General features: G+C 60.9%; 62 protein-coding genes (2 of these 62 running past the window's edge). 12 read left to right on the top strand and 50 right to left on the bottom strand.

Features of this window, described 5'->3' with window-relative positions:
* The 5 genes from EET67_RS14100 to mazG form a co-directional block, all read left to right on the top strand.
* A protein-coding gene (locus EET67_RS14100; protein WP_128626821.1) for an ABC transporter permease crosses the window boundary here: on the top strand, positions 1 to 543 show its final stretch. The gene continues 558 nt to the left of window position 1, outside the view; 543 of the gene's 1,101 nt are visible here — the last part of the coding sequence; its start codon lies beyond the left edge, outside the window; the stop codon is at positions 541 to 543.
* On the top strand, positions 536 to 1,450 hold the full coding sequence (locus EET67_RS14095; protein ID WP_128626963.1) for an ABC transporter permease: 915 nt from the start codon (positions 536 to 538) through the stop codon (positions 1,448 to 1,450). The genes EET67_RS14100 and EET67_RS14095 overlap by 8 nt, the downstream gene beginning before the upstream one ends.
* Positions 1,451 to 1,543: 93 nt before the next feature.
* Positions 1,544 to 2,614, top strand: a complete 1,071-nt coding sequence (locus EET67_RS14090) for a BMP family ABC transporter substrate-binding protein (protein ID WP_128626820.1) — start codon at positions 1,544 to 1,546, stop codon at positions 2,612 to 2,614.
* Between the two features lie 402 nt (positions 2,615 to 3,016).
* A complete protein-coding gene (locus EET67_RS14085; RefSeq protein WP_483458291.1) occupies positions 3,017 to 3,427 on the top strand; it encodes a VanZ family protein in 411 nt (136 codons plus the stop codon).
* A 107-nt stretch (positions 3,428 to 3,534) separates the two neighbouring features.
* Positions 3,535 to 4,359 (top strand): nucleoside triphosphate pyrophosphohydrolase, encoded by an 825-nt coding sequence (mazG, locus tag EET67_RS14080; protein ID WP_128626819.1) that lies wholly within the window; start codon positions 3,535 to 3,537, stop codon positions 4,357 to 4,359.
* Positions 4,360 to 4,365: 6 nt separating this feature from the next.
* Here mazG and hflX read toward each other — a convergent pair whose 3' ends face one another.
* The 3 genes from hflX to EET67_RS14065 all read right to left on the bottom strand — a co-directional run bounded on the left by hflX (position 4,366) and on the right by EET67_RS14065 (position 6,876).
* A complete protein-coding gene (hflX, locus tag EET67_RS14075; protein WP_128626818.1) occupies positions 4,366 to 5,730 on the bottom strand; it encodes a GTPase HflX in 1,365 nt (454 codons plus the stop codon).
* 9 nt (positions 5,731 to 5,739) lie between these two features.
* Positions 5,740 to 5,979, bottom strand: a complete 240-nt coding sequence (gene hfq, locus EET67_RS14070; protein ID WP_128626817.1) for an RNA chaperone Hfq — start codon at positions 5,977 to 5,979, stop codon at positions 5,740 to 5,742.
* Positions 5,980 to 6,246: 267 nt separating this feature from the next.
* Positions 6,247 to 6,876, bottom strand: coding sequence for an invasion associated locus B family protein (locus EET67_RS14065; protein WP_128626816.1), 630 nt, complete (start codon positions 6,874 to 6,876; stop codon positions 6,247 to 6,249).
* A gap of 250 nt (positions 6,877 to 7,126) precedes the next feature.
* On the opposite strand from EET67_RS14065, the gene EET67_RS14060 reads away from it, so the two are divergent.
* Positions 7,127 to 8,938: an extracellular solute-binding protein gene (locus EET67_RS14060; protein ID WP_425359526.1), complete on the top strand. Its 1,812-nt coding sequence runs from the start codon at positions 7,127 to 7,129 to the stop codon at positions 8,936 to 8,938.
* Between the two features lie 22 nt (positions 8,939 to 8,960).
* Entirely contained in the window at positions 8,961 to 9,647 is a 687-nt protein-coding gene (locus tag EET67_RS14055; RefSeq protein ID WP_128626814.1) for a DsbA family oxidoreductase, read from the top strand.
* 99 nt (positions 9,648 to 9,746) lie between these two features.
* Here EET67_RS14055 and mfd read toward each other — a convergent pair whose 3' ends face one another.
* Both mfd and EET67_RS14045 read right to left on the bottom strand, forming a co-directional pair.
* Complete coding sequence (gene mfd, locus EET67_RS14050; protein ID WP_128626813.1) at positions 9,747 to 13,250, bottom strand: transcription-repair coupling factor; 3,504 nt, start codon at positions 13,248 to 13,250, stop codon at positions 9,747 to 9,749.
* Positions 13,247 to 13,540 (bottom strand): FAD assembly factor SdhE, encoded by a 294-nt coding sequence (locus tag EET67_RS14045; RefSeq protein WP_128626812.1) that lies wholly within the window; start codon positions 13,538 to 13,540, stop codon positions 13,247 to 13,249. The genes mfd and EET67_RS14045 overlap by 4 nt, the downstream gene beginning before the upstream one ends.
* Before the next feature lie 96 nt (positions 13,541 to 13,636).
* On the opposite strand from EET67_RS14045, the gene recG reads away from it, so the two are divergent.
* Positions 13,637 to 15,745, top strand: coding sequence for an ATP-dependent DNA helicase RecG (gene recG / locus EET67_RS14040; RefSeq protein ID WP_128626811.1), 2,109 nt, complete (start codon positions 13,637 to 13,639; stop codon positions 15,743 to 15,745).
* Here recG and EET67_RS14035 read toward each other — a convergent pair.
* The 12 genes from EET67_RS14035 to EET67_RS13980 form a co-directional block, all read right to left on the bottom strand.
* Positions 15,697 to 16,422, bottom strand: coding sequence for a DUF502 domain-containing protein (locus tag EET67_RS14035; protein WP_165899914.1), 726 nt, complete (start codon positions 16,420 to 16,422; stop codon positions 15,697 to 15,699). The genes recG and EET67_RS14035 overlap by 49 nt on opposite strands.
* 133 nt (positions 16,423 to 16,555) lie before the next feature.
* Positions 16,556 to 18,379: a glutamine--fructose-6-phosphate transaminase (isomerizing) gene (glmS, locus tag EET67_RS14030; RefSeq protein ID WP_128626809.1), complete on the bottom strand. Its 1,824-nt coding sequence runs from the start codon at positions 18,377 to 18,379 to the stop codon at positions 16,556 to 16,558.
* A gap of 130 nt (positions 18,380 to 18,509) precedes the next feature.
* Positions 18,510 to 19,859, bottom strand: coding sequence for a bifunctional UDP-N-acetylglucosamine diphosphorylase/glucosamine-1-phosphate N-acetyltransferase GlmU (glmU, locus tag EET67_RS14025; protein WP_128626808.1), 1,350 nt, complete (start codon positions 19,857 to 19,859; stop codon positions 18,510 to 18,512).
* Between the two features lie 96 nt (positions 19,860 to 19,955).
* Positions 19,956 to 20,702, bottom strand: coding sequence for a cytochrome c biogenesis CcdA family protein (locus EET67_RS14020; RefSeq protein WP_128626807.1), 747 nt, complete (start codon positions 20,700 to 20,702; stop codon positions 19,956 to 19,958).
* Between the two features lie 96 nt (positions 20,703 to 20,798).
* A complete protein-coding gene (locus tag EET67_RS14015; RefSeq protein WP_128626806.1) occupies positions 20,799 to 20,978 on the bottom strand; it encodes a hypothetical protein in 180 nt (59 codons plus the stop codon).
* A 368-nt stretch (positions 20,979 to 21,346) separates the two neighbouring features.
* Positions 21,347 to 21,658: a hypothetical protein gene (locus EET67_RS14010; RefSeq protein ID WP_128626805.1), complete on the bottom strand. Its 312-nt coding sequence runs from the start codon at positions 21,656 to 21,658 to the stop codon at positions 21,347 to 21,349.
* A 273-nt stretch (positions 21,659 to 21,931) separates the two neighbouring features.
* A complete protein-coding gene (locus tag EET67_RS14005; protein WP_128626804.1) occupies positions 21,932 to 22,165 on the bottom strand; it encodes a hypothetical protein in 234 nt (77 codons plus the stop codon).
* A 138-nt stretch (positions 22,166 to 22,303) separates the two neighbouring features.
* A complete protein-coding gene (gene lysC, locus EET67_RS14000) occupies positions 22,304 to 22,498 on the bottom strand; it encodes an Rz1-like lysis system protein LysC (protein ID WP_128626803.1) in 195 nt (64 codons plus the stop codon).
* A gap of 10 nt (positions 22,499 to 22,508) precedes the next feature.
* Positions 22,509 to 22,877: a hypothetical protein gene (locus EET67_RS13995; RefSeq protein ID WP_128626802.1), complete on the bottom strand. Its 369-nt coding sequence runs from the start codon at positions 22,875 to 22,877 to the stop codon at positions 22,509 to 22,511.
* On the bottom strand, positions 22,877 to 23,266 hold the full coding sequence (locus tag EET67_RS13990; protein ID WP_128626801.1) for a hypothetical protein: 390 nt from the start codon (positions 23,264 to 23,266) through the stop codon (positions 22,877 to 22,879). The genes EET67_RS13995 and EET67_RS13990 overlap by 1 nt, the downstream gene beginning before the upstream one ends.
* On the bottom strand, positions 23,266 to 23,778 hold the full coding sequence (locus EET67_RS13985) for a lysozyme (RefSeq protein ID WP_128626800.1): 513 nt from the start codon (positions 23,776 to 23,778) through the stop codon (positions 23,266 to 23,268). The genes EET67_RS13990 and EET67_RS13985 overlap by 1 nt, the downstream gene beginning before the upstream one ends.
* Positions 23,775 to 24,002, bottom strand: a complete 228-nt coding sequence (locus tag EET67_RS13980; protein ID WP_128626799.1) for a DUF7940 domain-containing protein — start codon at positions 24,000 to 24,002, stop codon at positions 23,775 to 23,777. The genes EET67_RS13985 and EET67_RS13980 overlap by 4 nt, the downstream gene beginning before the upstream one ends.
* A gap of 105 nt (positions 24,003 to 24,107) precedes the next feature.
* Here EET67_RS13980 and EET67_RS13975 point away from each other — a divergent pair, with 105 nt between their 5' ends.
* From EET67_RS13975 to EET67_RS13960, 4 genes are all read left to right on the top strand, one after another.
* Complete coding sequence (locus tag EET67_RS13975; protein ID WP_128626798.1) at positions 24,108 to 24,332, top strand: hypothetical protein; 225 nt, start codon at positions 24,108 to 24,110, stop codon at positions 24,330 to 24,332.
* 11 nt (positions 24,333 to 24,343) lie between these two features.
* Positions 24,344 to 24,652 (top strand): hypothetical protein, encoded by a 309-nt coding sequence (locus EET67_RS13970; RefSeq protein ID WP_128626797.1) that lies wholly within the window; start codon positions 24,344 to 24,346, stop codon positions 24,650 to 24,652.
* Positions 24,649 to 24,969 (top strand): helix-turn-helix domain-containing protein, encoded by a 321-nt coding sequence (locus EET67_RS13965; RefSeq protein WP_128626796.1) that lies wholly within the window; start codon positions 24,649 to 24,651, stop codon positions 24,967 to 24,969. The genes EET67_RS13970 and EET67_RS13965 overlap by 4 nt, the downstream gene beginning before the upstream one ends.
* Before the next feature lie 205 nt (positions 24,970 to 25,174).
* Entirely contained in the window at positions 25,175 to 25,366 is a 192-nt protein-coding gene (locus tag EET67_RS13960; RefSeq protein ID WP_128626795.1) for a Flp family type IVb pilin, read from the top strand.
* Between the two features lie 241 nt (positions 25,367 to 25,607).
* Here EET67_RS13960 and EET67_RS13955 read toward each other — a convergent pair whose 3' ends face one another.
* The 33 genes from EET67_RS13955 to EET67_RS26095 all read right to left on the bottom strand — a co-directional run.
* The gene (locus tag EET67_RS13955) at positions 25,608 to 26,393 is read right to left on the bottom strand and encodes a discoidin domain-containing protein (RefSeq protein ID WP_165899908.1); all 786 of its coding nucleotides are present in this window, start codon (positions 26,391 to 26,393) and stop codon (positions 25,608 to 25,610) included.
* A 117-nt stretch (positions 26,394 to 26,510) separates the two neighbouring features.
* Entirely contained in the window at positions 26,511 to 26,936 is a 426-nt protein-coding gene (locus EET67_RS13950; protein ID WP_128626793.1) for a phage tail fiber protein, read from the bottom strand.
* Between the two features lie 17 nt (positions 26,937 to 26,953).
* Positions 26,954 to 27,433: a phage upper tail fiber protein gene (locus EET67_RS13945; protein WP_128626792.1), complete on the bottom strand. Its 480-nt coding sequence runs from the start codon at positions 27,431 to 27,433 to the stop codon at positions 26,954 to 26,956.
* Between the two features lie 9 nt (positions 27,434 to 27,442).
* Positions 27,443 to 30,754 (bottom strand): phage tail protein, encoded by a 3,312-nt coding sequence (locus tag EET67_RS13940; protein WP_128626791.1) that lies wholly within the window; start codon positions 30,752 to 30,754, stop codon positions 27,443 to 27,445.
* Complete coding sequence (locus EET67_RS13935) at positions 30,754 to 31,587, bottom strand: DUF2163 domain-containing protein (protein ID WP_128626790.1); 834 nt, start codon at positions 31,585 to 31,587, stop codon at positions 30,754 to 30,756. The genes EET67_RS13940 and EET67_RS13935 overlap by 1 nt, the downstream gene beginning before the upstream one ends.
* Positions 31,584 to 32,189, bottom strand: coding sequence for a DUF2460 domain-containing protein (locus tag EET67_RS13930; protein ID WP_128626789.1), 606 nt, complete (start codon positions 32,187 to 32,189; stop codon positions 31,584 to 31,586). The genes EET67_RS13935 and EET67_RS13930 overlap by 4 nt, the downstream gene beginning before the upstream one ends.
* The gene (locus EET67_RS13925) at positions 32,179 to 35,178 is read right to left on the bottom strand and encodes a phage tail length tape measure family protein (protein ID WP_128626788.1); all 3,000 of its coding nucleotides are present in this window, start codon (positions 35,176 to 35,178) and stop codon (positions 32,179 to 32,181) included. Before EET67_RS13925 ends, EET67_RS13930 begins: the two co-directional genes overlap by 11 nt.
* Complete coding sequence (locus tag EET67_RS13920; protein ID WP_128626787.1) at positions 35,175 to 35,594, bottom strand: phage tail assembly chaperone; 420 nt, start codon at positions 35,592 to 35,594, stop codon at positions 35,175 to 35,177. Before EET67_RS13920 ends, EET67_RS13925 begins: the two co-directional genes overlap by 4 nt.
* Positions 35,510 to 35,971: a hypothetical protein gene (locus EET67_RS13915; RefSeq protein ID WP_128626786.1), complete on the bottom strand. Its 462-nt coding sequence runs from the start codon at positions 35,969 to 35,971 to the stop codon at positions 35,510 to 35,512. The genes EET67_RS13920 and EET67_RS13915 overlap by 85 nt, the downstream gene beginning before the upstream one ends.
* 88 nt (positions 35,972 to 36,059) lie before the next feature.
* Positions 36,060 to 37,520: a phage tail tube protein gene (locus EET67_RS13910; RefSeq protein ID WP_128626785.1), complete on the bottom strand. Its 1,461-nt coding sequence runs from the start codon at positions 37,518 to 37,520 to the stop codon at positions 36,060 to 36,062.
* A gap of 24 nt (positions 37,521 to 37,544) precedes the next feature.
* Positions 37,545 to 37,712, bottom strand: coding sequence for a hypothetical protein (locus EET67_RS25660; RefSeq protein WP_165899907.1), 168 nt, complete (start codon positions 37,710 to 37,712; stop codon positions 37,545 to 37,547).
* Positions 37,709 to 38,119, bottom strand: coding sequence for a phage tail terminator-like protein (locus EET67_RS13905; protein ID WP_128626784.1), 411 nt, complete (start codon positions 38,117 to 38,119; stop codon positions 37,709 to 37,711). Before EET67_RS13905 ends, EET67_RS25660 begins: the two co-directional genes overlap by 4 nt.
* A gap of 1 nt (position 38,120) precedes the next feature.
* Positions 38,121 to 38,816, bottom strand: coding sequence for a hypothetical protein (locus tag EET67_RS13900; protein ID WP_128626783.1), 696 nt, complete (start codon positions 38,814 to 38,816; stop codon positions 38,121 to 38,123).
* A complete protein-coding gene (locus tag EET67_RS26415) occupies positions 38,816 to 38,941 on the bottom strand; it encodes a hypothetical protein (RefSeq protein WP_281011086.1) in 126 nt (41 codons plus the stop codon). The genes EET67_RS13900 and EET67_RS26415 overlap by 1 nt, the downstream gene beginning before the upstream one ends.
* Positions 38,941 to 39,285, bottom strand: a complete 345-nt coding sequence (locus tag EET67_RS13895; RefSeq protein ID WP_128626782.1) for a hypothetical protein — start codon at positions 39,283 to 39,285, stop codon at positions 38,941 to 38,943. The genes EET67_RS26415 and EET67_RS13895 overlap by 1 nt, the downstream gene beginning before the upstream one ends.
* Positions 39,285 to 39,902 (bottom strand): head-tail connector protein, encoded by a 618-nt coding sequence (locus tag EET67_RS13890; protein ID WP_128626781.1) that lies wholly within the window; start codon positions 39,900 to 39,902, stop codon positions 39,285 to 39,287. Before EET67_RS13890 ends, EET67_RS13895 begins: the two co-directional genes overlap by 1 nt.
* 51 nt (positions 39,903 to 39,953) lie before the next feature.
* Positions 39,954 to 40,343, bottom strand: a complete 390-nt coding sequence (locus tag EET67_RS13885; protein ID WP_128626780.1) for a hypothetical protein — start codon at positions 40,341 to 40,343, stop codon at positions 39,954 to 39,956.
* 66 nt (positions 40,344 to 40,409) lie between these two features.
* The gene (locus tag EET67_RS13880; RefSeq protein ID WP_245450923.1) at positions 40,410 to 41,825 is read right to left on the bottom strand and encodes a phage major capsid protein; all 1,416 of its coding nucleotides are present in this window, start codon (positions 41,823 to 41,825) and stop codon (positions 40,410 to 40,412) included.
* Positions 41,826 to 41,837: 12 nt separating this feature from the next.
* On the bottom strand, positions 41,838 to 42,689 hold the full coding sequence (locus EET67_RS13875) for a head maturation protease, ClpP-related (protein WP_128626779.1): 852 nt from the start codon (positions 42,687 to 42,689) through the stop codon (positions 41,838 to 41,840).
* Positions 42,667 to 43,941 carry a phage portal protein gene (locus EET67_RS13870; RefSeq protein WP_128626778.1) on the bottom strand — a complete coding sequence of 425 codons (1,275 nt, stop codon included), beginning with the start codon at positions 43,939 to 43,941 and terminating at the stop codon, positions 42,667 to 42,669. Before EET67_RS13870 ends, EET67_RS13875 begins: the two co-directional genes overlap by 23 nt.
* 8 nt (positions 43,942 to 43,949) lie before the next feature.
* The gene (locus EET67_RS13865) at positions 43,950 to 45,653 is read right to left on the bottom strand and encodes a terminase TerL endonuclease subunit (RefSeq protein WP_210211128.1); all 1,704 of its coding nucleotides are present in this window, start codon (positions 45,651 to 45,653) and stop codon (positions 43,950 to 43,952) included.
* Positions 45,637 to 46,122, bottom strand: coding sequence for a hypothetical protein (locus EET67_RS13860; RefSeq protein ID WP_128626777.1), 486 nt, complete (start codon positions 46,120 to 46,122; stop codon positions 45,637 to 45,639). The genes EET67_RS13865 and EET67_RS13860 overlap by 17 nt, the downstream gene beginning before the upstream one ends.
* Before the next feature lie 90 nt (positions 46,123 to 46,212).
* Entirely contained in the window at positions 46,213 to 46,524 is a 312-nt protein-coding gene (locus EET67_RS13855) for an HNH endonuclease (protein ID WP_128626776.1), read from the bottom strand.
* Between the two features lie 126 nt (positions 46,525 to 46,650).
* Positions 46,651 to 47,334 carry a transcription termination/antitermination protein NusG gene (gene nusG, locus EET67_RS13850; protein WP_245450921.1) on the bottom strand — a complete coding sequence of 228 codons (684 nt, stop codon included), beginning with the start codon at positions 47,332 to 47,334 and terminating at the stop codon, positions 46,651 to 46,653.
* Complete coding sequence (locus tag EET67_RS13845) at positions 47,300 to 48,544, bottom strand: helix-turn-helix domain-containing protein (protein WP_165899906.1); 1,245 nt, start codon at positions 48,542 to 48,544, stop codon at positions 47,300 to 47,302. Before EET67_RS13845 ends, nusG begins: the two co-directional genes overlap by 35 nt.
* On the bottom strand, positions 48,541 to 49,071 hold the full coding sequence (locus EET67_RS13840) for a hypothetical protein (protein ID WP_128626774.1): 531 nt from the start codon (positions 49,069 to 49,071) through the stop codon (positions 48,541 to 48,543). The genes EET67_RS13845 and EET67_RS13840 overlap by 4 nt, the downstream gene beginning before the upstream one ends.
* On the bottom strand, positions 49,068 to 51,074 hold the full coding sequence (locus EET67_RS13835) for a DNA cytosine methyltransferase (RefSeq protein WP_128626773.1): 2,007 nt from the start codon (positions 51,072 to 51,074) through the stop codon (positions 49,068 to 49,070). The genes EET67_RS13840 and EET67_RS13835 overlap by 4 nt, the downstream gene beginning before the upstream one ends.
* 8 nt (positions 51,075 to 51,082) lie before the next feature.
* Positions 51,083 to 51,577 (bottom strand): helix-turn-helix domain-containing protein, encoded by a 495-nt coding sequence (locus EET67_RS13830; RefSeq protein WP_128626772.1) that lies wholly within the window; start codon positions 51,575 to 51,577, stop codon positions 51,083 to 51,085.
* A complete protein-coding gene (locus EET67_RS13825; RefSeq protein ID WP_128626771.1) occupies positions 51,574 to 51,819 on the bottom strand; it encodes a hypothetical protein in 246 nt (81 codons plus the stop codon). Before EET67_RS13825 ends, EET67_RS13830 begins: the two co-directional genes overlap by 4 nt.
* Entirely contained in the window at positions 51,816 to 52,304 is a 489-nt protein-coding gene (locus EET67_RS13820; RefSeq protein WP_128626770.1) for a hypothetical protein, read from the bottom strand. The genes EET67_RS13825 and EET67_RS13820 overlap by 4 nt, the downstream gene beginning before the upstream one ends.
* Positions 52,301 to 52,600: a hypothetical protein gene (locus EET67_RS13815; RefSeq protein WP_128626769.1), complete on the bottom strand. Its 300-nt coding sequence runs from the start codon at positions 52,598 to 52,600 to the stop codon at positions 52,301 to 52,303. Before EET67_RS13815 ends, EET67_RS13820 begins: the two co-directional genes overlap by 4 nt.
* Entirely contained in the window at positions 52,593 to 52,883 is a 291-nt protein-coding gene (locus EET67_RS13810) for a hypothetical protein (protein ID WP_128626768.1), read from the bottom strand. Before EET67_RS13810 ends, EET67_RS13815 begins: the two co-directional genes overlap by 8 nt.
* Positions 52,880 to 55,389: the 3' portion of an MT-A70 family methyltransferase gene (locus EET67_RS26095; RefSeq protein ID WP_245450919.1), read on the bottom strand. Its footprint extends 1,789 nt past the window's final position; the window shows 2,510 of its 4,299 coding nt (coding positions 1,790-4,299); the start codon falls outside the window, past its right edge; the stop codon is at positions 52,880 to 52,882. The genes EET67_RS13810 and EET67_RS26095 overlap by 4 nt, the downstream gene beginning before the upstream one ends.

The following is a 55,389-nucleotide window of genomic DNA, read 5'->3' as shown; positions in this document are numbered from 1 at the left end:
GCGATCCTGCCTGAAATCTGGCCATCGATGGGCCGCGCCAACTGGGGCTTCGTGTTCGCGCTGGTTGCGGCCTTAGTGGCCTGGTTCATGCTCTCGCGCATGCTGAAGGGCTTCGAGGTCAAGGTGCTTGGCCAGAGCCCACGGGCAGGGCGCTTCGGCGGCTTTTCTGCCTCCCGCATGGTCATTTTCGCCTTCCTGGTCTCCGGCGGGCTCGCAGGCCTTGCCGGCATTTCGGAAGTTTCAGGCGCGATCGGCCAGCTTCGGCCGACCATTTCGCCCGGCTATGGCTTTGCCGCCATCATCGTGGCCTTTCTGGGCCGCCTCAATCCGCTCGGCATCATCGCAGCAGGGCTGGTGTTGGCCCTGTCCTATCTTGGCGGGGAGGCGGCACAAATCTCGATTGGCGTCTCGGATAAGGTCGTGCGTGCCTTCCAGGGCATGCTGCTGTTCTTCGTGCTGGGCTGCGACACGCTAATCCATTATCGCGTCCGGTTCGTTGGCTCGACTGCGCACAAGGCGGAGGTTTCGCATGGGAATGCTTGAAGCGGTCCTGATGACGATCGCAACGGCGGCGACGCCGCTGCTGATTGCTGCGGTCGGTGAATTGGTATCCGAGCGTGCCGGGGTGCTCAATCTCGGCGTCGAAGGCATGATGGTGATGGGCGCGGTGACAGGATTCGGCGTTGCCCTTACCACCGGATCGCCCTGGCTTGGCATCTTCGCCGCTATAGCTGTCGGGGCACTGTTTTCGCTGCTCTTTGCTTTCCTGACGCTGACGCTGGTCACCAATCAGGTCGCGACCGGCCTGGCGCTGACACTACTCGGCCTTGGGCTGTCGGGCATGTTGGGCGAGAGCTTCGTCGGCCTGCCCGGGGTCAAGCTGACCAATATCGACATACCGTTTCTATCCGACATACCGCTTATCGGCCGGCTCATTTTTGGACAGGATCCGGTGTTCTACCTGTCCATTCTGCTGACGGCCGGCGTTGCCTGGTTCCTGTTCCGTTCACGGGTAGGGCTGACGCTACGCTCAGTCGGCGACAATCACGGTTCGGCCCATGCGCTCGGCATCAACGTGATCCTGATCCGTTATCTGGCGGTGATGTTCGGCGGCGCCTGCGCCGGGCTTGCCGGAGCCTATCTGTCACTTGTCTACACGCCGCAATGGGTGGAAAACATGACTGCCGGACGTGGCTGGATCGCGCTGGCGCTGGTCGTTTTCGCCTCATGGCGGCCCTGGCGGGTTCTTGCCGGCGCATATCTGTTCGGCGCAGTCACCATCGGTCAGCTCCACGCACAGGCCCTGGGGATAGGGGTGCCCTCACAGCTACTTTCTTCGCTGCCCTATCTGGCAACGGTAGTCGTGCTTGTTCTAATCTCGCGCAACCGGCGAATGACCATGGTGAACACACCGGCTTCTCTGGGGCGGCCGTTCGTGCCGGATCGATAAGGGAATTGATAAGGGGGAAAATTCATGGTCAAAACAAAAGACTACGAAAATGCGCGGAAGTATGCCGGCAACTCAGGGAAAAGGATCACGTCAATGAAGAAAACCATTCTGTCGCTTGCCGTGGCGGCGGCCGCGCTGTCGCTCGGAACGATGTCGGCGGAAGCCAAGGTCAAGGCCTGCTGGATCTATGTCGGTCCGATCGGTGATTTCGGCTATTCCTATCAGCACCATCAGGGCCTGCTGGAAGTTCAAAAGGAATTGGGTGACCAGGTCGAGACGGCCTATTTGGAAAGCGTGCCTGAAGGCGCTGACGCCGAGCGCGCGATCGAGCGCTTCGCCCGTTCCGGCTGCAACATCATCTTCACCACGTCCTTCGGCTTCATGGACGCCACCAACAAGGTCGCCGGCAAGTTCCCTGAAGTGAAATTCGAGCATGCGACCGGCTACAAGCGCGAGCATCCGAATGTCGCGACCTACAATTCGAAGTTCCATGAGGGCCGCTACGTTCAGGGCGTGATTGCCGCCAAGATGTCGAAGACAGGCGTTGCCGGCTACATCGCTTCGTTCCCGATCCCGGAAGTGGTGCTCGGCATCAATGCCTTCATGCTCGGCGCGCAGACGGTCAATCCGGATTTCAAGGTCAAGGTGGTCTGGGCCAACACCTGGTTCGATGCCGGCAAGGAAGCGGACGCCGCCAAGGCGCTGATTGACCAGGGTGTCGACATCATCACCCAGCACACGGATTCGACTGCACCGATGCAGGTTGCCACCGAACGCGGCATCAAGGCATTCGGCCAAGCGACCGACATGATCAAATTCGGCCCGCAGACGCAGCTTACGGCGATCGTGGACGATTGGGGTCCGTATTATGTGAAGCGCGTCAAGGCCGTCATCGATGGAACATGGGAGCAGCACGACGTCTGGGACGGCATGAAGGAAGGCAACGTCGTCATGGCGCCGTACACCAACATGCCCGACGATGTGAAGAAGCTTGCCGAGGAAACCGAGGCAAAGATCAAATCCGGCGAGTTCAATCCTTATACGGGTCCGATCACCAAGCAGGACGGTACCGAATGGCTAAAGCCTGGCGAAGTGGCCGATAATGGGACTCTGCTCGGACTGAACTTCTATGTGAAGGGCGTGGACGACAAGCTTCCGCAGTAGATTGCGAATTTGCCTCCTTAATCGAGCAGATCACGAAAGGCGCCTCCGGGCGCCTTTTTTCATGCGCGTCAAGGCACGCAGGCCAGCCGCCAAGCAAAGATCTGCCAGGTGACCGTTGGCGTTAGCATCGCCATCGAAGTAGCTGAATTGAAAGGCAAACAGCGATCGAACCCGCGCAGCCGCCAACTTTCAAGCCAACGCCATTGGCAAGTCAATATCTACACCTACCGCTCTCTGCATTAGTTCCATAATATATCTTATGCGACTTTTACCTATTGCCGGGCACCCCTATCAACCTCCACTACGGTCGATTTCGACAGCGCTAGGCAGTCACGGTCAAACCGGCTAAGCTGCCGACCAATCCGTGATGCCCGCTGACCGCATCAATTCCGACAATCTAGACTGTGGCACCAACCACCGCCTCAACGGAAATCCATTCAGTTGCTCAGGACCTTTCTGAAGATCATCGCCTGGTTGAGCCTGCTTGCCATTGCCGTGGCCACGCTTGGCCCGATGGTGTTGCGGCCGGAGACCACCGCCGGCCCGACCTTCGAGCGTCTTGCCGCATTCGCTGTTTGCGGCTTTCTGTTTGCCGCCGCCTATCCCCGACGCCTTTGGCTCATAGCGCTGATGGTCGTGGCAGCCGCAATCGTGCTCGAGAGCCTGCAACTGATCATACCTGGGCGCCATGGACATCTGTTCGACCTGTTTACCAAGATTGGCGGCGGTCTCTTGGGCGTATTGCTGGCTGGGACGCTCACCGGAATGCAGCGCCTTTACAAGGCGGTGCGGCAGGCACCCTATCGTGGCTGATTTTGACCTTGCGATGGTGCAAGTTTGGTCAATGCCTTCCTGTGGACAAGCACACAGCGCCGCCGTTCTATGGTGCGTGAGAGCTTGCGGACGTTTAGCATCGGATCATGCACCCATCCCGTGATATTTCGCGCCTTATCGAGATCATGGCCGCTTTGCGCGCGCCCGAAACCGGCTGTCCGTGGGATGTCGAACAGAATTTCGAGACCATTGCGCCCTATACGATCGAGGAAGCCTATGAGGTCGCCGACGCTATCGCGCGTGGTGACCTTGATGATCTGCGCCTCGAACTCGGCGATCTCCTGCTCCAGGTCGTCTATCACGCCCGCATGGCCGAGGAAGCCGGAGAATTCTCATTCGCCGACGTCGTGGAGGCGATTACCACTAAGATGATCCGCCGCCATCCGCATGTCTTCGGCGATGAAAAGGCACGTAGCGCTGGCATGGCCAAGGGCATGTGGGAGGCCATCAAGGCCGAGGAAAAGGCCGAAAAACGCAAGGCACGCCTAGCCCGAGGCCTCGCGGCAGAAGATCACGGCAGCGGGTTTCTCGATGGAATTCCCCTCGCCCTTCCTACGCTCACCCGCGCCTTGAAACTACAGGAAAAGGCAGCCCGTGTCGGTTTCGACTGGGGCTCTGCCGGACCCATACTCGACAAGATCGAGGAGGAAATTACCGAACTTCGAGAGGCCATGGCGAATGCCGACGAAAGCTCGATGAAGGACGAATTCGGCGACGTCCTGTTTGCTCTGGTGAATTTCGGCCGCCATCTCAAGCTCGATGCGGAAGCCGCGCTTGCCGGCACCAACGAAAAGTTTCGATCCCGCTTCCACTATGTTGAACAAGCACTGACTGAAGCCGGATCGAGCCTGGAGAACGCCTCCCTCGAGGAAATGGAAGTGCTCTGGCAGCAGGCAAAAAGAATGAAGTAACAGGCGCTATCGCTTGTTATCGCGATGTAATCTGCTTTCAATCTCCTCTCGCGCTGCCGTTGTTGCGTTCAATGTGACGGTTACGCTGCCAGTCTCATTATTCAAGCGTCCGGTCACATCACCGTTGCGGTAGAGCCAATCGATTAGGCCAAGTTGACTGGGCTCCAGCGTAACGGTGATCTCCTCCAACGCGCCGGAAAGCCGTTCCTCGATCAGTGCTGCAAGTGTATCGATCCCTTCTCCGGTTGCCGCCGAGATCGCGACTGGCGAAGCGTGCCTGCTGGCGGAACCGCCACCGAGAAGGTGCTCGCGATTGGCATCGTCCAGCAGGTCGATCTTGTTCCACACCTCGATGATGCGCGTCTTGTCTGCGGGATCGACGCCAAGATCGAGCAGAATCTGTTCTACATCTTCGGCCTGGGCGGTGGTGTCAGGGTCGGAGATATCGCGCAGATGGATGATCAGGTCGGCTTCGACGACTTCTTCCAGCGTGGCACGGAAAGCCGCGATCAAATGGGTCGGCAGATCTGAAATGAACCCGACCGTATCCGACAGGATGACAGACGTGCCATGCGGCAGGCGTACCCGCCTGAGAGTGGGGTCGAGCGTGGCAAACAGCATATCCTCGGCAAGAACCCCTGCCCCGGTCAGCCGGTTGAACAGGGTGGATTTGCCGGCATTGGTGTAGCCGACAATGGCGACCACCGGGAACGGCACCTTCTTGCGCTTGGCACGGTGCAGGTCGCGCGTGCGGCGCACTGTTTCCAGCTCGCGCTTCAGCTTGACGATCTTGTCCTGCAACGCGCGACGGTCGGCCTCGATCTGGGTTTCGCCCGGACCACCCAGGAAGCCTGCGCCACCGCGTTGACGTTCAAGGTGGGTCCAACTGCGGACCAGCCGCCCCTTCTGATAGTTCAAATGGGCGAGGTCGACCTGCAAGGTTCCTTCCCTTGTGCGGGCGCGCCGGCCGAAAATCTCCAGGATCAGCCCGGTACGGTCCAGCACCTTGGCGTTTGCGGCCTTTTCCAGATTACGCTGCTGCACCGGTGTCAGCGGGTGGTCGACGATGACCAGTTCGGCTCCGGTGTCATGCACGACCTGCGCCAGTTCCTCGACCTTGCCGCTGCCAAGCAGCGTTGCCGGGCGTGGTTCGCCGACGGGAACAATGGACGTGTGGACGGGATCAAGATCGATGGCGCAGGCCAGCCCCACAGCCTCATCGAGCCGCGCCTGCGGCGAGCGGGTCAGGCGCGGACGCCCCGAATCATCCTCGCCGCGCTGCGGGCGTGAAAGCACCGGCACGATGACGACCGCACTGGTATCACTGCCAGCTGGGGCGCCCTCGTCCGCTTGCCGGTTGTTTTTGGCCAATCAGATGTCCTAGCCGTTTTCCTCGCCATCGAACATCTGAACCGGCTGGCTAGGCATGATGGTGGAAATCGCGTGTTTGTAGACGAGTTGAGAATGCCCGTCGCGGCGCAACAGCACACAGAAATTGTCGAAAGAAGTTACGACGCCTGTCAGTTTCACGCCATTGATCAGGAAAATCGTAAGTGGATTCTTACTCTTGCGAACTGAGTTCAGGAAAAGGTCCTGAAGATTTTGCGACCGCTCCGCCATTTTCTTATCTTTCGCCGATCCCCTCGTTTGCGAACCACTGCGCCAAAATTATCGACCCATGTCAAGCGCGCAAACCGAGGCCTTGCCGCAAGCTGCGGCAAGCTAATGAAATATGATGAGTAATGCCCGCCAAGCGGTTATCAGGCTGGCGATTGTTCCGCAACGCCAAAAACGCCGCACGGCACAACTACTCGTTGCTGGTAGCCTGATTCAGTCACTGAAAAGGCGGGGGTTGAGAACCCCGCCCGTCCCCGAAATACAGTGAACTCAGTTCGCTGCCTTTGCCTTTTCCTGCTCTTCCTTGAGCTTCTTGGCAAAGTCTTCGTTGTTCTTGCTGACGAATTCCTGCAACTTCTTCTGGCGGTCCTCAAGGTCCGACTGCTGGAGCGGCGGGCCGTCATAGGCGCCGGTGAAGCCCTTCAGCGAGACCTTGATCGGGTTAGGCTGATTCTGGAAGTTCACCGAGGTCAGCGTCAATTCCGAACCCTTCTTGAAGGATGCGACGAGCTGATCGGAAAGCTGGGCTTCTGCCACGCAGCGATCCGGGAAGCAGATGACGTAGTCGATCTTCTGCGCCTTGCCGCCGTCGATCTGCAGCCCGATGCCGGGAGGAACCAGGCGACCGGTGGGAACCGTGACCTGGAACACCTTGCGGTTCACCTTGCCCTTGAGCTCGATCATGCTGATGCCGGTAATGAGCTGGCCGTTCCCCGCCGTGGTGATGTTCTGCACATTGCAGATATCCACATCTTCCTGCTTGGAACAGGCCTTGAACCAGCCTTCCGGGATTTGCGGCGACTGCTGGGCCGCTGCAGGCGAAATACCCACTGCGAGCAGGCCGACCACGCCTGCGGCCAGGGCAGAAAGACGGGCAGTGTCGGTTTTCAGGCTCGTCATCTTGTCTCTATTCCTCTCAAATGATCCGGAGACCGGCACGGCTTAGCTATCGGCCACGCTACCTGTTGGCAAAATAAGGCAACAGCATGACTCTCGCCGGCGTGTTACACCGCACGACCTTCCGAATCCAGCCCCGTTGCCTCTGAATATTGGCGATCGGCCGACCGGAGCTCACAATAGCGCCACCGTGTTAGATTCAAAAACGAATCAGCAGAAATTACAAGAATTGGGATCAGCCGTCATGCGCCGCATGTATCTTTCGTTCTGTGCCGCGCTGGCTTTTCTACCGGCCGTTGCCGTCCAGGCGACGGCCGAGCCGGTCCACGCCATCGCCATGCAGGGTGAGCCGGCGCTGCAGGATGGGTTCAGGAGCTTTCCCTATGCTAATCCCGACGCACCCAAGGGCGGCGACATCACCCATTGCGTGGTCGGCAGCTTCGACAATCTTAATCCATTCATCATCAAGAGCCTGCGCACCACTGCGCGCGGAATGATTGATACGATCTTCGGCAATCTGGTGTTCGAGCCGCTGATGCAGCGCAGCGCCGACGAGGCCTTTTCGCTTTACGGGCTGCTGGCCAAGACGGCGGACATGCCTGCCGACCGCAGCAGCATCGAATTTCACCTCGATCCGAATGCGAAATGGTCGGACGGCAAACCCATCACGCCCGAGGACGTGCTTTTCACCTATGAGGTCTATACCGAAAAAGGCCGCCCGCCCTATAGCGACCGCATGAAGCGCGTGGAAAAGCTGGAAAAGACCGGCGAACGCAGCGTGCGCTTCACCTTCAACGACAAGGCGGATCGCGAATTCCCGCTGATCATTGCCATGACGCCCATCCTGCCGAAACATGCGTTCGACAAGGACACTTTCGACCAGACCACGCTGAAGCCGTTGATCGGCAGCGGGCCGTACCGGGTCGCGCAGGTGGTGCCGGGCCAGCGCATCATCTTCGAGCGTAACCCCGACTACTGGGCCAGGAATATTCCGGCAAAGCGCGGTTTCGACAATTTCGACCGCATCACGATAGAATATTTTCTCAACGCCAATGCGCAATTCGAAGCCTTCAAGAAAGGCATCTGTTCGACCTTTGCCGAAGCCGATCCGGTCAAGCGTGAGCGCAGCTTTGATTTTCCGGCGCTGAAAAGCGGCAAGGTGATTGCTGAAACCTTCGAAACCGGATTGCCGCCGGTGGTCACCGGTTTCCTTTTCAATACAAGGCTGCCCAAATTCTCCGATCCTGTGGTGCGGCGCGCACTTGCCATGCTCTATGATTTCGAGTGGGCCAACAAGAATATGTTCGCCGGTCAATATCAGCGCACGGCAAGCTATTGGCAGGGTTCGGAGCTGTCGGCGCTCGGACAACCCGCCAGCGCGGTGGAAACGGCGCTGCTTGCGCCCTTCCCCGGAAAAGTCCTGCCCGAGGTGATGGACGGCACCTACAAGCCTCCGGTGACCGACGGCTCAGGACGCGACCGTAAGGTTCTCAAGGCTGCATTCGAGCTGCTCAAATCTGCCGGCTATAGCCTGCAGAACGGCCGCATGATCGGTCCGGACGGCCAGCCTTTCGGCTTCGAGATATTGACGGCCTCCCAGAGCGAGGAACGCCTCGCCGCGCTCTACCAGCGCACGCTGCAGAAGATCGGCATCGAAGTCGTCATTCGCGCGCTCGAGGCCGACCAAATCCAGGCACGCAAGCAACGTTTCGATTTCGAGGTGCTGATCGGCACGACCGGATTTCAGGGCACGCTTTCGCCGGGCATCGAACTGATTTTCCGCTGGGGTTCGGAATCGGCCAACACCGAAGGCTCCTTCAATCTGGCCGGCGTTGCTGACCCCGCCGTGGATGCGATGATCGACGCCATGCTCAACGCGCGCGACAAGGAAGCTTACGTCGCAGCCGTGCGCGCACTCGATCGGCTGCTGATCTCGGGCGCCTATATTGTGCCGATGCAGCACAACACCCAGCAGTTTCTGGCCTATTGGAGCGATTTGGCGCACCCGGCAAAGACGCCTATATTCGGCTATCAGCTGCCGACCTGGTGGCACAAGGCCGAGTAACCGGCACGAAGGGATTTTCCAGATGAGCAACGAGCAGCAGGCCATCGTCGTCGATGTCGTTTCGGATGTCGTCTGCCCCTGGTGCTTCATCGGTCAAAGACGCCTGGACAAGGCGCTTGCCGCTGTACCCGAGATCGATGTGCAGGTTCGCTGGCGGCCTTTCCAGCTTGACCCGACCATTCCGCCCCAAGGTAAGGACCGTAAGGAATATATGCTGGCGAAGTTCGGCAGCGATGAAAAGCTGCGCGAAATCCATGCGCGCATTCAGCCGCTCGGCGCCGCAGAAGGCATAGATTTCGACTTCGACGCCATCAAGGTCTCGCCCAACACGCTCGACGCCCACCGCGTCATCCGCTGGGCTGCCACCTTCGGTGGAGATGTGCAGAACCGGCTCGCAAGGCGGCTGTTCCAGCTTTATTTTGAGGAAGGTAAAAATGTCGGCGACCATGCGGTGCTGATCGAGGCGGCGGGCGAGGCCGGCATGGATGCGCCTGTCGTGACGGCTCTTCTGGCAACCGACAAGGATCGGGACGCGGTTGCCAACGAAGTCGCCACCGCTTCGCGCATGGGCATCACCGGCGTACCCTGCTTCCTGCTGGAGAGCAGATATGCGGTGATGGGTGCGCAGGAAACCCCCACCCTTGCCGATGCCATCCGTCAGGTTGCGGCCGCCAAGGCTCGCGGGGAACTGGAGCCTGCCGCCGATTGAGGCGTACAGCGTTCATATTTTGAACCTCAGAGCCGCTCTAACTCTTTGTTTTACGCAATTCCGGACGGAAAACCGGTTCCCACTTTTCCTGGAATTGCTTTAAGCCGCCACCTTTTCGACCAGGCGGGTGAGTTGCGTCATCACCACGGCGGCGCCTGCCATGCGCTTTTCCGCAGACGGCCAGTCGCGGATGAACACCACGCTCTGGTCGGGGCGGATTTTGGCAAGCGAACCTTGTTCGCCAATGAAGCGCACCAGACCCGCCGGGTCGGCAAATTGTCGGTTGCGGAAATGGAGGACCACGCCCTTCGGCCCGGCATCCAGTTTCTCGACATTGGCCCGGCGGCACAGCGACTTGATGAAGACGATCTTCAAAAGGTGCTGGACTTCCTCGGGTAGCGGTCCGAAGCGGTCGATCATCTCGGCAGCGAAACCGTCGATCTCCTCCGCTGTTTCGAGGTCACCCAGGCGGCGGTAAAGCGCCAGGCGCAATTGCAGGTCGGGCACGTAAGAGTCCGGGATCATCACCGCCGTGCCGACAGTGATCTGCGGCGACCAGCCGCTGTCCTGCACTTCGCCGCTGTCCTTTACCTCGGCCACCGCCTCTTCGAGCATCTGCTGATAGAGCTCGAAACCGACCTCCTTGATATGGCCAGACTGTTCCTCGCCTAGGAGATTGCCGGCGCCGCGAATGTCGAGGTCGTGGCTGGCAAGCTGGAAACCAGCACCCAGCGTATCGAGCGATTGCAGTACCTTCAGCCGGCGGTCGGCGGTATCGGTGAGCTTGCGGTTTGCCGGCAGCGTGAACAGCGAATAGGCGCGCAGTTTCGAGCGCCCTACCCGCCCGCGTAACTGGTAGAGCTGCGCGAGGCCGAACATGTCGGCTCGATGCACAATCAGCGTATTGGCGGTCGGGATGTCGAGGCCGGATTCCACAATGGTCGTGGACAGGAGCACGTCATACTGGCCGTCATAGAAGGCGTTCATGATGTCGTCGAGTTCGCCCGGCGCCATCTGGCCGTGGGCTGTCGCGACCTTCAATTCCGGTACGGAAGCGTGCAGGAAGTCCTTGATTTCGCCAAGGTCGGCAATGCGCGGCACGACATAGAAGCTCTGGCCGCCGCGATAGCGCTCACGCAGCAGAGTCTCGCGGATCACCAGCGGATCGAAGGGCGAGATGAAGGTGCGCACCGCCATGCGGTCGACCGGCGGCGTGGCGATCAACGACAGTTCGCGCACACCCGTCAAGGCAAGCTGCAGGGTGCGCGGAATCGGCGTTGCCGACAGCGTCAGCACATGCACGTCGCTTTTCAGCTCCTTCAGCCGCTCCTTGTGCTTGACGCCGAAATGCTGCTCCTCGTCGATGATCAGCAGGCCGAGATTCTTGAAGGAGATGGATGAGCCGAGCAGCGCATGCGTGCCGACGACGATATCGACCGTGCCTTCGGTCAGTCCCTTCTTGGTTTCCGCCAGCTCCTTCGATCCGACAAGGCGGGAAGCCTGCCGCACGACCAGAGGCAGGCCGGAAAAACGCTGCGAGAAGGTCTTGAAATGCTGGCGCGAAAGCAGCGTCGTCGGCACCACCACAGCGACCTGGAAACCTTCCATCGCCGCCAGGAAGGCGGCGCGCAGCGCCACTTCGGTCTTGCCAAAGCCGACGTCACCACAGATTAGACGATCCATAGGCTTGCCAGCTGCCAGGTCATCCATGACGGAATCGATGGCCCGCTGCTGGTCGTCGGTTTCCTCATAAGGGAAACGCGCGGCGAACTCGTCATAAACGCCGTTCGGCGGATTGAAGGCCGGGGCCGCCCGCAATTGCCGTTCGGCGGCGATCTGGATGAGTTGTCCTGCCATTTCGAGCAGGCGCTTTTTCAGCCGCGCCTTGCGCGATTGCCAGGCGCCGCCGCCCAGCTTGTCGAGCGTCGCTTCGGTGGCATCGGAGCCATAGCGCGATAAAAGCTCGATATTTTCAACCGGGAGAAACAGCCGGTCGTCACCGGCATAGTGGATCTCCAGGCAGTCATGTGGCGCGCCAACTGCCTCGATGGTACGCAGGCCGATGAAGCGGCCGATCCCATGGTCGGCGTGAACCACAACGTCGCCTGCAGACAGCGAAGCTGCCTCCGCAATGAAGTCGGATGCACGTTTGCGTTTCTTTGAACGCCGCACCAGCCGGTCGCCGAGAATGTCCTGCTCGGCAACGATGACGAAACTGTCAGTCTCAAAGCCTGCTTCAAGCGGCAGCACAGCAAGACCCGCCTGTCCTGCCGCCAATTTTGCCACCTCGGCCAGCGTCGAGACCGGCTTGAGATTGCCGAGTTCATGTTCGGCAAGGATTTGCGCCAGACGATCGAGCGAGCCTTCCGTCCAGCCGGCGATCACTACCCGCCGACCGGCCGCGCGCATCTCGCTGATATGCGTCACGGCTGCGGCAAACACGTTGATATTGGGATCAGCCCGCTCAAGCTCGAAACCTCGGCCGGCATGCGCGCCAGCGCGCAACAGCTTGCGGCCGTCATGATCGGGTGCATCGAAACCGGTGAACTCGATCGCGATACGATCCGGCAGCGCCGCCGAGACATCGTCTGGCGAAAGATACATCTGCGCCGGCGGGACAGGCTGGTAGGGCACAGCGTCTTTCAGCGCACCCGACGCCTGCTCCTTGCGTGCCTGGTAATAGTCGAGGATGAGCGTGTGACGCTCGCCCAGCGCCTCGCGCGCCAGATGATCGAACACCACCGGCACGCCTGGCAGATAGTCGAACAGCGTCTCCAGCCGCTCATAGAAGAACGGCAGCCAATGCTCCATGCCGGCAAAGCGCCGGCCTTCGCTGATCGCCGCATAAAGCCCGTCATCGCGCGAGGGCGCACCGAAGGCTTCGATGTAACTGCGCCGGAAACGGCTGATGGCATCCGGCGTCAAGGTCACTTCGCTCATCGGCTGCAGCGTGACCAGATTGCGCTGGCCAGTGGTGCGCTGCGTGGCGACGTCGAAGGCGCGGATCGATTCCAGCGTATCGCCGAAGAAGTCGAGCCGCAGCGCCTCGGCCGAACCGGGGGCATAGAGATCGAGAATGCCGCCGCGAACGGCGAATTCGCCGATATCGCGCACGGTCGAGACCCGGTCGAAACCCGAATTTTCGAGCCGCGACACCAGCACATTCATGTCGACCTGGTTGCCCGGCTTGGCGCGGAAGGTCTGAGCCTCGATCGCTTCGGCAGGCGGAATACGCTGCAAAAGCGCATTTGCCGTCGTCAGGATGACAGCACGATGCGGTTCCTTCGCCAGGGCAGCCATGGCAGCCAACGCATCCAGACGCCGCGCCGCAGCTTCCGACCCCGGTGAAACACGGTCATAGGGCAGGCAGTCCCATGCGGGGAATTCCAGCACCGGCAGGCCAGGTGCAACAAAGGCGAGTGCCTCGATGATCGCCGGCAGGCGCTGGCCATCACGCGCGACGAAGACAAGCGGGCCGTCCGGTGTAATTTCAGCCGCCGCCTGTGCAAGCGCGAACGCCTCGTAACCATCGGCCACGCCGTCGACAACGAATTGACCGGTGCTGCCGCCTTTCGGCAGGCCCAGCGATTTGATCAGGTTCATCGGGAAAAACTCATCCCCTGCCGCGCAGCCAGGATCTTGCGAAACATTGCGGTGTCATGAGTCGATGGAACTGGGCGCTCGCCTGTGACCCATGACAGCAGGTCGGCATCCTGCAACTCAAGTACGGCTTCATATTCGTCCAGTTCGGCCTCCGACAGTCCATGGATAGCGCTATCGGCGAAGCCGCCGAGAATCAGATCCATCTCACGCATGCCGCGATGCCAGGAGCGGAACAGGAGTTTGCGCCGACGAGCGTCGAGCCCGTCACTTGATCGTGTCGTTCCTGTCATTTTGGTCCGTGTCCTGATTGCCGAACCGGGCATATAGCGTGGATGATGCGGCATGTCAGCCTTGCGTATGGTCACACTGGCCTTAAGAGTCATGTCATGCGCCCGTCTCTGCTCGACCCTCTGTTTGTGCCGATCACCTCGCTTGCGGGCGTCGGGCCGAAAATCGCCGAACTGATCGAAAAGATCGTTCCGGCCGACATATCCGCCCGCAAGGCACGCGCCTGCGATCTCATCTTCGTGCTGCCGCATTCGGTCATCGACCGGCGCAACCGGCCCGAAATCGCGCTGGCGCCAAACGGTGCCATTGTCACGCTGGAAGTGACCATCGACCGCCACCAGCCACCACCGCGCGGCAACAGATCCGTGCCCTACCGTGTCTATGCCTTCGACGAGACCGGCGAGATCGCCCTCACCTTTTTCCATGCCAATGCCGGCTGGCTGGAAAAATCCATGCCAGTTGGAGCGGAGGTTGTCGTCAGCGGGCGCATGGAGTGGTTCAACGGCCGCCCGAGCATGGTGCATCCCGATCACATCGCGCTTGCCGGTGATGCGGACGGCCTGCCGCTGGTCGAGCCGGTCTACCCGCTCACCGCTGGCCTTTCGGGCAAGGTGTTGCGCCGTGCCATCGGCCAGGCGCTGGAGCGCATTCCCGCTCTGCCGGAATGGCTCGACACGGATGTGGCGCGCCGCCAGAGCTTTCCAGGCTTTGCGGACGCGCTGCGCCGGCTGCACAGTCCCGCCGATCCGCTCGATGTTTCGCCAGATAGTGCGGCATGGCGCAGGCTTGCCTATGACGAGTTCCTGGCCGGGCAAATCTCGCTGGCGCTGGTGCGCGCCACCGTGCGCCGCGCCCACGGCAGACCGCTTGTCGGCGACGGGCGAAAGATAACCGCAATACGCAACGCCCTGCCCTATTCTCTCACCTGTTCGCAAACCGACGCACTCGCCGAAATCGATGCCGATCTGCAACGACCTGAACGCATGCTGCGACTGCTTCAGGGCGATGTCGGTTCCGGCAAGACGGTGGTGGCCTTGCTCGCCATGGCGCGCGCCGTGGAGGCCGGCGGTCAGGCAGCCCTGATGGCGCCGACCGAAATCCTTGCCCGCCAGCATTTTGCGACCATCGCACCACTTGCAGCCAAGGCCGGTCTGCGCACTGCAGTATTGACCGGGCGCGAAAAGGGCCGCGAGCGCGCCGACACTCTGGCAGGCCTTGAAAGCGGGGAGATCGATCTGGTCGTCGGCACCCATGCGCTGTTTCAGGAGACGGTGCGCTTCCGCGATCTGGCGCTGGCCGTCATCGACGAGCAACATCGCTTCGGCGTGCATCAGCGCCTGGCGATCACCGCAAAGGGCGAGGCGCCCGATATGCTGGTGATGACGGCAACGCCGATCCCGCGCACATTGGTGCTGACGGCCTTTGGCGACATGGACGTGTCGCGCCTGACAGAAAAGCCGGCTGGCCGCCAGCCGATCCGCACCATCACCCTGCCACTGGAGCGATTGGACGAACTGATCGGGCGCATGCGCGATGCCGTCGCGGATGGCCAGAAAATCTACTGGATCTGCCCACTGGTCGAGGAATCCGAAGAGGTCAAGCTGATGGCGGCGGAAGACCGCTTTGCCTCGCTGAAACCGGTTTTCGGAAATGCGCTCGGTCTCGTTCATGGCCGCATGAAGGGCGCGGACAAAGATGAGGCCATGCGCGCCTTCAAGGAAGGCGAAACTCGCATCCTGATCGCCACCACGGTAATCGAAGTCGGCGTCGATGTCCCCGACGCGACCATCATCGTCATCGAGCATGCTGAACGCTTCGGGCTTGCCCAGCTTCATCAGTTGCGTGGCCGGGTAGGACGCGGCTCCAAGGCTTCGACCTGCGTGCTCCTCTACCAGGACCCGCTCGGCGAAACCGCCAAGCGCCGCCTGTCGGTCATGCGCGAGACGGAAGACGGTTTCCGCATCTCAGAGGAGGATTTGAAGCTGCGCGGCGAAGGCGAATTGCTGGGCACCCGCCAGTCCGGCACGCAGGGTTTCCAGGTGGCGCGTATCGAAATGCATGCCGATCTTCTGGAAACCGCCCGCGATGACGCCAGACTGTTGCTTGCGCGCGACCCCGATCTGCAAACCAAGCGTGGTGAAGCGATCAGGCTACTTCTCTATCTGTTCGGCCGGGACGAGGCCGTGCGCTTGCTTCGCGCCGGTTGAGACGCAGCCGCGAGCGCAGGATTGGCGATTTCAACCTTCTCGCCATTGACGTCCACGAGCGTTTTTTTCACCGCCGGCGCAACCAGCCCGGCCGACACGATCAACCGCGCCCCCTCTTCGATCGTCATATCCAGCAGGACGATCTCCGATTTCCGGACATACATGAGGAAACCGGTGGTCGGATTGGGCGTGCAGGGCATGAAGACGCCAATCAACGGGTCGTCGGCGACATGCAGCTTCTCGTTGATCTCGGTTTCCTTTTCGCCACCCATGAAAACCAGCGACCACACGCCCTTGCGAGGATATTCGACCAGCCCGACCTGGTCGAACATGTCGCCCTTGTTGGAAAGTATCGTCTCGAATATCTGCTTCAACGAACGATAGATACCGCGCACCAGAGGCATGCGCCCAAGGAGCCGTTCCCCGAAGCCGACGACTGCGCGGCCAACGAAATTCGCGGTCAGAAAGCCTATCAGCGTCGTCAGTACCAGCGCCACGATCAGCCCGAAGCCGGGGATGGTGAAAGGCAGATAGGTGTCGGGACTGTAGCGCGCCGGAATATAAGGTTTCACCCAGGAATCAACCCAGCCGATGAAGGACCAGGCGATATAGAGGGTGATGGCCAGCGGCGCGCAGACCACCACTCCGGTCAAGAAGTAGTTGCGTATCCTTGCCATGCCGGAAATGGAGACCGCAGTTTCAGACATTCGATGCTCAGTCAAATCAACGCTCTATGTAGAGCAGCTATTTGACAGTAGAACAATCAAATAAGACGCATTCGCTGCGGTGCAACCGCCCGGCGCCGTCGGATCACTCGACGGTCACCGATTTGGCGAGATTGCGCGGCTGGTCGACATCGGTCCCCATGAAAACGGCGGTGTAATAGGCCAGCATCTGGATCGGCAGCGCATAGACGATGGGAGTGATGATCTCCGGCATGTCGGGCAGCACGATCGTTTCCATGGTCTGGAGGCTTGCCTGCTCGGCACCCTTCTTGTCGGTGATCAGGATCACCTTGCCGCCACGTGCCGCAACCTCCTGCATGTTCGATACGGTCTTTTCAAAGATGCGGTCATGCGGTGCAATGACGATGACCGGCATATTCTCGTCGATCAGGGCGATCGGGCCATGCTTCAGCTCACCGGCGGCATAGCCTTCGGCGTGGATATAGGAGATTTCCTTGAGCTTGAGCGCGCCTTCCATGGCCAGCGGATAGTTGGTGTCGCGACCGAGATAGAGCACATGCTTGTAGGACGAAAGTTCGCGCGCGAGCTTTTCGATCTGCTGGTCGAGCTTCAGCACCTGATTGGCATAGCGCGGCGCTTCCGAAAGCTCCCGAACCAGTACCTTTTCCCGTTCCGGCGAGATCGTGCCACGTGCCACGCCCGCGCGCACGGCAAGCGAGGCGAGAACCGACAATTGGCAGGTGAAGGCCTTGGTTGAGGCCACACCGATCTCCGGGCCGGCCAGTGTCGGCAGGATCACGTCGGATTCACGCGCGATGGTCGACTCGCGCACATTGACGACCGCGCCGATCGGGACCCCCGCCTTTCGGCAATAGCGCAGCGAAGCCAGCGTGTCGGCGGTTTCACCGGATTGCGAGACGAAGAAAGCCGCGCTGTTCTTGACGATCGGCATTTCCCGATAGCGGAACTCCGAAGCGATATCGATGTCCACCGGCAGGCGCGCCAGGCGCTCAAACCAGTATTTGCCGATGACGCCGCTGAGATAGGCGGTCCCGCAGGCCGAGATCGACAACCGGTCAAGCTTGGCAAAGTCGAAGGGCAGATCGAGCGGCTTGGAAACGCCGGCACCAAAGTCGAGATAATGCGCCAGAGTATGCGAAATCACCTCCGGCTGCTCATGGATTTCCTTTTCCATGAAATGGCGATGATTGCCTTTGTCGACCATAAAACTGGTGCTTAGCGACTGCTGCCGCTTGCGCTCGACCGGGTTGCCCTCAATGTCGAAAATGGCGATCTCGTCGCGCCGCACGACTGCCCAGTCGCCGTCCTCCAGATAGGTGACGGAATTGGTGAAAGGGGCAAGCGCGATCGCATCCGAGCCGAGGAACATTTCGCCTTCGCCGTGACCGACCGCCAGCGGCGGCCCATTGCGGGCGCCGACGATGAGATTGTCGTTGCCGCGAAACATGATCGCCAGCGCAAACGCGCCCTGCAACCGCTTCAGCGTCTTGTGCGCCGCCGTTACAGGATCGGCCCCGCGCGCAATCTCGCGCGAAACCAGATGCGCCACCACTTCGGTGTCGGTCTGCGAGGCGAACGCGTAACCATCGGCGACCAATTCGCTGCGCAATTCGGCGAAGTTCTCGATGATGCCGTTATGGACAACCGCCACACCATCGGAAAAATGCGGATGCGCGTTGGTTTCGTTGGGAACGCCGTGTGTTGCCCAGCGGGTGTGACCAATGCCGATCGTGCCATCAAGCGGCTCAGCTTGAAGCCGCTTCTCCAGATTGACCAGCTTGCCTTCCGCCCGCCGCCGGCCAAGCTCTTCGCCTTCGACAGTGGCGACGCCTGCGGAATCATATCCGCGATATTCAAGCCGCTTCAACGCATCGACTATCAACGGCGCAACCGGTTTACGGCCGACAATCGCTACAATTCCACACATGGTCTATTTGCCCTGATTCCCACCAGCATCCCGGACGCTATCTAGTTTGCTAAGCGGCCGTGCGAAAGTCACTTTCAGTATCGTTTCATATCAGCCGAAAGACTATCAAAACGACAATAAGGCCAAATATCTACTTCTTGGCCGCTTTAGCGCGCTGCGTGCGCAATATCCGCGCCCTTTCTGGCAGGGTCTTCTGGCGTGCCCGGCCAAAGGCGAGTGAATCGTCAGGAACATTTTCGGTGATCACGCTGCCGGATGCGACATAAGCGCCGTCGCCAATGGTCACCGGCGCCACCAGAGCCGAATTCGAGCCTATGAAGGCGCCCGCTCCGATATCGGTGAAGAATTTGGAATAGCCGTCATAATTGCAGGTAATGGTGCCAGCACCGATATTGGCGCCAGCGCCGATACGCGCATCGCCGATATAGGTCAGGTGATTGACCTTGGCACCGGCCTCCACTGTGGCCTTTTTGACTTCGCAGAAATTGCCGACCTTGGCCTTTTCCTTTAAGTCGGCCCCCGGCCGCAGCCGCGCAAAGGGGCCGACATCCGCACCGGGGCCGACACTTGCACCTTCAAGATGGCAGAATGCGTGGATATTCGCGCCTTCCGCCACCTTGACGCCCGGACCAAACCATACATTGGGCTCCACGATCGTCTCAGGTCCGATCTCGGTATCATACGAGAAGAACACCGTTTCGGGCGCAATCAATGTGACGCCGGCCAGCATCATCCTGCGGCGTGCACGTTTTTGCCAGATCGCCTCAGCCTGCGCGAGTTCGGCACGATTGTTGATGCCGAGCGCATTTTCGAAGCTTGCCTCGGTCGCGACTACCTTCAGCCCGGCCTTTTGCGCGATCTCCACGACATCGGTGAGATAATACTCGCCCTTGGCATTGGCATTGCCGATCCTGTCGAGCATTTCCAATGCGTGGCGCCCGGCAATGGCCATAAGGCCGCTATTGCAGAAATTGATGCGCCGCTCTTCTTCCGAGCAGTCCTTGTCCTCGCGAATGGCAACCAGTTCGCCACCCTGCTCGATCAGCCGGCCGTAGCCGGACGGATTGTCGGTACGAAAGCCCATGACGACCACCGCCGCGCCCTGCGCCAGCTTCGCCCGCGCTGCCATCAGTGCCTCGGCTTCAATGAGCGGCGTATCGCCGAACATCACCAGGATGTCGTCATAGCCACGCTTGATGGCGGACCTGGCTGCCAGAACGGCATGCGCAGTGCCAAGCCGCTGCTCCTGGACGAAGGTCTCGGCATCGACGGCAAGATCGGAAATCGCCTGGCGTAGCTTGTCGGCGCCATATCCGATCACCATCGACAGGTCTCCACCACCGGCATGTCGGGCGGCCTTCGCCACATGGGCGAGCATCGGCAGGCCGGCGATCTTGTGCAACACCTTGGGCGTCGCGCTTTTCATGCGCGTGCCTTCACCGGCGGCAAGGATGATAGACAGGCAGGATCTTTCGGTCATGACGGTTTCCGGAAATGGAAGAATCGCGCAGTTCTAGCATTGGCGGCTTCGCGGACCAATGCGGCCGAATTTCGGAGCCTGCTTCTGTTACACACCCTAGCCGAGCGTGCCAAGGACAGGGAAGGTCTCAAGCAGCCAGTAAGACGCGCTTTGGATGCCGCCTGTGAGGAAGAACACACCTGCCAGCACCAGCAGCGCGCCGATCGCCTTTTCGACGCGACTAAGATGCACGCGGAACCGGCCGAGAAACCGCATGAAAGCGCCAGAAAACAACGCTGCCAACAGAAACGGGATGCCGAGCCCAAGCGAATAAGCGGCAAGCAGCAGGGCCCCCTCGCTCACGGTTTCGCGTCCGCCGGCAAGCGTCAGGATAGGCCCGAGCACCGGTCCGATGCAGGGCGTCCAGCCAAAGGCAAAGGCAAGCCCCATCACATAGGCCGCGGTCGTGCTTGCTGGCTTCCCTTGCGATTGGAAGCGCGCCTCACGCGAAAGAAAGGGGATTTTCAGGACACCCAGAAAATTCAACCCCATCAGGATGATGAGCACGCCTGCCGCCATGGCGAGCGGCTCCTGCCACACCCGCAGCAGGCGCCCGATGGTAGAGGCCCCGGCCCCCAGCGCAACGAACACCGTGGAAAAGCCAAGAACGAAGGCGAGAGATGTCACCAGCAGGGCATTGCGCGTGCCGGCCTTGACCGTACGATTTGCACCGGCGCGAAAATCATCGACCGAAACACCAGCCATATAGCACAGATAGGGCGGCACCAGCGGCAGCACGCAGGGCGAAAGGAAAGAGAGCGCCCCGGCCCCGATCGCACTGAAATACCCTACATCCAACGCCATGTTTTTCCGCTGTTTCAAACCTTTTTCACCTGCGGATAGCCTATAGACGGCGCCACGCCTTTGCTCCAATCACGACTGCGTGGCAGATCGTCGCCTTTAGCGCTGAACCATGAAGTCGCTGAGGCGCCAATTGGTCGGCTGATCGCACAGGCCGGCCTCGAAGGGCTTGTCGTTGCAATTCCAGCGATAGCTCGATGCTTGGGGAACCGTTTGGGGAACCGTCTGGCAACCAGCGATCGCTATCGTAAGGACTGTCAGAATCAGGGATCGTTGCATCGGTCATCTCCAGTCGAGCCTGCATCATGCTAGATAGGCCGTGACAGGTCGATATTCCACGAGTGCGCGCAACCCGGCAAAGGGAGATACTCCCCAGAGCACTCAACATACTGAAATCAGGAAATGGTGGGCTGGATGGGAGCTTGTCTCTTGTTGATTTTCAAGCCCTTAGCGAAAAGTGGGACCGCCCAATTTCGCCGGTTTTACCCATGTTTTCCACAGAAATAGTCCCACTTTTTTAGGGTGGCGCGGCGGTTAAATCTCCGGTGTGACAGGCCGGTACAAAGCCCAGCGAGATCAATGGACGTTTCGAATTTCCGCCGAGGCTAATTGTCGGCAAAAACCGGCAAAGTTGAAACTGCCCTCGTCTAATCTTCCCGCCAAATCGGTATGCGCTGGATCTTGATCGCTACCAGGCGACGGATGCGGAGGCCGACCGCTTCCTTGCCGGTTGGCGAGAACGATTCGACGCTCATCAGCCCAGTATGGCCCTGCTCGCACTTCATGCGCCGAGCGAGATCGTCGGTGTCCATGTCGCCGAATATCTGGATCAGATCGTCCGGCCGGTAGTTGTGCGAGCGCTTGCAATATCGGCACGTCACTCGGACAAGCCGGATGCCACCCTCGTTGAGACGAGAGAGCGGGTAGTCGTTTTTCTTTGGCCAATACGGGTCCGGCATGACGAGAACGAATTAGGAACAAATGCCCATTGCCGTCAAGGTGAGGCGAGCTCCCGCCAATGAAAAAGGCCCGACGCCTCGGGTGAAGCGACGGGCCTGTTACCTGAGCCACCTGGTCAGGGCGGGATGGTACTCGATACATTCCACCACGATCAGAATGCGGCGTCGTGGTTAATTCCGGATTAAGCTGCACCTTTTCGGCCGCACATAAAGGCGGCGGGTGATGACCTTGCCGGGAGGATGGTGCTTGGTCATGCGTGCTCCTTTCGCTGGTTATTGTGCTTGGCCTTTGACTGCCATCCAGATCAGGCCGAGGACGCCTGCCGTGACAATACCGATCGCGGTCATGAGGGATTGGCGCTTGATGGTTTCGGTCGATGTTCGCCAGCTTCGCAGATGCTGGAAATCCTTCTGAGCCTCCAGAGGATCATCCGCCTCGATCCCGATGCGGGTGAGTGTTTCCGTGACTGTTTCCGCCACGATCCGGCGAATATCAGCTTCGTTCATGGCGCCCCGGCCCTTCTGATGTTGCACTGTAAGGAAAAGGGAACCATTGCCGGGCTATGCACTTTGCCAGCCATCGGTGATCCCGCATTGATCATTGGTGGTCAGTCGGGCGCTGCTCCAACAGCTACCCGGCCCGCTTTAAGGCTGCGCCTCGCTCCATTCGCGAATGCCGTCGATCTGAGCGGCGCAGCGGCGCAAAGCGTCTTCGTTCGCGTCGCCACGCTTCACAAAATCTTCCGTCGTGGCCGGCCCGCCCTTCTTGCGCCATTGCTTGAGACAGGGCTGGATAAGCGCATCAGGAACCTTTTCCCGCACAATCTCTGTCTGGACCACGACGCGCGGATCAACGGTCGTACAACCTGCGAAGAGCATCAGGGACAGGAGCGCGCAGGTAATCGCGAACGGTTTCATCGGCGTCTTCCAGTTCGTTTCGGGATTCGGTGAGGTCAAGCAGTTCGGCGTTGGCATCGGCCAGCTTCTTCGCCAGTTCGGCCGTTAGCCTGTCATTGCGCTCTGCTTCGGCACGCAGGCGGCCGATTGCGGCTTGCTGGGCCTTGTTGACGGCTTCTGCCGTTTCCAGCGCTGCACTGGCTTTCGCCGCAGCGGCGCGCGCATCAAAGGCCTGGCCGCGATACCAGAGCGCGACGATGCCGAGAGCAAGGAAGGCAACCAGGATCAGCCCGGCGAGGATGAGGCGGAGTTGACCGAGCATCAATCTTCGCTCCTGACGGCCCGCATGCCGAGCGCGTGGCGCATGCCTTTGTGCCTCTCGTTCGCCCACGTCTGCGGCTGGAACTTAAAGTCGATCGGCAGGTCAGTCTGCGCCTTCAGCCAGTCGGAGATTGCCACCGTGTGGAGCAGCCATTTCAGGTCATGCTCGAATACACGTAGATCAGCCTGCGGAAACTCCCGCTGGAAGGCCTCATCATCGAGGATCATGACCACATCGACGTCGCGCCAGTCGGGGCGCTCGATCGCACTGCCGACGAGGTAGCAGCCGAAGGCCTCGCCATAGGCTTCGTTCAGATGCATGCAGGCAAGGTCGAGCTTGAAGACCGCCGGCACGCCGACATAGGAGGCTTTCTTGCGGGTCCCAGCCATCACCGCAGCCCCTCCAGGCACAGTTCGAGCTCGCCCATCCGGTTTGCATCGCCGAACTCACGGCGCTTCTTGAGGCCAAGGATGACCTTGCCGCCGGCGCGGTTGAACCACGTCATTGCATGGCAGGAGCCCTTGAAATCGCCGGCTCGCGCCCGTTTGGCGGCGGTAGACGAGCACGCCGCACCGACGCCAATATTGTAGGCCTCGTCCAGCATGGCTCCCTGCCAGCCGAGAGGAGCTTTGTCGAAGCCTCGAATGCATCGGGTCAACGGCTGGTGAAAATCATTCTCCAGCCGCTCCAGCAGCATTTCCTTGCACTCGGCATCGGTCTTCACCATGCCGGGCTTCACGCTCAGGGTTTCACCCGTGCAGATCGTCCAGACGCTGCCGAGCCGATCCCAATAGGCTTTGTTGACGGTGCCTTCCCATGGCTCGGTCAAATAGGTCGCTGTCATAGCGACCAGACCGATGATGGCACCGCTGGCCAGCGCCTTACGCGCGCGGGCGCTCATTCCTTCGGCTCCTTCGACAAACCCTCTTGCGCCACGACGCGGGCAAGGAGCGCAGCCGCAGCGACAAAGCCGGACGCTGCAGCGAACACACCGGACGGAAGATCGATGATGCCTTCCAGCATCGGCAGCGCGACTTCACCGCCAGACAGCAGCGCGGCAATGATGATGAGACGGACGGACCAGGCGCGCGTCAGCACCGCCCGCCAGTTCGATAGCAGGGTCATGTTCGGTTTCCTTTATTTTCTCGCTTGATCTTTCCTGTCGATTTCCCTATATTGTTTTTATCGCCTAAGGGAATTGGCCATTAGGTGGCAATGAGGAAACCTCAGATGATCTTCGAAACCTTCACCCAGAAAGAAATCGTCAAAGTTCTGGACCGCGCCGCTAACCGTTCAATGGTTCCGGCTACCGGCAAACAGACATGGTTCCTCGCCGGGTTGCTCTTGAAGACCGGCCAGGAGCAGGCAGAGCGTGAAATCCAGCCCTTCTTGCTCGGAGAATGCGCCCTCGACAAGCGCATGGCTTCCGATCTTATCGGTATGTTCAAGAATTGAAGGGAACGACGATGAACACTCCCGACCGTTTCGACATTCGCGTGCGCGAATACAATTTCGGCTCTGCCCCTCGCCTTGACGGTGAAACCGCATGGTATCGGGCCATGACCTCCGGCCCCGATAACAGGTTGATCGAGTCGCCCATCCGTTTTCGCAGGGCAATTGAGGCCGCGCAGGAGGCGGCCCGCATGGACTACGATCGCTGTGGCGGGGAACTGGCGAGCCGCAGCGCGATTGTCGCCACAGGTCACATCGGACCTCGCCCGGCTGGTACGCCGCGTCACCTCGTGCGCGTCTCCTACAGGCCGAGGTTCAGGTGAGAACCATTTCAGACGACATGCCGGCGCGTGGCCGGCCCGTAGTGCCGGCCAGCGTCATCACGCGCATGATAGAGATGCGCCGCGCCGGCGCCTCGATCCAACAAATCGCAGATGCCACGGCTGTAGCTAAATCGGCCGTGCATCGCCACGTCGCCAGCGTCAAGCGCGACAACCGGCTATTGCCGGCCCCTGCCCCGGAATGGCTGGGAGAGGCGCAAGCCATGCTTAGGGCCGGGATGACCGCGAACCAGATCGCGAAGGCACTCGGCCTTCATTCTTCGCGGGTATACCGAGTATTAAAGAAATTCTCTGCTTAGGCCGGGTTAAGCCTACCTCTTCCGAAGTAATTCGCGACATGGTTAAAACGCCGAAATCCGTTTGCGATCAGGCGGTTAGCTTTCCCGTGCCAAGTCGAACAAAGTTAACCCTTTGTTAAAACCGTTTGACAGCGAGCAAGCGTTAAGAATTAATTCACCACGACGAGAGGTTTCGTCGGGTGAATTGTAAAAGGGGGTTTTCCTTATGCGTAAGGTACTTGATATCGCGAAGCGCTTCCGCGACGATGAAGATGGCGCGGCAATGGTCGAGTATACGATCTTGCTGGGCATCATCACGGCCGTGGTCATCACGAGCGTCATCGCTGTCGGCACTTGGGTGGGCGGACAGTGGACATTCCTTCAAGGCAAACTTGAGTCGGTACCGGATCCTGTCTAATACTTCGAGCGCCATTAAGGCTTGAACCCCGAGCCGGCGCACGAGAATGGCGAGCTCCCCGCATTGGAACTGCTGGGCTCGCCATTTTCCTTTGAAGTAATTCCGAAGCTGCGATGGACAGGATCGTTATACCAGCACTCTATCTACTGACTGGCGTCGCACTCGGTGTGATGTCAGCCCTTTGGTATTACACACCAGCCGAGATCACATACAGTGATGGAAGGGTGCTAGCCCAATCGGATTAAAGCGAAAAAGTTCTTTCTTCGCCAACTCCCCATGCGGTCTGGCCCGTGACAGATCGCAACACATCCCACGCCGCACCGTCATTCGAGCCCTCAATGGTGAAGTCTTTCGGTGCCTGTGAAAAAACAGTGAAACCGTTACCTTGACGAGCCACCATCCTAAGCTCAACTGGTGCGGCGGAATTTCCGGTGCCGAGATCGTATTGCAGCCAGTGCGGAGGCGCGACATTGGCAGACAGCCACGACGTCGAGGATGTATTGCCGTCGAATGCGTTGGTGGCTCCCAATAGTTCGGTACTGCCAGAAGCCAAACCGCCCGTCGCAACCGATGGACCTCCGGCTGTTTCCGCCCAATAAAGTTCGGTAATACGGCTCTGGTTAGCGCCGTCATTGGCCGTGACACGGACCCGAAGATATCGGTAACCGACCGGCGTTTCGATCGACAGATCGCCGGCCATTGCGGATACGCCAGCGACCGCACCAGCAAACCGCCTTGTGATCGTTGGAGCGCCCGAGAAGGTCGACAGGCTGTCCACTGCGCCTGCCACGGCACGTTTGACCGATAGGCCACCCGCCAGAGCCGCACTGGACGCCATGTCACCGGCAAATCCGCCTGCCCGGAGATTGCCCTGCAGGGCCGACGACGCGGGAAGCGCACCGGCAAAGCCGCGCCTGATGCCGAGTGTTCCAGATACTGCACTGGCCGCCGCAATCGCAGCTTCCAGCTTGCGCGTGACGGCCATGCCACCGGACAGGCCAGACAGAGCGGCAAGCGTGCCCTCCATCGTGCCAGACGAATCCTCCGGCCATATCTTCGTGGCACCGAGATACAGCGCTTTAACCGGTGTCGAGCCGAGATAAAGCGCCTTGACCGGCTGACCGCCTACGCGCAACGGCATGGTTTAATCCAGGCTGATGGTGAGAGCGCCAGCGGCGAACTCGGCCGGATCGCCATTCAGCACCGGCTTCGCCACGGTGAGCGCGCCGGCCCCGATCATGTTGCCGAGCGTGGCGGCGTCATACAGCGCGAAATGCGTGAGATTGGCTCCGGCCAGCCAGTCGGCCGTCGCGGTCGGAAACGTCACGGCATTGGCGTTGGCGACAACACTCGGATCGGCCGTGGTTGCCGCTGCCCAATCCACCGCCGCAGTGGCGACACGCGCATAGCTGCCGGTTGATGGTTCGGTGACACCCGTTCCATCCTCAGCCGGCGCCGTGCTGGACAGCGCGACATAGATGGTCGGTGCGACTGCAAGCGCACCGAAATCGGAGGTCTTGCCGAACAGGCTGTTGAGCAGCGCCTTGGCGCAATAGGTCGAAAAGCTCATGAGAGCGGTCCTTTCGTTCAGATGATGACGTGGAGTGTTTGGGCGTCAGGCGTGACGAGCGCGTCGTAAGCGGCCTGGCTCATTGCCGCGATATTGGCGATCCCCGATCCCGACACGGCGGCACGGCGCACATTGACGCCGTCGGACACGAGCTGCGCCGTTGTGCCGGCGGCGGCGATTGGCGCCGTTAGGCTCTGCCCGGCGATCTGCACCGTGACGGGCTGGCCGGTGTCATTGAATACCGTGAAAGGCCCGCGTTCTTCCGCTGGAACCGAGAGCGTGAATGCGCCTGAAGGTGTCCCGGTCAGAAGGAAATACGAGCCCTCCCAAAACTCGGCCGAGGTCAGAGAGCCAGACGTGCCGGTAAGCGCCTTGCTGACGAAACCGAAAGCGGCACTCTCGATCCGGTTGTCGCGGTTGTTGATGGTGGTGACGCCATTCGACACCTGTCCTGTCGCAACCGGGACCGATTGCGGTATCTTCTGCTCAATTGTCATTGATGGCCCCTAAAGCGTGGCGGTTTTCTCGGCCATGGCGCCGCGACCGACCGCAGCGCTGATCTGATGGACGCGAAATTTCAGGCTGGCGGGCATCGTGCCCCAATCGGCGGTGATGTCGGCTGCGGCATAGGTCTTCGCATTGGTCGCGGCGGTCAGCGTGCGTTTCACTGTCGACCCGTCTATGATGTCGATCTCGAACGACAGGCTGGCTTCGCCGCTGTCCGGGCTGCTTTCGAAGAACTCCCATGCGGAACGCCGCGAACGGTGATCCCAGCCAAGCACGATATCCGATCCGCTGATCTGCGCCGAAAGGTTGACCGGCGCATAAGGCGTCTCCGCAGCGCCCGAAACCACATGCGGCAGGACAACACCGCCGGCCGGATCGGCATTGAGCCCGATCGCCTTGTAATAGCGGGTCTGGTCGAGGTCGCTGACCGGATGGTTGAGCCGATGGACCCAATCCGGCGAATGAAGGATGAAGTAATCCCCTGCCACATGACTTCCGGCATGGACTTCGCTGCCGCGATAGCCGCGCACCGTCAGGCCCGACAGCGTATAGGTGCCGTCGCCGTTATCAGTGACGATTCTGAAGCCGATGCCCTCCCAGCGGCCGTCCCTGCCGATCCAGGCGAGGTTCGCCCCCTCCAGCACTTCCGCTTCCGTCTTGCTGACCAGCAGCGCGATATCACCGCTCACTGGGCGAACGGTGACGGTTGAAACCTCATCGCTGCAGAACAGCGCCGCCGGCGCCGGCAAGGCCGTGGTGCAGATGGCAATGAGACCATCGTGCGGTGCCTGATCTATCTGTGCCGTGAGCCCGCTTGCCGTCTCTCCCCGATAGAGGACGCCACCGCCCCAGTTGTCCTGCCCGCGAGCCGCTATGACGCCATACTGCACCAGCCCGGCCCCGCCGAGGTCATCGGAATACCGGACCAGCGGGATATCGAGGTGGATATACTGCGTCTGCAGCGTGACCGTGGCGAGACCGAATGGCGTCAACGATACCGCTTCAACGGTCGTCGAAACATCGATCTGGAAGTCGCGCGCCTCGATCTCCAGCACCATGGAGCGCGGATCCAGCACCACGCTTTCGACCTGGACGGTGAATGTGGTAGACCCGCTCGGCACCGTAAGCACATCACCCGGCACGAATGTCGGCTTGCCCGTTACCGAGAACGAATGCTCCCGCCGCCTCTGCTGGAGATCGAAGAACTTTTCCGCGACGAACCGCGCCGCATCTGCATCGGGCAGAACCAGCGGTGTCGATAGCTTCACCGCCGTTTGCGAATTGGTGATTGCCGGCATGGTGAAGGATACCGGCATTGCCTGATAGCCGCCCTCCTTGGAGATGTATTCCAGTTCAAGTCTGGCCGGCGTCCTTATGTCAGCCTCGTCGGTTGTTTCGACCGCAGCATCCTTGCCGGGCACGAGATCATCCAGCGTCAGCGCTGCATCGGCGACGAAACCGCCGTCGGTCGGCGCCTTCTTGAAGTAGAAGCCCGAGCCGGTGTCCGAAAAGCTAAAATTGTAGATGTCGGCGAGTGCCTGCACCGCCGAGCGGATCGGCCCGTCATTGTGGAAGACGTAGCCGTAGACGGTGAGCCCGGAGAACCCTTCGAAGATCAGTTCGTCGGGGCTGTAGCCGCCCAGCGACATGATGTCGGTGAGCATCGACTGCAGAGAGATCGCGCCGGGGATGGTGTTGGGCAGCGCGTACACCGTCCACTTCGTATCCCCGAAGCCATGAATATGAGAAAAGCGGCTCTGATCGAAGAATCCGATGTTGAAGCCAGAGAGATCGTTATCCGCAAACAGGCTGATCGACCGTGCCGCAATGTCCAGCCGATACACGTCCGACCCACCGTCGAACATGAGCACGCTGCCCGAGCGCGGGAATAGGTTCTTGGTGTAGGTGTTTTCGCCAAAGAAATACGGCACGGCCGGCGTCAGGTTATTGAGGATCGCACCGGTATCGACATTGACATATCGAATGTTGTGCGTGCCACCGATCGTCTCGGCAACGATCAGGTATCCGGTTTGAGAGTCATAATGGAGACCCGTCAACGTCCCGTTCGGGGTGAAGACGATATCGGTTGCCCACTGGTCACCATCAAAGGTGACTTCATGGACGCCATCAGACCGCGCGACGAAAAACGACTGGCTTCCACTCAGCGACCGGCCAACCGATGCTTGGATGAAGCCGAATGAACTGAGCCGCGTCGCCTCTATCGTCCCGGCCGTCAGATCGTTGACTGCGAATATGCCACTGAAACCACCGCTGGCATCACGGTCAAACCCAGCCATGAGCCATTTGTTTTCGAACCGGGCACTTTCGACCCAATCAATGGACTCGCTGGCATCCTCGCGCCATTCAGCTACGATCTCGCCGGTCAGCGTGTCATAGACCCTTGTGGGTGACGCAGCTTCGGAACCGACCGCCAGCCGAACAACGAGATATCCCGATCCTGGCAAGGCCTGGGCAAACGGCGTGCCGCTCACATAATCCGATGAATCCGCCAGCGGGACGCGATAGCGTTCGGAATGCGTCTCGATGTCCAGAACAACCAGATAGACCGATGAAATGCCCGCGATCTCGGTCCCGGTGAGCAGCTGGTAGATCACGCCGTCGATAGGATCATAGGCGGACTGATACCCGGCGGAATACTGGTCCATGGAACTGGGCGCTTGTCCGGTCCATGCGACCACCTGATTTCCACCGCTGGCCGTCGCCGCATTGGAGGTCACCGCCTTGACGCTGGGTGCCTGGTCGGCCTCATAGCCGTCCAGATAGATCATGACGAAATTCTGCCAGGACCCCGCATTCACTCCGATGACCCCGGCTGCAATGGGATCGACCGTCGTCTGCCGGCCGCCATAAAACCGGAACGTCTCACTGGCACCGATGCCATTTTCAGCATCGAACACGACCTCGTCATCGACCTCGAGCCGCACGAGCTCATAGCCGCGCTCGAACGGATCGTAGGCCAGCAGATAGCCGAGCGCCGCCACGGTTTCAGTCGTGGTGATCGGCACCTGCTTTGTGCTGGGGCCGAAACCGGAGGTCAGGCCATTCCATTCGGCCGGCACGGTTTCATAGCCGGTGACCTTGGAGACGGTACGGGCCCCACCGATGACCGGGATGCCGTCAACCTTGCCCGTCCCGATGACGATCGGGATCTGCCTTCCCAGCGCCTTCCCGGCAAAGGGTTGCGCCGGCGACGGGGCCGCGGGCTCCTCTACAGGTGGCGCACTGACGGCAAAACCGCCCCATGACGGCTTCTTGAAGCCGATGCCTTGGGCAAACCAGACCGACGACATCAGCCTGCACCCAGCATGTCACCCGGCGTCTTGTCGAAGCCGCCGAACCGGTTTTCGTTGTTGTAGAAGGCGCATGCCGGTCGCGTCAGGGCACACCCGGCATGGATGCTGAATGCATCACCCGGCTCGATATCGAACGGAAAGCCGGTCACCAGCTCCACCATGCCTGTGCCTGCAATCCAGTTCCTGACCTGACGTTTCGCCCCGGCATTGGCCCCTGACGTGAAGGTGATCGAGCCATGCAGGAAGTTGAGCCCGGATGGATTCGATACCGTGATGGTGAACCGGCTGCGGCTGATCACGGTCGCAACCGTGCCGGTTACCGTATAGGGCGCCAGGTTGACGCCGCAGCGAGGTCCGCCGAATTCGAACGGGCATTTTGTCTGAACGGTCAGCAACACGAGATCGGCCAATGCATCGGCCTTGGTGACGACCTCGATCCTGCCAGCCAGACGGTCGGTATAATCGGTCAGGCCGATGAAGCCCTGAACGATGACCTCACGGTCGACCGGATTGGTGAAATCGGCAATCCAGACTGTGACGGTTGCACCGCGCCAGGCACCAGCCTTGACATGATCGGTATAGATCGGGCCGTCTCCGTCGAACGGCAGCGCGATATCGAGCCCGGCCGGGTTGCCGCCATTTTGTATCGAGATCCGCGTCACGTCGAAGCCTGGTGAAGCTTCGAACACATCCGCGCCAACGGTCATTGTCGCATCATGATTGGTGAGCCGGACAATGGGCGTGATGCCGTTATCCAACTCGATCAGGTAGCAGCGCGTGACCTCTTCGCCGGCCAGCATGGCGGTGAGGGTCGGTGACCACGACCTCACGGGATCACCTCGACGGCCTGAATATCATCCACGTTCAAAAGCTGAGGCGTGGCGAACGGGATCGAGGCCATGAACTCGTCACCATCAAACCGCACTGGCACGTAGAATTCGAAGGAGGCGGTGACGACCTGGCCGACGCTCGGCGCGGAGACGAAGCTGATCAGGCCGGTTGCCCCCACCGTGTAATGCGTGGTTTCCGTCTGTGGCAGGTCGTCCAGAAACACGGTCAGCGTGCCGGCTTTGATGTGCCGGATCACGCGCACGTAGGGATTGACGCCAGCCGAATAGGTCTTGACGATCTGGAAATCGGTGGCCGTGCCGTCACCGATACCCAGCGGTTCGCTAACCGCGGAGAAATCCGCCCAGTCCTTCAAGAGCCACGCCTTGAGGTCGCCGCGGCGGTCGAACCAGAAACCGCGCAACTCGTCGATCAGGTCGCGCTTCCGATTTTCTTGAGACCAACTATAGCGGTGTATGGCAATTGCACGGTTCTGCAAACGCCGTTCCCGACCGGTGATCGCCGAAACCTTGTCAGTTGAGAAGGTCGGCCCGCCACGGAAGCCGAGCGCGACCCGCTCCGACAGGATGACATTATCGACCATGGTAGGCCCTCATGCCTGCATTGACGCCACGGGCAGCAGCTTGCGACATCTCTGCCCGGCTCTGCGGTGACAGACGTCCATCGCTCTGCGTCGTGACGTTGAGATTGATATTGACCTCGATCGGACGCTGATCGCCGCCGCTCATCGCGTCCGACACCGCCCTGCGCTGTTCTGGCGTGAACACGCCCACGGCCTCATCAGGTCGCTTGAAGAACTCGACGCGTTGCGTATCGCCAGGCGAGATAAAGCCGCCCGTCGCGAAGCCCATGCCGCGAACATTGCCATAAACAGCGTAATTGGCGATCTGGCGTGGCCCCATGGCGAGCGCATCGATACCGAGCCGGCTGCTTGCCCCCAAGGCTGCATAATTCGCCCGCGCCGCCTCATAGGCAGCCAGCCAGGCGGCGTCATCTCGTGTCCGATCGGCTGCACCCGATGACGATCCGCCGGACGATGACCGTGCAAAGGAAGACGCCGCGCCGTCCATGTCTTCCAATGCACCGAAGGTCTTGCGGGTATTTCCCTCGATGTTGAGCAGCGTCGTGTAGACGCGATCATGCTCCCGCGTCGAACCGGCCGGCGACAATGCGTTGCCGATCGCGCCCATCTGGTCACGGCGGAAGATGCCAACCGCTTCCTCCGGGCTCTTGAAAAACTCCACCTTCTGAGTGTCGCCAGGATGGATGAAGCCGCCTGATGCGAAGCCGCGAACGACCGGAGGATATGGATTCCCAGTCTCCGCCCGGTTCTTGCGATAGGCTTCCTGGTACATCTCGGCCGTGACCGGCACATTGGAGGTGATGACCGGTGACTTGTGTTCCGATCTGAAGACGTTCACCGTCTTGCCACCGCCGACGTCATATTGTGTCTGGGAAAAGCCGTTCTCGAAACCGGTCCCGCCATAGCGCGTCACGCCGACCGTGCTGCTGGCGCCGCCGGCGCTCGGCACGTCATAATCGGAGCGGGACGCACCGCCGCCTGCATTTACCGTCTTGATGGTGATTGTGACAGTTCGGTCGGGAATGCTCTTTATGGCTTTCGACAGGCTATCGACATGTGATTCCGCGCGCCGTGTTTCGACCTGCAGAGCGACAAAGCGGTTGAGAACACGATTGACCTCCGCTTCCGTGGCTCCGGTCGCGATAAGGCTCGCTCGCGCATCCTCGATCGCCGCCTTCACCTGCTGCGAGGAAATGCTGGCACCCGACAAAGAGCGCGTCACGCCGTCCAGCGCGGCTTCTGCATCACGGATCAGCCCAGCGTCGCCGGCAATCACGCTCCCGAGCGAAAAACCTTCGGCTGCGGATTTCAGATCATCCAGCCGCGCCTTTGCCGCAGAAAGCTCCTCATTCCGCGCGATAAACTCGGAAATGCCGTCAAGTTTGGCCGAGCGCATCGCCTCGCTGACATTGATGATGCTGCCCGCCACTGACTGCGCCGAACTGGCGAATTGCGGTGCGGCTCGGGTGAATGAGCCCAAGCCTTTCAGCGAGGTATCCCAGAACGCATCAAAGCGATCTATATCTTCTGGCCGCGGCGTCGGGATCGGCACATTCGCACCGGCTTCCCGGTTTTCGATGCGGCGCAGCGCATCCTGATAGGCTGCAAAAGCATCGTCTTTTGCCTCACGGCCGGAAGCCTTGGCCGTTGCGCGGCGGTAGCTTTCCAAGGCCTGTTCACGATCGCTGAGCGACGGCAATGCGATCTTGTTGAGCGCGTCGATCTCTTTCCGGAAATCAGTAAACCGCTTGGCGTTGCGGGTCGCGGCCTCACCGAGTGAATCGATCTCGCCCAGCGCTTTCTGAGCGGACAGGCCGTCGATTGCATCCTGGCTTTCGACGATTGACCGGGCCAAGGCGCGCTGATCTTCCGTCGCTCTTGGGTCGATCTGGAACTTCGACCATGTGTCGATGAACTCTTTGACCTTCGGCGTGCCCGCCGCGATTGAACGCTCCAACTCATCGACTGAAGCGCGCATATCAGCAAAGAGAGGCGTGGCCGGGCCGAACTCGCTCGCCGACCGCCCAAGCAGATCGCGCAACAATGATGTTGCCGAACCTCGCAGGGCACCGCCAAAGTCTTCAGCTGCAGCAGCCTTACGGGCAGCCTCCATTGCGCGGGTTTCGGCGATATAGCCTTGGGCGCCCTCGGCCGCCTCGCCATACCTGTCCTTCAGGCTGGCAATCAGATCGCCGTGCTGCTTCAGCAGTTCGTTGACGTTCGAAATATCCTCTTCCGAGTTGAAAAAATACTGGATGGCCGCAGCGGTCAGACCGGTCAGGCCGAGCGTGACAAGGCTGACCGGGCTGATCAGCGATAGGAATGCCGAGCCCAAGGTGCGAACCGCACCGGCCGCCCCCATGGGGCCAAGCACCGCTTGCAACTGCGTACCCTGCTGCAGGGCAATCTGCAGTGGGCTCATCCCCATCGCCGAGGTAACAGCGATATCCTGGAACTGCGCGGCAATGTTGGCCGTGGCAAAGCCTGAGCCGAACTGCAAACCAGTCGCTGACCTGTTCATGTTCACACTAGCAAGCCGCTGCGTTGCCGAGGCGGCCTGATTGGCCGCTATGGTCTGGGCGGCCAGACGTGTATTGAAGGCAGCAACTGCCTGCGACAGCGAATGATAGCCTTGTTCAGCCAGATCGGTGGCATTTGCAGTCATGCCGAAACGCTTGTTCATGCCGGCAAGAATGGCATCGGCCTGCGCCATCGTCGCCTTGCCGGAATCCAGCGCACGTCCGAGCTGACGCAGACCGCGCTGGAACTGCTCTTCCGAGCGGTAGCCTTCAACATACTGTCGTGACAGCCGCGCCAGCACGTCGCCGGACGTGCTGATCTTGGCATCAGTAGCGGCGACAGCCTGTCCGACTGCCGCACTGCCTGCAGCGCCCACCTTGTCGGCAGCCGCCTTGGCATTCATCCCCGCGACATATTTCGAGGCATCCATCTCCGCCATGACGCGGAGGCTGGAAAGTTGAACTGTCACTTGTCAGCCTCCCTTTTCTTCGCCTCTTCGGCCACGAATTGCAGCCATTCGGCATCGATTGCGGTCATGAAGGTGAGGAACCGGTCGAAGGCTTCGCCCTCGATACAGTAGCGGCGCGCATAGGCGTCGATGGCAAGAAACGAGATCGCAGTCTCGCCGCCGAACGCGCCATATTGGCGGTCAAAGCGCAGCGCCTCGAAGGCCCGCCAGTAGAAATCGTGCCAGAGTTCGGCCTTCGCTTCGTCCGGTCGAGCCTGGACCTTGATGAACTGCGCTTCTGCCGGGTTTTCGGCAGCCAGCTTCTTTAACCAGTTGTTCGGGCCTTCACCGGTCAGACGCCAGCGGAAGGCCCTTCGGAGTTTTTTGCCGCATCCTTGACGAATTCGACGTTGCGCTTGCCGACACGGCCGGCGCACCAATAGATCATCGAGCGAAGCACCCGATGCTCTTCCGCCGCCGTGACCGTGGCTGCAACTTCTGGCGAATAGGTGACGTCGAGGCCACGCCAGCCCAGAAGCAGATGCTCAACCGCAAGCTTTCCCTCGATCTGCGCCGCAATATCGGCAGGCACATCGTCCTTTGGATAGTCCTTTTTCAGGCGTTCAAGCTCAGCCTGTCGCGCCGTCACATAGGGCGGGTAGTTGGTGGAGCGGACATGGAAAGCGAGGCCCGGAAGCGACGTCAGTTCCATCGGCTTTTCCGGGTTGAGGCCGTGCCATTCTTTCGGCTCGATCCATTCGCCGTCGCGTTCCTTGGTGAGGTCAGCCGCAAGGCTGCCAAGCTTGATCGTCATGATATGTCCTTTGTCGGAAGGGGTGGCAGGCGGCGTCCGACAACACCGCCCGCCATTGCGCGCAATTGCAGCCCTGTGGCGGCAGGGATCAGGCTTCGAAGTATTCGAGGCGATCGAAGATCAGCTGCGCATTGGTGAGCTCGTCCACCGACACCATGCCGGTGAGCGGCAGCATCACGTCGCTGTTCTTCTGACCGGCGGAAGGAGACCCACCGGTATAGGTCACGCGCGGCAGCGCCATGATCAGCGCCTGGCTGTTCTTGGTCACCCGCGCATTGACGTTGCTGGGCGTGCCGGCCAGCAGCTTGGCCAGCATCGCGTTGTCGCCGAAATAGGTTTCCAGCGTCAGCTCGACCGTCAGATCGCCGACGCCGATATCGACCGCGCCGACATTGCCGACGGCCGAGATCATACGCAGATTGTTGTTTGCCCTGAGCTGCAGCGACCTGATCCAGTTCGGTGAAGCGACGGTAGCGCCGGCCTCGGCAATGCGACCAACATTGACGTTGGCCGACATGATCGCATTGGTGGTAGCGGCCTCGGGCGCATCATCCAGAGAGGTGGTCGACTGCTCACCGGTCATGCCGCTGATGGTGAACGAGCCGGAAATCACCTGCTCTGAGGTGAAGTTCATTTCCGCCTGCGCCACCACCATGCCGCGCTGCGCGATATAGGTCGGTGTCGTCTGGCCCATGAAGCCACGCTCGATCGTCAGCGAGGTTCGGGTGACGCCATTCTTGACCTGATCACCGGCAAAGACACGAATGGTCTTGCCCGTGCCGACATCCGCCGCCCAGCCGGTGGGCAGGTTGTCGAGAGTGAGCTTTCCGGCTGCAATGGCTGTGACCCGCGCGAAACCGTTGCAGGCCTCTGTGGCGAAACGATAGGCCGCGCCAGTGCCGCCGATCTTGATCCACTGACCGACCGACAGGCCGAGCGTGGTGAAGTCGAGCGCAGTGGAGCCGAGACCATCCGCCAGCGCCGTGATGTCGGCGGCTGCACCCTCAAAGCCAACCACCTTGACGCGTGCCGCAGCTGCCGGCGCCGCCTCAGCGACATAGCCCGCGCCGGCAGCAACCAGAGAGGTTGCCCCGCCCGTCGTTACCCTGGCCAGTTTATTGTTGGCGGAAGTGGTGAAACCGGTGGTGCGCACCAAATGCCCGACAACAAAGGCTGCGCCGGTCGTGAACTCGATCGTATCCGCCACCGTGCCGATATCGGTGATGACGCTGTCTGCTGTGCCGTCATTGTCGCGCAGCGGCAAGTTAACCCATGGATTGAACATGAGCGACCGGATGAAATCCGACATCGGGCTGTCATCGACCGGGAACGACAGCTCGAAGTTGATCGCGCCCTGGTTCGTCTCATTGATCTTGACCGGGTCGGCATTCATGCGGTCGTCGCGGATTTCCTGCGACTGCACGAACTGAGGTGCATATTGCAAGGATTCGCCGGTCAGGCGCGCGGTGCGCATGCGGGGAGTGGTGGGTGTTTCGCCAAGCGAGGTTTCGCGCACAGTTGTGACGCGGATGCGATTTGCGTCCGTCATGGTCTTCGCTCCAGTTTCGGTAGATCAGCCGGCTTTGGCTGGTTTCTTCAGTTTCGGTGCTTTCGGCGCACCGATGAATTTCCGCACCATGAGGCCGGCAAAGCTGTGCGGAGAAAGGTCGTCAGTTTCGGACACATGGTCGCCAGCCTTGAAGCGGCGCAGGGTCGACTTGAACGGTTTGAGGACAATCATTGATCGCGCTCCCAATCTATGGTGACGGTCATCCGCCAGTAATTTCCATCGCCGATGCCCGGCTCACCCGCTCCGATGGAGGACCTGCCGAAAGTCAGCGTGCCGATGTCGAGGCCACGGAAAAGGCTCGCCAGCTGCTCGGCATAGGCGCGGGCCTGCCCAGTGCCGATGTCGCGCTCGGTCATGACGTTGATGTAAATTTGGCCTGTCTCTCGCCAGAGATTGGCGTCACGACCGTCGGCACCGATCGAAGCCTGCTCGAAAGTGTCGCCAAACACCTCAACAAAGACCCAATGCGCCGGCTGATCAGGCAGATCGTGCGGTTCGTTCTCAAAGACGAGCGGGGTCGCTGTCCATTGAGCTTTCAAATACTGCTCAATGGTGTTGAATGCGGTGGCGCTGGACATGTCAGACCATGTTGATGACGATGGCAGGATAGGTGATTGGCTGACCGGCGGCCGTGTCTTTACGGCCAGCTAGAACGGCTCGACCGGCGCGGAAAGCGGCCGACTTGGCATTCTGTGCCGCAAGTCGGATCGGTCCCGAGCCTTTCAGGATGTAAGGCATCATCGGATGGACACCGCCGCCAACGTTGAGGAACCGGGTTTCGAACCGGAAAGCCTCCCGAAAGCGCCGGGCCATGACATTCTTGGTGCCATCGAACAGCCGGCGTTTCGGGATGCCCAGCCGCCCGACTTCGGCCTTGCGCACATAAGGCTGAAAATTGGTGATGAGCACTTCTGCATCCGCCGGGATCGCGCTGAACTCGCTCACGATCTGCCCGCCGACGACAACAATGAACGATGATGCGAACCGTCCAGAGCGGCGCGGTGCGCGCTTCTGCAACTCGGCAAGCGCGGCGTTGATGACCAGTGGCCAGTTCGAGAACACGTACAGGATCGGCCCAGGCGCAACGACCGATTCTTCGACCGCACCAAGCCGGCCATTGACGAACCGCTCATATTGAGGCGAGGAACCGCCGGCGATCGCTTTAGCCAATTCCTCTTTGGCGAATTTGGCCAGTTCACGGGATATCGCCTCCGGCTCAAGCCCGGCCGTCGCCACCTTCAGATCACGCTCGAAGAATTCGAAGCCGGTAGCCATCAGCCGCAAAGCCCCAGCATCGAACACCACAGCCAAACCGCGTCCGGATGCTTAAGCTGCACGAGAACTATCTGCGTCAGAGCGGTGAAGATCGCTGCTAACATCACATAGAGAACGTTGCGCATCAGCCTGTCACCAGCAGAGTGATGCGCACCAGCGTGTCATGCACGAAGATCGGCTTCGGCAGTTCGACGTTGCGCTCGCGGCCTTGGATGACGACCTTGTCGCCCTTCTTCAGCGGCAGGAGCGCGGCAAGTCCCGTCGGGCTCAGAACCACAGTCGATGCGGTCATATCGATCCCCCCGACAAGTTCCTCAGCCTTGATGGCGCGAACGAGTGCCGACACGTTCGATATGTCGGTTTTCGGTCGCGGTGAGCCTGACGAGGCGGTATAGCGGCGCATGACGACTTTCTCGCCATGCGCGGCAAGCTGCCGATCGAGCATTGCAATGGCGCGAGCTGGTGTCATCAGATGCCCACCCGCCAATATGGAGTGAGAAGAGCGTCAACCGCAAAATTCTTGCTCATACTGCCTTGGAAATATTCGAATGTTCCAACGCCATCGACTGTTTCTCGTTTCAGGGCACCCGCGACATTTCCGGCCACGAACATATCGCGGACGATGAGGATGATTGCTGTTTTGATCGCTGCCGGGACCTCGCTCGCCGCGACGCCTGCAACGTAGGTGACGCTGACAGCATCCGGCCGAGAATAGACCGATGGCCACGATTGACCGGGCTTCAGATCGACATAGGCGCCGCGCGCATCGGTGAAATGCGTGTAGACCGTATCGGCGAGCGTCTGCACTGCATTGTCGCCGTCGAAATACTCGATCTTGGTAATCGACGCGACCGGCCCGAGCGGCAGCCGCAGACAGCCGAAGCCGGCAAAATCCTGCCGCCAGGTCTGGGTGACAAGCGCCCGCCCGAGAATGCCGGACCAGCCGTCAAGATGATCGACCGCCGCCGCTATCAGCGACGTGATCAGCGTATCGTCATCATTGTGATCGACGCGCAATTGCGCCTTAGCCTCAGCGAGCGAGACAGGCGTTGCGGCCGGCGAAGCGATGCGGACGGGTGCGAGCATAGGAACCTCAGCAGGGAGGAAGGAGCGGCGCGAGCGCCGCCCCTGTCAGTCTCAGGCTACGGGCGCGTCGTAGGGGTGACCGCGCGCGATGACGATGCCGGCGGCGATAGACGTGCCACTGTTTTTCGTCACGACAGTGCGAAGATAACGCTTCGAGCCCTTGTAGCCGACCTTGTAGACGCTGTTCTGCGCCAGAGTGGCCGGGAACGAACCCAGCAGATCGGCATCAGTCACGTCGACAAAGTCGCCGCCAGTCGTGGTGTCGGAGTGCTGGAGCTTCGCCGTATAGTCGCCAGCGCCCGCAACCGCGCCGGTATTGATGATGACCAGGGCCGAATTGAAGCCCTGAAGATCGATCGGCGTTGCGCCGGTATCGGTCGCGGCCAGAACCTGCGGCACAAGCGCAGCCACAAGGCCGAAATCAGAATAGGTGTCCTTCATCGGACTGTCCTTTCATGAATGGAAATCGGGGAGGAAGCGGGCGACCGGAGCCGCCCACAAGATGGATCAGGAAGCCGCAATCTTCAGCATCTTCATGGCTTCGAAGTTCACCATGCCGCCGCCTACGCGCTTGGTGGTGTAGAACAGCACGTTGGGTTTCGAGGTGTACGGGTCGCGCAGCACACGGATGCCAACACGATCGACGATCAGGTAGGCACGCTGGAAGTTGCCGAAGGCGACCGGGAAGTTGCCCGCGCCAACCGCCGGCATGTTGTCGTCGGTGTGGACCGGCTTGCCGAGGATGGTGCCGACTTCTGCCGTACCCGAAGGCGGATTCCAGATGTAGGCACCCTGCGCATCCTTGAACTTGCGCACGGTTGCCATGACCGCATCAGACATCAGCCATGCCGCGCCGTTCCGATAACCGGACTTCAGCGCATAATAGAGGTCGATCAGCGCATCGGCCGGATTGGCCGATGCTGTCGGTGCGACAAAGCCATCAGCCTTGCCGGAGACGACAAACCCGATCTTGCCCCAGGCATAGTCGGCATTCGCCACCATGTCATAGGACAGAACACCGCGAGGCTTGTTCACACCGTCACCGGAAGCGAAGGCGGCTCCCTCCTTTTCGGCGAACTCGATGGACACCTCATCAGCGAGCCAAGCGGCAACGTCGATACGGCTGTCATCAAGCGCCTTTTGCGTCGTGGCCGGCATGGCGTAGATCTCGCCGGTATTGATGGCGATCTCACGCAGTGTTGGCGTCGAGGTCTGGGCGCGGGCATCTTCCTCGCCGACCCAGCCCGACGTTGCGCCACCCATATTGACGAGCTTCTTGTATGTATCGGTCGAGATGTTGATGACGCGCGACAGCGAGCGGATCGTGGACACCGTTCCGAGAACGCGGTCAATGCCCGCTTCCGTCTCTTCCGGCACCAGATAGCCGCCGTCCGGATCCGACTGCGTGGTCAGCTTGGCCTTGACTTCGAGGTCAGCAAGGCCAGCATCGACGCCCTTGCGGAAAAAGCGGTCGAATGCCTGGGCATGCTCAGCCTTGTCTGGGTCTCGGTCGCCGCCGGCGCCGCCAACCTTGAGGGCCGCCAGCGCGACATTCGTTTCATCGATGGCCTTCTGGAGCTGGGTCAGCTCGGCATTGATGCGCTCGACCTTCTCGGTCTGCACCACATCTTCCTGGCCCTTCTTCAAATCGGCAATGACCTTGTCGTTTTCGGCCTTGAAGGTCTCAAAGGTCTGCTTCAGCTCGTTCAGAATGGCAGCGGCATTGCCACCGTCATTGCGAATGGCGACGAGGCCGCGAGCTCGTGAGTTCAACGGAATCATCGCCCCCATCGCCGTCACCACGTCAGGATAGTTCCCGAGGAGATGCAGTATGGGATTGTAGTCGATCGGAGCAGCGGCCGCGAAGGACACGCCAAGGAGCACCATCGCCATTGCGGCGATGCAAAGAGACACGATCTTCATCGTGGTTTCCTTTCAGGATTTGAGGATGTTGATGAACTGCCTGGCGGCAGCCTCCAAGCCTGCATCACGCGCGGCGGGGTTGCGGCTTGCATCACGCTGGGCCGCCGAAACGCCCATCTCCATAAGGAGTTCTGAGCGCTTATCACGAGTGAAGCCTGCACGGGCAAGCGCGGCTTCTGTCTGCCGGCGAGCCATCAGACCCCGGTCCATATTCTTTGCTTCGCCGGATCCTGTATCCAGACCATCATCGACGACATCGGCAAAACCGTTCTTCACGGTCTCGGACGGTCCCATGAAGGTCTCGGCGTCCATCAGCTTTTCGATATCGGCGCGCTTCATGCCAGTGCGCGCCTCATAAATATCGACAATGGCGCTGTCGAATCCGTCGAACAGGTCGGCCGCTTCACGCATATCGTGGCGGTTGCCTATGACCACGCCCCACGCGTTGTGCACCATCATGAATGTGCCGAGGCCCATGCGGATTTCATCACCAGCCATGGCAATGATCGACGCCGCCGACGCCGCCCAGCCCAACACCTCTACAGTCACCTTGGCCTTGTGGGCGCGCAGCAGGTTGTAGATCGCGATGCCCTCGAACATATCGCCGCCAGGCGAATTGATCTTGACCGTCACATCCTTGTCGCCGATCGACCGAAGCGCTGCGGCAATACGCTTTGCCGTCACGCCGCCGCCCGTCCACCAATCCTCACCGATCACCTCGAACATGGTGATGGTGTTGTCGTCGGTGTCACCGGCGGCAAGCGGGGTCTCCGCCCACTTTGCCAGGACGTCGCTCGGTGCATCCCACTGAAAGTTCTGCGGGCGCTGGAATGTCTTCGCCTCAGGCAGCTGTCGCAGGCTCATCGCCGTCATCCTTCTCTTTCTTGTCGCCACCGGCCGTATTCGGCGGCGGATAGAAAATGTCACCGTCATCGCGAGGGTTGAGGTCTTCGAGCGCCCGGATCTCATTCGGGCTCATGACGCCCCACTGAAGCGCCTTCACGTGCGCTTCCCAGCGGACCTTGATGTCACCCTTAACCAGTGCCGCGCGATTGAAGCGGGCGTAGATGTCGTTGTCATTGTCGGCAACGAGGTCGCGGTTGATCGTCTCTTCCCAAGTTGTCAGATCGTCTTCAGCGCTGAAGGTAACGAAGCCCTGCGTTTGCGAATCGATGCCAGTGCCCCAGCTCGTCGACTTTTCGGTGTCGCCTATCATGTGCGGCGGCACGCCGAAGAACATTGCAATATCGGACCGCGAGAACTTGCGGCTTTCGATCCACTGCGCATCCTCAGACGTCATGGCGATCTGCTCGGTGCTCATTCCCTCCTCAAGGATAAGCGCCTTGCCCTCGCTCTCGCCGCCCGACCGATAGTCGTCGAGGCTGGCCTTCAGGAATTCCAGGCCTTCCTTGCCCAGCTTTTCGGGGTGCTTCAGCACCATCGAAACGCGGGCGCCGTTTCTGAACATCGCCGCGCCATGTTCCTCCATCACCAGCGACAGGCCGATTGTTTCGCGCGCGTAGGCGATGACGGAAACGCCATGCACACCGTCGAGCGTGAGCCCAACGAGGTGGAAAACCTCTCCCTGTGCCAGCTTGACCTTACGGCCATCCTTGCGGGTGTAAGTGTATTCGAGCGCGAGATCGTCGAGCTGTTTGCACTCGACCCGATCCGGATGAAGCGGGATCAATTCCTTCACTTCACCGCGAGATCGGACGATCATTGCGTAGGCGTTGCCCCTCAACAGGAGGTGCGCTGTCAGCATCCGCTTGAACTGCGACGGCGTCTGCCACCTGTTCGGTCGGCGGCGGAAAATCGACCAGAGCGGATGATCAGACGCATCCTTGCGCGTCCGGTCGTCTACGCGACGCTTGATGTGAAGCGGCATGTTGGCGACGACGCCCGAGCGGATCCGCACACAGGCATAGACCGCCGCGACCCTCATCGCCTTATCAGGCGTCACCATTGCGCCCGATGTCGTCAGGCTGCCGGCGCGAAGAGCCTCTTCCAGTTGCTGCGGCGTGTTGATGACAATGCCACCGCCAGCATTCTGGAAAGACGCACGAGGTTGTGCCGGCGAGCGTCGCTCGCCGAATATGCGCGTCCATAGGCTCATGGATTCCCCTATGCTACCAGCAGACCGCGTTCGCGATAGACCGAGTTACCGAAGGCTTCCGGATTCCAGCTCATCAGGATCGCCGCACACAGCATGGCGATCACCGGGTCGATCTTGGTCCGGCCGGCGGCCTGTTTCGTGGCCATGTTGCCGTTGCCCTTGACCTCGATTTTCACATTGCCGACCGACCACGACATCATCGCGGATCCATCATGGCTGATCGTGTTGTCGGAAAGCTTATGCTCCAGACCCCACAAGGCCGGCGAAAGTGCCGGACCTTGGCGCAGCCGATGCAGCATGAAGCCATCGATCTTCTGAAGTGCCAGCGCGTCGACGAAAGCTGCAATATTGTTCGGATCGAAGCCGACCGCGTTCTTTTCTGGTAGAAGACCGGCATCGCGCACCTGGGCAGCGATTGCCGCGATCTTCTCGACATACTCAGACACTTCGCAGAAGGTCAGTGCCCCCTCTTCCTTGAAGTCCTGCAGCCGCGGTGCGATCTCCTTGCGGATTTCAAGCACCTTCGGATGTGCGAAGGCATGGCACCACACCAGCCAGCGCCGCGTTACCTTCTCGCGACCGATCACACAGACGCCGAAGAGATCGTCCAGGCCGCCACCATCGGCACCGACGACTGCGACCTCCGAGCGCTCGATCAGCGCTTTCAGGGTCAGCGTTTTGTCGGCGCGGAGGTCCCAATATTCCGCGCCGCGCCACCCGTCACCGGCCAGGCCAACGCCGATCTCGATGTTGAGATGCTGGCTGGCCCAAATCTGCTCGGTTTCTGCCGTCGCGCGGCCGTTGTTTTCATAGTCGGCGATGAGGCGCTGCAGATCGATCGAGCGTCCGGCATTCGGCAACAGCAGTTCCCAGTTGCGCTGGTCACGCCAGAAATCCTGATCGCGCTGCAATTCGGCCGGGAACTCATAGAGCACAGGCAGCAAGATTGGGGTTTTCCCACCCTTACCGTCGCGAACCGCCCGCGCCTTCTTCAGTTCGGTTTTCCAGATTCCGGCCGGGGCCTCATCCGATTGCGTCGTGATCATCAGGACCTGGCCGCCCTGCTTGGTGATGCCGCCACCGCGGATCTGCTGCATGACAGCGGCAGCCTTGGCTTTCTTGCCGAGCTCGTGCACCTCGTCGATGATGGTGAGGATCGGGATTTCGCCCGTCACGATCGATGTGTCGAAGGTTTTCACATCGAGTTTCGTGCCGGTCTTGCGCCGGGTGATGCACTTCAGGTGATCCTGCACCTTGAAGATCGCGTCAAGGCGCGTATCCAGCCGGATCATGCCCTGCGCCTGGTCGAAACACCGTTCCGAGATATTCTGGCTGGGCGCCACGATCAGCATCTGCCGATTAGGTGCTTCCTCCATGAACAGCGCCGTCAGGCCGAGTCCCGCGACATAGGTGGTTTTCGAGTTCTTCTTGGGAACCATGCAAAGCAGTTCCCAGACCAGCCGTTGCTTTGTCTCGGGATCCTCGCTTGCCAGGAACGCAACGAGGATATCCCGAAACCAGTCCCCACACGCTTCCGCCAGCGGAGGGTTTCCGGGCACATCCGGAAGGCGGAGGCGATTGAAAAACGCAAGAGCCTTTAGCGCGCGTTCCGCATTGAACGGAATATCGGCCATCGGCGTCTGGCCATGCTGGATGCGCGTCCACCAATCCAGGCAAGCGAACCGAGGCGCAACCTCAGTGGCGGCTTGCATTCTGCGTTGCCTCTTGCTCCAGCTCGGCCATCAGGTCGGCATCAGCATCCTTTGCGCGCTGCTCGTCGATAGCCTTTTTGCCCAGGCGATCGGAGGAGCCCTCGTCGTCGCGCGGCCTGGAGCCCATCGTGCGCTCGACTTCCATGCGGTCGTTGCGGTCGATCATGGCACCGAGTTCGCGAAGCGCGGTCACGTTGCCGGCATTCGCCTGTTCCATGGCGATCTCGAAGCGCCGAGCATCAAGCCTGTCCCGCATCGCATCCCGCTCCTTGAGCTCGGCTCTAAAATACCGCTTCAACGTGGCCGGCGAGATGTCCAACGCATTGGCAACTCGCTGGTTTGCCCACCCGAGAGCCAGCAAGAGCTTGATTTTGTTCCGGTCTTTCTCGGTCGGCTCATAAGGTGGCCGGCCTCGCTTGCCGTAACCCTCGCGGACCGGCTGACCGAAGAGGTCAAAATTCGGTTCCACCAGAAAAAAATCTCCAAATGAGAGGGACGCGGGTCTAGCCGTCGAGGGGTCCCAGACTTTCGACCCACCCCCTCCCTTGAGGCCGGTCGGTCAGTACCAGACGCCGCGCGTCTGCAAGCTCGACCGCTCTTCGGCCTGCTTCAGCTTGTCGTGGCAGGCCTTGCACAGGCACTGCAGGTTGCCCTCATCCCAGAAGAGCCGCTCATCACCACGGTGCGGGACCTTGTGGTCAGCTACCAGCTTCGCTGTGTCAGGCTCGATGCGACCGCATCCGACCATCTGGCATGTGAAGAGGTCGCGCACGAGCACGGACCATCTCAGCTTCTGCCACCGTGCAGTCTTGTACCAAGAGCGCCATGGCTGCGAGGCATCGCGTTGCCGCGAGCGCTGCACTTCGTTCATGTTACTGGAATCATCACCATTGCGATGAAGCCGACAGGCTCTTGCCTGCGCTCCATCTGGGGCCGATGGCGCTTCCCTCGCCTTGGCGGGTGCGACTCTTTCGGCTCGTCCTGATGGAATCGCCTATTACCTTTTGCTGATCTGCGCAAGCTCAAGGTCAACCGACACAGCACGGCCGAAGATCATCACTTCGATCAGCGCCCTGCCCCGATCGTCCACAGCCACCACCTCACCGGGGAAGGAAGCGAATGGACCATCGTCAACACTCACCATGTCGCCCGGATTGATCTCCCGCAGCATGGACTTGATAGCCTCGGGGTCATGCTCCACATAGGCCCGCAATTTCAACATCTTATCAGCCGGAACTGGAGCGGGGCGCTCAGCGCCACCAAGCACACTGGCGACACCATCGATGCCGCTGAGAGCATCCCAGCAAGGCCCGCACCACACCACCCTGACGAAGATATAACCGGGCAGGAACGGCACCGTTTTCGCCTTCGGGCGCATTACCCCGTAGCGTCCGCGCCGCCTTACAACGATGGTTTCCTGTGCCATCCAGTGTTCGATGTTGGCGTCCTCAAGAGCCTTATCCACAACAATATCGAGGCCGCGCTTCACCTGAAGCACATACCAACGTGCTTCCGGTCCATCCATGCCGGCCGCTGCGAGCATCGCCTGCTGCCGACGCGACAGGGCGATTCGCTGATCCGACTTCTGCCAGGCGCGATCGATATTGATCGGCTCACCAGTTCTGTCGAGCCAGACATAATCACTCTCACTCAGCCGCTTCCTGTCGATCGTCATGTTCATGCTGCCCTCGCACCGCCGCCTCGAAATCGCTCAGTCCTTCCGGCCCGCCAGCCGGGAAGTAGACCACCGGTTGCCGCCCCGGATCCGGTATCCATGGCCAGCCACGCAACTCATGCTCCAGCCGCCACGCTTCGAAGGTTTCCGAGCCGACCGGCACAGCCACCATGAGTGCCGCGAGCGGTTCCAATGCCGTCGACACGGTAACGCCCTGCCTCATCGATGCGCGATCATGCATTGCGTTGATCTGCGGCCAGCCGGACTTGCGCTGCTTGTCCCGAAACAGTGCCTCCGCAGTCGCCTTGCCATCGTCGACCAGCTGCTGTTCGAACCGCGTCAGGCCGGCGAGCATCACCTTCGGCCCGGTCACCAGCTGCTTCAGCCGCGCCGCCTGCCACAATGGCCCGAAGGGCGCCGCCTCCAGCACCACCGGTTTGGCCTCGACCTCGCGAGGCGGCAGGCCTGTCCAGCGCTTTTCGCTGAGATATTTCGAATAGGCGCAGATCAGTTTGCGGCCGGATGCCTTGCAGGCCGCGACATAGCGCTCCCACTCCAGCGCGGCCTCCTCCCGCTCATCCGGCGAGAGGGCAAACCAGGCTTTCAGCGCCTCAGGCCGGGAATCGCCTATCGAGGTCGGCCATTGGCGATAGGCCCGCTCGAAAGCACGCTCGACTGCTTTCGGGTTTTCTTCCATCGAACCATCTTCCGCACTCTCTCGCGCGCCCTGGCGCGCACTCTGAGAGGTTCCAGTGGGAGGTTCTATGGACGGTTCTTCCTTATAGGCCCGGCACTGGTTGCCGGTAGGATGCGTCTGATTGCCGGTAGGTTCGGCGTCTGGTTGCCGGTTGGACCTACCGGCAGAATTTGCCGGTAGGTTTTCACCGTCATCACCCTCGCCAGCCTTGATTTCCCGGCATCTGTCAGCGCCGTCACGAACCATGACGTCGAGGTTGAGAACGATCATGTCGGACGCACGAGCGCCACTGGAGCGCGTGCGACGAGTGCGCTGGATGAGGCCCCATTCCTCCAGCCGCTGCAGCCATTCGCGCGCCGTGCGCTCGGAGACTTCGGCATCGCTGGCAAGCAGCGTCTGGCTCGGCCAGCACTCGGCCTTGTCGGGATCCGCATAATCGGCCAGGCACAGCAATATCGACTTCGCCGCCGGCGAGCCGAGCCGCTGTTCTTTCGCCCAGGCAGAGGCTTTCCAGCTCATCGCCCCGTCCTCTTCCATGTATCGAAATCGCCGCGGATCACGCGCCAGCGCTCGGCAGCGTCGTCATTGTCATTGAGATCGCGCCGGCTGGTGACGCCGAGTAGGCCGCGCAGGCGCTGCGCCACCTTCTCTTCGGTCAGCGGCTTTTCCAGCCCATGCCGCTCATGCAGGAAGGCCATGAATGCCGGTTCGCTGCACAGCATCGCCGCTTCGGCCGCATAGTTCTTGCGGGCCGTCGCCGGCAGGCCCCGCGCCGGCTGATGATGAGGCTCCCTGCCTCGCACGGCGGTAATTGCCCGGTCGACCAGCCCAAGCAGGAAGCGGACCGTTTCCGGAGCATCGGCGACGAAGGTGATTTCGTCCTGGCTGGCGGCAGGATCGAACCGCACGATCGGCAATGTGTCGCCGGTGCGCGTGCGCGCCTCAAGGAAGCAGCAGCCGTCGCCGTCATGGACCTGGGTCCATCGTCCCGGCGCGATCGCCGCGAGCTGGTCGCGAATGCGGGCAAGGCGGGCGTCGTCCCTCATTCCGCCGCCTCCAGCACCAGTTCGCGGCGGACATTGTCTTCGGCCAGCATCTGCACCATGAAGGGCGGCACGCTGTTGCCGACCAGGTGATACTTCTCAGTCTTGTTGAGCTTACGGGTGACCATGCGGCTCTTGCGCTCATCCCAGACAGTGATCAGGTGATCGAGGCAGCCGGGCTTGAAACCGTGCGCGGCGGCACCCTCTTCCGGCTCGACCATGCGCATGCCGACATCGGTGATGACGTAATCGACACCGCGGACAGTGACCGTCACCAGTCCGTGCCGGGCCTTGGCCGTCAGCGCACCGAGCGGCGACGTAATGTCGTCGTCGGTCTTGCCGTTCGAATAATAGTGCTGGAGGAAGGCGAGGATCAGCCCGGCATGATTGCCGCCGGCGCAGAACGACGCCGCCGGATCGGCGATGTCGCGGCCATCTTTATTGGTGCCGCGCAGCGCAAGCATCGACGCGGCGACAAGACCCTGTTGTGATCCCGTCGTCGTTATGGCCGAGAGCGGTTCATCGACTGGCCGCCCAGGATTGACGCCACCGATGCGGCGGCTGTCGTTGTTATGCTGCGCCATGAAGGCCGCGACCACCGCCGCTTTCGATCCACCCGCCACCTGTGTTCCGGCAGGCTCCTCGATGTCGAGCACGCGCGGCGCTTGCCCCTCCCGCTCGCCATAGCCCGACTGCACCATGGTCGCGGCCACCATCGCCATGCTGGACGAAGTGTGCAGTGTGTTGATCGGCTCACCAAGATCATGCACGCCGTTGCGATCGGCAGCGCTATGCTGATCCGTCCGCACAAGGCTAGCAGCGACAAGCACGCGGTCTTCCTTCGTGGTCTGGCTGCCAGCAGGCTCCGCAATGTGCCTTTCGCTGGATTGCGCCGCGCGTCCGCCGGCACCAGCTGTGAATGGCGCAATGCTGGCCTCGACGAGGGCATGGCTGGCACCGCCGGCCGTGAAGGCATGTGCCGGATCGTTGGCAGCATAGGTCGGCTCGCGCGAATTGCGCATGACGCCGAATGACGGCACGACCAGGCTCATTTCGCCGCGATGCGCCGTTGTAAAGGTGCGGGCAGGATCGTCGATCGAGTAAACCCTGTCGTCACCGGAATGCGTGATCGGCACGATGAACGGCTTCGCGGCGGTGATGACATGGCGCATCAGGCCGCGCGCCGTTCGGCGCATGGTGGCAGCCGCCAAGTCCTTCGCCCGCCCGAAGATTGAGCGCACAGGCTTTGACCAGTCGATGCAGGTGTGCATGCCGACCCATGGCTTGAGCTTCAGCTTGCGCGCTTTTGCGCGCGGCGCATGCGTGCGCTCACGCCAGACGATCGGGCGGCCATCAGCCTGCGCTACCCCGAAAAAGCGCTTGCGGATCGTCGGCACGCCATAATCCGCGCAGACCAGCACGCGGTGGTCGAAACTGTAGCCGAGCCCAGTCAGGTGCTTCAGCCAGGCGCGCCAGATGCGGCCCTTATGCCGAGGATCCGGCACCAGCCATTGATCCTGCACCGGCACACGCTCGCCCTTTGCCGCGACCGAACCATCAAGCCGCATCACCCGCCCGGTTGCCTTGTCGCGCTTGGCGATCAGCGGTCCCCAGGTCTGGATTTCCTGCACGTTTTCCATCGTGATGGTTTCGGGCCGAACGGTGCCGGCCCATCGGCAGATGATCCAGGCGAGCGATCGGCGGCGCTTCGAAACCGGCTTGCCGCCCTTGGCGACGGAAAAATGGGTGCAGTCGGGCGAGGCGTGCAGCACCCTCACCCCGCGGCCGGCGCACACTTCATATGGGTCCGCTTCGAACACGTCGCATTGCAGGTGGCGCGTGTGCGGATGCCGCGCCTTATGGATGGCGACGGCGACAGGATCGTGATTGATTGCGACGTGGACCGGAAAGCCCGCCGCCTCCAGCCCATCGCAGCCGCCGCCCAGGCCAGCGAACAGAACGACGGTGATGCGGTTGTCGAGATCGAAGCCAGGAGAGAGCTGCATTGGCTTCATCACCGCGCCCCCGTCTTTTTCAGCGCCCGCAGGATGATGGTGTGGTCACGCCGGAACAGCCGCCCCAGCGCGGCGGAAGAAAGGTCGGGCCGCGCCGCATGCGCCAGCGCTATCGCCTCATAGCGAGCCACAACCAGCGCCTCGCTGCGCCCCGCCCCGAGCAACGTCGCCACGCTGAACCCGTGGCGCTCGGCTACCTTGCGCTGAATGTCGGCGACACATGGCAGCGGAGCATCGTCATTGGCAGCGCCGGCACGGGCCCTCGCCTGGTCAATGATGGTCTGCGCTTCCACCCGCGCCTCAGCCAGAAGCCGCGCCGCCGCCTCGCGATCTGCCCGCGCGTCGGCAAGCAGCAGCCGCAGTTCGCGCGCCGGATGGACCGGTTTTTGCACCGGCACAGGCTTGGGCGTGACCGCAGCAACGACCTTCTCGGGCAGATACATCGAGATGCGCGGCAGGCCTTTGTCGAGTTGGCGCAGGGCAGGTTCGCTCACGGCTCCACCCCCAGCTCGGCCAAGCCAGCCCTATCGTCGGCAATGCGCTTGTCGAACGCGGCAACGAGGTCGGCGCGGATGCTGGCCAGATAGTTCGTCGAAAGCACGATGACAGCCTGGTTGCCGCCCTGCCCGATCGCCAGCGTCAGCGTGTCGCCGGCAGCAAGCCGGTCGCGCATGGTGATGTTTTGCGCCAGTTCAGATGCGAGCTTCTGCGCCCTGCCGATATCCGACGCCTTCACCGGTCGAACTCCCCGCAGCCGCGCCCGATCTCGCCGGGATTCTCAGGCTTGGTGAATTCCTTCCAGTGCACCCAGCCGCGCGGGCAGTGGAAGCCCCAGCTGCGCAGCGTCGGCCCGGTGATGAACAGCGTCCAGCACGGCCCGTCGACAAGCTCGATCCGATGCGCGGCAGAGGCGAACCGGAATTTGCGCTCGCCGGCATGGCGTTCCGTGCGCACATTGATGCCGCCGGCCGAGATCGTGTGCTCGACATAGCGGCCGCGCAGCAGAATGGAGAGGTTCCACCATGGATGATCATGAAGGGCCCGGTCATCGTCCGAGCGCATGAAGTGGTGGAGATAGATGTTGAACACGCGGTTGCGCGGAATCAGCCACCAGCGCCGGAGATAAGGATCATCCGGCGAGCCAATCACCACATCAGGCGGACGCCTCTCCGACAAGGCAATGAGACGCGGCGCAAGCCGCAGGATGAGCGCGCGGATCATGATGGACACTCCGATGTTTCACGTTTGGCTGCTGCTGTAACAGACTGATTTAGAATGGTTTTTATGGTGACGCGGCGATGCTTGCCGGTGTCGAGGAAGTCGAACGGGTCAAGCCCGGCAAGCTGGCAAAGCAGCAGGAAATTGCCGGCCGAGATCGGCTTGCCGGTGGTGGCGCGCGAGAGCATCGCCTTGTTGGTGTCGGGCCATTTCTCGGCAGCCCGGCCGAGCGAATAGCCGATCTCGGAAAGTCGAGCGGCAAAGGCCTGGGCGAACTGGCGGTGATCGATCTCAGCCACGCTGCTGCCCTCCATCGTCGGAAAGCAGGAATCCGTGGTCAGCCGGGAATTGACCGAGCACCGCCCACAGCGCGGCCCGAGGCTCTGCCCGGTTCAACCTGCCCATCCAGGCAAGATCGATCTGGTTAATGGTCAGTTTCGCGAGCCGCCGCCATTCGGCCTTCAGCCGCTTCACCGTCGCCTGCATGCCACAGCGTGCGGGTTTGCAGGCATGGGCATGGTGCGCCCGCGCCCGCAGGAAGAAGGCCAGCATGGCAGGAGAGAAGTCGGGGCGCGCCGTCATTCGGCGGCCTCGAGATCAGCTTCGATGCCCAACAGGTCGAACATCGAGGGCACTGCCATCTTGGCTTCTGCCTTCTGGCAGTAGCGCAGACCATCGCGGAAATAGGTTTCGGAAAGCTCGGAGGCCTGCCCGCGCCGGCCTTTCAGGATCGCTCGATAGGGCACCGTCATCAGCCCGCCGAACGGGTCGTAGATGACGTCGCCCTTGTTCGAATAGCGGTCAATCAGCCGGTCAACGATATCGAACTGGAGCGGGCAGACGTGCTTTTCGAGGTTCTGGAAGGCCTGCTCGCCGTTGAGCGTGCGCATGCGCACCACGTCCGTCCAGATGCCGCCGTCTTTCGAAGGCGGATCGAGCGTCATGTAGGTTTTCGACAGTGCATCGCGCGCGGCAAGCTCTTCGCCAAGCTTCACATGCATCTGGAAATCGTAGATCGCGTCTTCGGAAAGCTTCTGGAACAGCGCCCGCAACGGCTTTGGGCCGAGCCTGACCAGTTCATCGGTGGTCAGCAGCCTGTCGCCGGAAGACGGCCAGAATGCATGTGCATCGAGCTGCCAGCGCGCCAGCGTGTAGCCGCTATCCGGCACCTGGGCGCGCCGGTCACCATCGGTCCAGCGCTCATGCGAACCATCGGCGGCAATCACCAATGGCTTGTCGTGAACGACAGGCTCGTCGGCATAGCCGCGGGAAAGATCGCTCTGCGGCCTGCGGAACAGCAGCACATATTCCGGACAGCCGACGCCCATCTTGGTGGCGTCTTTCATCATCTCGGAATAGGTCAGGCGGTAGGTCTGGTTGTTTTCCTTCACCACGTCCGTGGCGATGGTGATCATGCCGACATACTGGAAGCCGTGCTTGAGGTAGTGGAATATCGCCTCAGCATGGAAAGGCGAGACGGTCGGCACGCCCTGCCCGGTCACCGAGCCGAACAGCACGCGGTCCTTTACGTGGATGCAGGCAAGCCGGCCGGGCTTCAGGATGCGCAGCAGCTCCGGCGTCAGGAAATCCATTTGCCGCCAGAAGTGGCCGTTATCGTCGGTATGCCCGAAATCGTTATAGCTGGCCGTGTATTCGTAGTGGTTACTGAAGGGGATCGAGGTGATGATCTCCCCGACCGATTCAGATGCAGTCGCCTGCGCTTCCAGCACAGCATCATTATGAGCGATATGGAACGCTTCACCCTTCTCAACCCGCCGTGCCACACCGATGGAGCGCGAAAGCACATCATCGAGCGGCAAGCCGTCGAGCCCGTATTTACGGATGATCTCCGCCATGCGCGCCATCAGGCGGTCATGCTCGACCCACTTGCCCTCGAGGTTGCGGCGCACTTCCCGCTCAGCTTCGGAATAGATGATGTCGATCCGGCACGCATGGTGCTGGCCGAACCGGACGATGCGATGCACCGCCTGGATGAAGTCGTGAAACTTGAATCCGATGCCGACGAAGATCGCCCAATGGCAATGCTTCTGGAAATTGTTGCCCGCGCCGGACATCTCCGGCTTGGTGGCGAGGTCCTTGAACCTGCCATCCTTGAAGCCGATGGCTGCAGCCTCGTTGAGCTCAAGGCTCTGCGAGCCATAGATCGACCGCACGCCCGGCACAGCCGCCTCGATCGCCCGCCGCTCATCCTCCAGGTCGTGCCAGAGCACCCGATGAGCATCAGGATCCTCGGCAATCAGTTCGGCCATCCTGGCGATGCGCGCGGGCAGGCTGTCGCGCTTTGCTGCACTCGCCTGGGTGACGCCGAGCGCCGTGTTGCGGATCAGCAGGCCCTGCCCGTCGCGGTCATAACCGGCCGTCGAGTGGTCGATCGGCACTTCGTGCCAATTGACCGTGAGTTCCGGCAGCACATAGCCGTCATCGGGAAAGCCGAGGTCGGCCGGGCTTTGCAGGAACACCGCCCAGCTATGCACCCACAGCCAGAATTCGTCTTCCTTATGCGGAAAGAGCGTGAGATCGCCGGCCTTTTCCGAATTGCGCTGGAAGAACCGTGTCAGCGCCTGGCCGGTATCCATGACGCCATCGTCGAGCGTCGCGGCTATGAAGCGCGAGAGGTCGATCTTGCCGGCGAGGATGGTTTCGTAATTGGTCAGATAGATCGCGTCGTCGCCGTCGATCTCGGCATTGGAGCGAATGAATTTGAGTCGGACGGCGCAGTCGCCGGTGAATCGCTCATCAGCCTCGGCCATGAATTCATGGCGCACACCGAGCGGTATCACGATCAGGCGCAGGCCTGGGGCAAATCGGCCAATTAGCCTCATAAGTTCAATCTGCATGAACGTCTTGTGCAGACCGAAGGATGCGAAGATCGCGCGGCAACCGCCCTTCAGCGCCCAGCGCACGATCGCCTTGCAATGCGGCGCGCCGGCCGGGTTGATGTCATCGGGCGCGACGTCGAATCCGTCCGCCTTGGCCAGCTGCATCTTGGCGCGCAGGAAGTCGAGATACGGATCCTCGACCGGATGGACGAGCGGCGCGTTCAATGCCGGCACCTCGCCAAGACCGA

This window comes from Borborobacter arsenicus, assembly GCF_003934165.1.
Taxonomy (GTDB): Bacteria; Pseudomonadota; Alphaproteobacteria; order Rhizobiales; family Rhizobiaceae; genus Pseudaminobacter; species Pseudaminobacter arsenicus.
Note: the sequence above shows the minus strand (reverse complement) of the source record. Positions and strands in the feature narration are given on the sequence as shown.

What these genes read in the sequence shown, in the direction of transcription:
- EET67_RS14095 (WP_128626963.1), top strand. Translation starts at nt 536, where the DNA reads ATGCTTGAAGCGGTCCTGATGACGATCGCAACGGCGGCGACGCCGCTG.
- EET67_RS14090 (WP_128626820.1), top strand. Translation starts at nt 1,544, where the DNA reads ATGAAGAAAACCATTCTGTCGCTTGCCGTGGCGGCGGCCGCGCTGTCG.
- mazG (WP_128626819.1), top strand. Translation starts at nt 3,535, where the DNA reads ATGCACCCATCCCGTGATATTTCGCGCCTTATCGAGATCATGGCCGCT.
- hfq (WP_128626817.1), bottom strand. Translation starts at nt 5,979, where the DNA reads ATGGCGGAGCGGTCGCAAAATCTTCAGGACCTTTTCCTGAACTCAGTT.
- EET67_RS14065 (WP_128626816.1), bottom strand. Translation starts at nt 6,876, where the DNA reads ATGACGAGCCTGAAAACCGACACTGCCCGTCTTTCTGCCCTGGCCGCA.
- EET67_RS14060 (WP_425359526.1), top strand. Translation starts at nt 7,127, where the DNA reads ATGTATCTTTCGTTCTGTGCCGCGCTGGCTTTTCTACCGGCCGTTGCC.
- EET67_RS14055 (WP_128626814.1), top strand. Translation starts at nt 8,961, where the DNA reads ATGAGCAACGAGCAGCAGGCCATCGTCGTCGATGTCGTTTCGGATGTC.
- mfd (WP_128626813.1), bottom strand. Translation starts at nt 13,250, where the DNA reads ATGAACCTGATCAAATCGCTGGGCCTGCCGAAAGGCGGCAGCACCGGT.
- EET67_RS14045 (WP_128626812.1), bottom strand. Translation starts at nt 13,540, where the DNA reads ATGACAGGAACGACACGATCAAGTGACGGGCTCGACGCTCGTCGGCGC.
- recG (WP_128626811.1), top strand. Translation starts at nt 13,637, where the DNA reads ATGCGCCCGTCTCTGCTCGACCCTCTGTTTGTGCCGATCACCTCGCTT.
- EET67_RS14035 (WP_165899914.1), bottom strand. Translation starts at nt 16,422, where the DNA reads ATGGCAAGGATACGCAACTACTTCTTGACCGGAGTGGTGGTCTGCGCG.
- glmS (WP_128626809.1), bottom strand. Translation starts at nt 18,379, where the DNA reads ATGTGTGGAATTGTAGCGATTGTCGGCCGTAAACCGGTTGCGCCGTTG.
- glmU (WP_128626808.1), bottom strand. Translation starts at nt 19,859, where the DNA reads ATGACCGAAAGATCCTGCCTGTCTATCATCCTTGCCGCCGGTGAAGGC.
- EET67_RS14020 (WP_128626807.1), bottom strand. Translation starts at nt 20,702, where the DNA reads ATGGCGTTGGATGTAGGGTATTTCAGTGCGATCGGGGCCGGGGCGCTC.
- EET67_RS14015 (WP_128626806.1), bottom strand. Translation starts at nt 20,978, where the DNA reads ATGCAACGATCCCTGATTCTGACAGTCCTTACGATAGCGATCGCTGGT.
- EET67_RS14010 (WP_128626805.1), bottom strand. Translation starts at nt 21,658, where the DNA reads ATGCCGGACCCGTATTGGCCAAAGAAAAACGACTACCCGCTCTCTCGT.
- EET67_RS14005 (WP_128626804.1), bottom strand. Translation starts at nt 22,165, where the DNA reads ATGAACGAAGCTGATATTCGCCGGATCGTGGCGGAAACAGTCACGGAA.
- EET67_RS13995 (WP_128626802.1), bottom strand. Translation starts at nt 22,877, where the DNA reads ATGCTCGGTCAACTCCGCCTCATCCTCGCCGGGCTGATCCTGGTTGCC.
- EET67_RS13990 (WP_128626801.1), bottom strand. Translation starts at nt 23,266, where the DNA reads ATGGCTGGGACCCGCAAGAAAGCCTCCTATGTCGGCGTGCCGGCGGTC.
- EET67_RS13985 (WP_128626800.1), bottom strand. Translation starts at nt 23,778, where the DNA reads ATGAGCGCCCGCGCGCGTAAGGCGCTGGCCAGCGGTGCCATCATCGGT.
- EET67_RS13980 (WP_128626799.1), bottom strand. Translation starts at nt 24,002, where the DNA reads ATGACCCTGCTATCGAACTGGCGGGCGGTGCTGACGCGCGCCTGGTCC.
- EET67_RS13975 (WP_128626798.1), top strand. Translation starts at nt 24,108, where the DNA reads ATGATCTTCGAAACCTTCACCCAGAAAGAAATCGTCAAAGTTCTGGAC.
- EET67_RS13970 (WP_128626797.1), top strand. Translation starts at nt 24,344, where the DNA reads ATGAACACTCCCGACCGTTTCGACATTCGCGTGCGCGAATACAATTTC.
- EET67_RS13960 (WP_128626795.1), top strand. Translation starts at nt 25,175, where the DNA reads ATGCGTAAGGTACTTGATATCGCGAAGCGCTTCCGCGACGATGAAGAT.
- EET67_RS13955 (WP_165899908.1), bottom strand. Translation starts at nt 26,393, where the DNA reads ATGGAGGGCACGCTTGCCGCTCTGTCTGGCCTGTCCGGTGGCATGGCC.
- EET67_RS13950 (WP_128626793.1), bottom strand. Translation starts at nt 26,936, where the DNA reads ATGAGCTTTTCGACCTATTGCGCCAAGGCGCTGCTCAACAGCCTGTTC.
- EET67_RS13945 (WP_128626792.1), bottom strand. Translation starts at nt 27,433, where the DNA reads ATGACAATTGAGCAGAAGATACCGCAATCGGTCCCGGTTGCGACAGGA.
- EET67_RS13940 (WP_128626791.1), bottom strand. Translation starts at nt 30,754, where the DNA reads ATGTCGTCGGTCTGGTTTGCCCAAGGCATCGGCTTCAAGAAGCCGTCA.
- EET67_RS13930 (WP_128626789.1), bottom strand. Translation starts at nt 32,189, where the DNA reads ATGGTCGATAATGTCATCCTGTCGGAGCGGGTCGCGCTCGGCTTCCGT.
- EET67_RS13915 (WP_128626786.1), bottom strand. Translation starts at nt 35,971, where the DNA reads ATGACGATCAAGCTTGGCAGCCTTGCGGCTGACCTCACCAAGGAACGC.
- EET67_RS13910 (WP_128626785.1), bottom strand. Translation starts at nt 37,520, where the DNA reads ATGACGGACGCAAATCGCATCCGCGTCACAACTGTGCGCGAAACCTCG.
- EET67_RS25660 (WP_165899907.1), bottom strand. Translation starts at nt 37,712, where the DNA reads ATGATTGTCCTCAAACCGTTCAAGTCGACCCTGCGCCGCTTCAAGGCT.
- EET67_RS13905 (WP_128626784.1), bottom strand. Translation starts at nt 38,119, where the DNA reads ATGTCCAGCGCCACCGCATTCAACACCATTGAGCAGTATTTGAAAGCT.
- EET67_RS13900 (WP_128626783.1), bottom strand. Translation starts at nt 38,816, where the DNA reads ATGGCTACCGGCTTCGAATTCTTCGAGCGTGATCTGAAGGTGGCGACG.
- EET67_RS26415 (WP_281011086.1), bottom strand. Translation starts at nt 38,941, where the DNA reads ATGCGCAACGTTCTCTATGTGATGTTAGCAGCGATCTTCACCGCTCTG.
- EET67_RS13895 (WP_128626782.1), bottom strand. Translation starts at nt 39,285, where the DNA reads ATGACACCAGCTCGCGCCATTGCAATGCTCGATCGGCAGCTTGCCGCG.
- EET67_RS13890 (WP_128626781.1), bottom strand. Translation starts at nt 39,902, where the DNA reads ATGCTCGCACCCGTCCGCATCGCTTCGCCGGCCGCAACGCCTGTCTCG.
- EET67_RS13885 (WP_128626780.1), bottom strand. Translation starts at nt 40,343, where the DNA reads ATGAAGGACACCTATTCTGATTTCGGCCTTGTGGCTGCGCTTGTGCCG.
- EET67_RS13880 (WP_245450923.1), bottom strand. Translation starts at nt 41,825, where the DNA reads ATGAAGATCGTGTCTCTTTGCATCGCCGCAATGGCGATGGTGCTCCTT.
- EET67_RS13875 (WP_128626779.1), bottom strand. Translation starts at nt 42,689, where the DNA reads ATGAGCCTGCGACAGCTGCCTGAGGCGAAGACATTCCAGCGCCCGCAG.
- EET67_RS13870 (WP_128626778.1), bottom strand. Translation starts at nt 43,941, where the DNA reads ATGAGCCTATGGACGCGCATATTCGGCGAGCGACGCTCGCCGGCACAA.
- EET67_RS13865 (WP_210211128.1), bottom strand. Translation starts at nt 45,653, where the DNA reads ATGCAAGCCGCCACTGAGGTTGCGCCTCGGTTCGCTTGCCTGGATTGG.
- EET67_RS13855 (WP_128626776.1), bottom strand. Translation starts at nt 46,524, where the DNA reads ATGAACGAAGTGCAGCGCTCGCGGCAACGCGATGCCTCGCAGCCATGG.
- nusG (WP_245450921.1), bottom strand. Translation starts at nt 47,334, where the DNA reads ATGAACATGACGATCGACAGGAAGCGGCTGAGTGAGAGTGATTATGTC.
- EET67_RS13845 (WP_165899906.1), bottom strand. Translation starts at nt 48,544, where the DNA reads ATGAGCTGGAAAGCCTCTGCCTGGGCGAAAGAACAGCGGCTCGGCTCG.
- EET67_RS13840 (WP_128626774.1), bottom strand. Translation starts at nt 49,071, where the DNA reads ATGAGGGACGACGCCCGCCTTGCCCGCATTCGCGACCAGCTCGCGGCG.
- EET67_RS13835 (WP_128626773.1), bottom strand. Translation starts at nt 51,074, where the DNA reads ATGCAGCTCTCTCCTGGCTTCGATCTCGACAACCGCATCACCGTCGTT.
- EET67_RS13820 (WP_128626770.1), bottom strand. Translation starts at nt 52,304, where the DNA reads ATGATCCGCGCGCTCATCCTGCGGCTTGCGCCGCGTCTCATTGCCTTG.
- EET67_RS13810 (WP_128626768.1), bottom strand. Translation starts at nt 52,883, where the DNA reads ATGACGGCGCGCCCCGACTTCTCTCCTGCCATGCTGGCCTTCTTCCTG.